We start from the raw sequence: 57671 nt of genomic DNA on the forward strand, positions 1-57671 counted from the left end.
CATTTCCCCGGACAGGACCACCTTTGCCGCCGAGACCTTGAACTGCCTGTCGTATCGCTTTCTTCTTTGGGTCATCTTGAACACCTTTCGCTCTTAACTAGGTGTCCAATTCATCATACCCACTCCATCCTTCGCCCCCATTTTCTATCTAAAAAATGAATATCAATTCGAATCGAGCTCCGAGATTGAGGCCTGCCGATTCGCGTCGACCATTGCATTCTACGCGGCGACCTACGGCTCTGGTGACGAGGCCAACGATAAGGACTACGGGTGCCCCGGCGGTTTCGATGGCGAGAGAATCGAGACCATGGAAGACCTATTTCTTCTTACTGTCTTCCAGATATATACCAAGCTTCTGCTTCCGAACGAAGGGTAAGAAATAACACGAGGCATTCGTTATTTGACTCTGCCTAATTCTGCCAAATTCATTTTCGATACCTCACTCATTTCCTTCATTACTTGGGCATACTTAAATCAGAAATTGGTCGTAGGGCGCGACCAACGAAATCAAAAGAAAGCCCACTGAGAAGATGTCTTCAATCTCTTTGGGTTGGAGGCATTTTCTTTTTCGAAGAGTCTGCATGAATTCTAAAAATGTCTTTTTGACAAACTCGTTCTACAAAGAACATCCAAACCATCTAGTCTGCTCTTTATACTCGGATATAAACACTAAGGAGGTAGACGTGTTTTGGAGCTATGTTCAGCTTGATGACGGCACTCAGTTTGCCTACTCAGAGACAAGAGATGACGGGACCGTTCGCGTAGCCGTCGAGCGTCCGGTTGACCTTGGCTTTGACCATGCAGAATGCTTCTTGCCTGCGGTTAATTGGTTCAATGTCGAAGGATTTTCTATTGACGATCTGGATTTTTTACCGAGTTCGTTAGATCAAACGCCCCATTTATCTTCGAGCTTGCAGAACGGCAAAAAGCCGGACCGGCGGTTTCGGCGCTGGCCCCCTGACGTCTACTGTTGAACGGCAAATAACCCATGATTACGCCTACCGACATATCCACCGCCGCCTCCCGCGTGCTTGCTCAATACGACGTCAGCGAAGCATATTAATTTGGCTCGTTTGCCCGAGGCGAGCAAACGCCCAATAGCGATATTGACTTGCGCCTAGTCTGCGGCAACGCCATGACGTTCGGCACGCTTTACGAACTCTCCCATGAGCTCGAGAGGGAACTTGGGCGAAAGGTTGAAATCGTCACCAACCCACCAGAGCACATGCGCCCAGCATTCCGCAAAAGCATCAAGCAGGAAGAGATACGCCTTTATGTCTCAACATAAACGAAACGATGAGCTTACGGATACAACCCTACAGCCCTGTCCTCCCAAAGAACCTAACGCCGAAAGCCTAGAGGCCATCCGCGAAGGGGATGCGTTCTTTGCCAGTGGAGAACTAGGTCGTTTCGACAACTCCGCCGACCTTATCAATGCAGCTCTAAATGCCCCTGAAATGTGAGAAAACTCAATCACCAAAGAGACGGCCGTCTTGGAGGTGCCAGATCGGCGAGGTACGTACCTCGCCATTTTTGTCCTTCGACGGATAGCGGTACTATCCAGCCTTCTGGCATAGCCCGAGAGCCGACGAGCGCGACCGTGTGACTTCTGGGTTTGCCTTGCAGCTCTTCCCATTCATTTGTATGCTTGACTTTGATTTTGGTCGTAAGGCGCGACCAACGGAATCAAAAGAAAGCCTGCCGAGAAGACCTTGGTCGCAGAGCACGACCAACGCAATCAAAACAATGCTCGCGGAGAAGGCGCTTTCAATCGCATTGATTGGAGGCGCCTCTAATACCAAGAGATATCTACTCTGCCGGAGAGCCAGGAGCAAAGGTGGCGGTCGAACGCGCCTGATAACGGGTATCGCTCTAACGAAACCAGTACTACGCTTGGATCCAGGACCTCGTTTCCGGAAGCCGCACGACCAGTGGACTCGCCGAAGAGTTGCGCCGCGGTTGCATTGTGGGCGCGGGCGACCCGTCACCCGTATAGAATCAAACCATCCGCACGCCAGTTATTGAATGGATTGGACACCACATGGAAATCCCCGGCACCCTGTGCGGCAATGTGTACGACTTCGCGTTTTGCCCCGAGCCCTGTTACGAGCGCTTGGCCGACCTCGCCGACCCCGAGGACTGGGGTCCCGGCAACCGCATCCTCAAAAACTACCTGTCGTTTTCGTTTAGCCGCGCGGTGTTCTTAACCGAGCGTGACGCGGACCAGACCGCCCCGTCCAACTTACCGCTGGTGTTCGACGACGACCGATGCCAATTCAACACCGGCCTTTACACGCGCCGCTACGAGACCATCTACGGCCTGTTTGAGCCCAACACCAAGCCCGACGCGCGCCAGCGCTGGTTTTTGAAGGGCTTCTTTAAGGAGAGCGACCCCATGCTGGTCTCGTTTGAGTACCTGCCATGCCGCGTGCGCTTTGCCGAGGACCCCTCCGAGCTGGTCTTTGACTACCGCCTGCCCATCCGCTCCAACATCGACCACATTCTGGGCGACGAGGAGAACCTGACGCGCATTCCCGCCAGCCTGATGGGGGAGGGCAACTCGCTGCTGCTGCGCCGCGCCTTTGAGGGAGCTGTCGTCGAGGCCGCCCGCCGCGCCGCCGCCAACTATACGCTCGCGGTGCCGCAGTTCTACGGCGGCCGAATTCAGCTGCTTCTACCGCTGTGCCTAACTGGCGACAAGCCCGAGCTGGCGCTGACCATCCAACGCGAGGACGGTTTCTACGCAGCGCGCACCTGCCTCACGCTCGACATGGCCTACAACAACGCACGACTTATCTGCCGCCCAGAGACCTCGTGGATCAAGCGATAAAGGTCGGTCTACCTGCTGGTTTGTCGTCCACCCTGATTGCGGTGGCGCGGTTTGCGCCCACGAATTTACAATCGAGGGCAAAAAGTTCTTGGTAAACCACGCACGGCTATGTTAGTATCTCTTTTGCCGAAAGGCGACGGGCGATTGGCTCAGGGGTAGAGCATATCCTTCACACGGATGGGGTCACAAGTTCGAATCTTGTATCGCCCACCATCTAAAGTACAGGTCAGAGGTGTTAAGCCTCTGGCCTTTTTCTTTTTGACACCAAGGGTGATTCCAAAACGAATCGTAGTCGTATAAGGCGTCATTTTTTTCGCACCCTTTTTGCTGACGCCATTGCATGTTTTGTATAAAACGCATGCGTATTTTCATTGAATTCCCCATGTGATCCGCGCGCAAATGTGGAGACAGGGACCACATGCCCAAAGCTCCTTCCAGCGGTTTTCTATCACACGACGGTTTTTCGGCGGAACTCGGCATGCTTTTGTCAGCATTTGGTTTGCTTCCCGTACTTACCCGCATGATACCCCGGTAGATAATCGGCCATGCCCGCAATCCGCACGGCCTACGGTCGAAACCAGGGGAGGCCACATGGACGAAATCGTCTGCGCAAACACCGCATTCCGCTACTGGCGCTGCCCACCGCAGGTGCATGACCTCTACCCGCGCCTACCCAGCTCCGATGACGGCTGGCGGGCCCTATCCCAAGCCCCTTTCGTAACCGATGTCCTCAAGACCCCGATTATCGCTGTTGCTTCGCCAGGTTGTTGTAATCACCACTCGGGATTGCGCTCCACTATTCGCTGGGAAGGGGCTTCGGATACCGGCACAACAACCGACACTCATTTAGGCTTTAGCGTCACCAATCCGCTTAACACGTTATTTACTATGACACGCTTTGTGTCCCAAATAGATCTCGTACTGGCTATGTACGAACTTTGCGGCTGGTTTTCTGTTTTCGAGCCGACCCCCGCTGTCGAAATGCAGTTAAAAATCGCGTTAAAGGAGAATCGCAATTCCAGCACGCAGGATCTGTTCGAACTTGGAGAAGGCGAAGACGAGATTCCTTGGAAACGAGTTTATGCCCGCACAACCGTAAAGGTCCCAGCAAATGAAGGCCAAACGAACAATCGCGAGGATGGAAGAGAGGTTACGAAACTCAAAGGTACTTCGCTTTGGATGAGAAAGCCACTCATCGAACTGAGCGACTTGCATCGATTCGCCGAAAAGGTCAAAAGTCAAATGTGGGGAAAGCAGTTTTATGATGCCGCTCAGCAGGTTATCGGCATTGCTGCATCTCCACTCGAGGTCGCGGGGGTCCTGCTTCTAAGTCGTTCTCGACGTCTAGGTGGTTCAGGATTCAGATACGTATACCTCAACGATTTAACCCCTCTATCCGAGGAAGCCCAAAGCATCGCAGGTCAAAAGGTTTGCTACGGTGACATCGTGATTGTAAACCCAATCCTAATGAAGGCAGCAATTATCGAAATCCAAGGTGAGGTCATCCATGGGTCAGGCGCGGTACTTGACCAAGATGCGGAGCGCATGACTGCGCTCCAGAGCATGGGTTTCGATGTGTTCCTGGTAACCCACGATATGCTTAACGACAAAAAACAGCTAGACGCCATAGTCAAAAGCGTCTGCAGTCGTTTGGGGATTCGATATAAAGCCAAATCCGAGGCAATGAAGCGCGCCGAGACGCGACTGCGAGCAAATGTTCTGTGCAACTGGTTGGAACTCGGAAATTAGCCGGCAACAAGGCGCTAGAACGACCTAGTTTTCCTGCTAGTGAATTAGTATCATTTCAAAACTACGCCGGATTACGGGGCTGGACCCGGACCGGCCGTCCATACCCTGCATTTCGCTGAATGCGCAAGTCGTCTACCTGCGGTTTTGATTTTACCGATTACGGCATGCTCGGGGGTTCCCGGCCTGGCCCCGTAAACCGGCATGGTTTTGAAATCGCCGGGTCGGCGGGAGCGCGATTGGCCCCGATAATGGGCCCGGCGCCGGCGGGATGGTCGTTGGGCGGATGGCGGCCCGTGGGGTGGAAGCGAAAACCGGCGAGCGGCGGAACCCGAGATGCCCTGGGCGCGCCCCGCGGGCCGGATCCGGCATCGCGGGTCCCTTGCCCTCGAGTCCGTGCCGCGCTCTCGTCCCAGCGGCGCCCGCACCTCCGGAAAGTTTTTCCAAAATTGTCCTTGCATCGCCGTCCGAGTTCCCGTATAGTACTTCTTCGCACGGGGGCGTAGCTCAGCTGGGAGAGCGCTTGACTGGCAGTCAAGAGGTCAGGGGTTCGATCCCCCTCGTCTCCACCCGAGCATTGAATGAGGCTCCAACACAAGTTGGGGCCTTTTTTCATATAGGCACACAAGGTCAAAGGCGGCACCATGATCCTCCTGGTCGACAAGATCGTGCGTTGAACGGGCGCCGCGTGCATGGTAGTATTTCACGTCGTGGTTCAAGATGGGTGGCCTGTTCTATTGGCCTCTATTGCACGCGCCATTTTATAAGGGCTCTTGGCGCAACGGTTAGCGCAGGGGACTCATAATCCCTGGGTTCTGGGTTCGAATCCCGGAGGGCCCACCAGAGAATCAAGAAGCCGGGCAAATAGCCCGGCTTCTTTTTGCTAAAGTTCCCACTCCACATGCCTGCGAAATTGTCTTGATAAACGTTTTCGGTCAAATCCACGCAATAGTTAATGCTGATTGACAAGAACCATTTCAAAACTACGCCGGATTACGGGGCTGGACCCGGACCGGCCGTCCATACCCTGCATTTCGCTGAATGCGCAAGTCGTCTACCTGCGGTTTTGATTTTACCGATTACGGCATGCTCGGGGGTTCCCGGCCTGGCCCCGTAAACCGGCATGGTTTTGAAATCGCCGGGTCGGCGGGAGCGCGATTGGCCCCGATAATGGGCCCGGCGCCGGCGGGATGGTCGTTGGGCGGATGGCGGCCCGTGGGGTGGAAGCGAAAACCGGCGAGCGGCGGAACCCGAGATGCCCTGGGCGCGCCCCGCGGGCCGGATCCGGCATCGCGGGTCCCTTGCCCTCGAGTCCGTGCCGCGCTCTCGTCCCAGCGGCGCCCGCACCTCCGGAAAGTTTTTCCAAAATTGTCCTTGCATCGCCGTCCGAGTTCCCGTATAGTACTTCTTCGCACGGGGGCGTAGCTCAGCTGGGAGAGCGCTTGACTGGCAGTCAAGAGGTCAGGGGTTCGATCCCCCTCGTCTCCACCCGAGCATTGAATGAGGCTCCAACACAAGTTGGGGCCTTTTTTCATATAGGCACACAAGGTCAAAGGCGGCACCATGATCCTCCTGGTCGACAAGATCGAAAAAAGCTTCGGCGCGCGCGTCCTCTTTAGTGGCGCGTCCTTCCAGATCAACCCCGGCGAGCGTTTTGCGCTCGTGGGACCCAACGGCGCCGGCAAAACCACCATGCTCAAGATCATCATGGGCATCGACAGCCCCGACGCCGGCCAGATCCAGTACGCAAAGGACTGCCAGGTAGGCTACCTAGAGCAGGAAACCAACCTGGAGCACAAGGACACCACCATCCTTGCCGAGGTCATGGCGGCCGCCAAGGAAATTCGCCGCATGGGCGAGCGCGCCAACGAGCTGCAGGCCCAGATCACCGAGCTCTCCGAACAGGGGAAGGATGTCGACGCGCTCCTCAACGAGTACGGACAGGTCCAGGACCGCTTTGAGCACCTGGGCGGCTACGAGCTCGAGAGCAACGCCCGCAAGATCCTATCTGGCCTGGGCTTTAAGGTCACCGACTTTGAGCGCCCGTGCTCCGAGTTCTCGGGCGGCTGGCAGATGCGCATCGCGCTCGCCAAGCTCTTCCTGCGCCACCCCGACCTGCTGCTGCTGGACGAGCCCACTAACCACCTGGACCTCGAGAGCGTCCAGTGGCTACGCGGCTTTATCGCCAACTACGACGGCGCCGTACTCATCGTCAGCCACGACCGCGCCTTCATGGACGCCTGCGTCGACCACGTCGCCGCACTCGAAAACCGTCGCGTTACCACCTACACCGGCAACTACAGCAGCTACCTCAAACAACGCGAGGACAACCTGGAGCAGATGCGCGCCAAGCGCGCCGCCCAGGAGCGCGACATCGCCCACATGCAGGTCTTCGTCGACAAGTTCCGCTATAAGCCCACCAAGGCCGCCCAGGCGCAGGAGCGCATCCGCAAGATCGAGCAGATCAAAAAGGAGCTTGTCATCCTGCCCGAGGGTCACAAGCACATCGACTTTAAGTTCCCCGACCCACCGCGCTCCGGCGACATGGTCGTGGGCCTCGAGGGTGTATCCAAGTCATACGGCGACAAGCACATCTACAGCGATATCGACCTCAAGCTCTACCGCGGCGAGCACGTGGCGCTCGTCGGCCCCAACGGCGCCGGCAAGTCCACCCTCATGAAGATCCTCGCCGGCCTAGAGCCGCCCACCACCGGCACCCGCGACCTGGGCACCAACGTGGGCGTGGCCTACTACGCCCAGCACGCGCTCGAAGGCATGACCGAGTCCAATACCGTCCTACAAGAGATTGACACCGTCACGCCCAAGTGGACCGTGCCGCAGCAGCGCAGCCTGCTGGGCGCCTTCCTGTTTAGTGACAACGACGCAATCGAAAAGCAGGTCCGCGTCCTCTCCGGCGGCGAAAAGGCGCGTCTGGCACTGGCCAAGATGCTTGTGGCCCCCGAGGCGCTCCTGTGCCTGGACGAGCCCACCAACCACCTGGACATCGACTCGGTGGATATGCTCGAGAACGCCCTGCAAAACTTCCCCGGTACCATCGTACTGATCAGCCACGACGAGCACCTGGTACGCGCCGTGGCCAACCGCGTGATCGACATTCGCGATGGTAAGGTCACGGTCTATGACGGCGACTACGACTACTATCTCTATAAGCGCGAGGACCTCGCAGTCCGCGCTGCCGCCGAGGCTGCAGGGGAGAGCGCGCCTGCCGCGGCCAAGTCCGCTAAGGTCACCGCGGCCCAGCCCGATGCGCCCGCCGCCGCTTCCAAGCCTGCCGAGGGCAAAAAGACCAAGGAGCAAAAGCGCGCCGAGGCCCAGGCCCGCGCTGCGCTCAACAAAAAGCTCAAGGGCGTGCGCAACCAGCTCAAGAAGATCGAGGCGGAGCTCGACAAAAAGCGCGCCCGCTATGACGAGCTTATGGAATTGATGGCAAGCGAAGAGCTTTATGCCGATCAGGACAAGTTCAACGCCGCGCTGGGGGAATATAACGGCCTTAAGCAAGAGCTGCCCAAGCTCGAGGACGAATGGCTGGAGCTTTCCACCCAGATCGAAGAGGAGACCGCGCGTGAACTCTCGTAAGGCCGCTGCCGTGGCGATGAGCATCATCGCCATCGCCTGTCGCATCTGCGGCATCTTTATGAGCGCGATGACCGTGCTGCTGTGCTTTAGCGGCCTCACCGCCAAAATGCAGATCGTGGGCTTTGTCGTTGAGCTTTCGCGCGCGCTGCCGAGCGCCATCGCCGGCTACGGCGTCATCACCTCTCCCTTTGGCGGCGTGTTTCGCTTAGATTACGCCATTGTCGCTGTGATCCTGTTTGTAATTGACTACCTGCTCACGCGCGCCTCGCGCCGCGTCCGCTAGGGGAGCACCATGTCCAGCAGCTACTTCATGAACCTGCTCGCCAGCGCCGTTGCCGTTATCGTCGGCATCGTGATCCACGAGAGCGCACACGCCGCCGCAGCCTGGGCACTCGGCGATAAGACGGCGCGTTCGCGCGGCCGCGTGTCGCTCAACCCGCTCAACCATATCGACCCGTTTGGCACCATCATCCTGCCGCTGCTTATGCTTGCCGCCGGTGGCCCGGTGTTCGCCTTTGCCAAGCCCGTGCCCGTCTACCTCAACAACCTCAAGCGCCCAAAGCGCGACGAGGTCCTGGTGAGCGTGGCCGGCCCCGCATCGAACATTGCACTCGCATGCCTCGCGGCCGCCCTCATGCACGCAACGTACGGCAACCTCTACACCAGCATGTCCTTTGCCGTGGCGTCCCAAATCATGAACTTCGGCGCCACGTTTATCGTGGTCAACCTGTCACTAGCGTTTTTTAACCTCATCCCGATCCCGCCGCTCGACGGCTCGTCGATTTTCGTCCCGTTCCTCAAGGGCAAGGCGCTCGCCAACTACTATCGCCTGCAGCAATACGCCATGCCTATCCTCATCTTGGTGCTGTACCTGCTGCCCATGTGGACCGGCATCGACGTGATCGGCCGCTATTTCGACGTTACCGTGTATCCGCTTGCTGAACAGCTGCTCAACTTCGCAATCGCCGGCATCTAAGGTAAACTTACAGGTCGGCCGTGCAAAACGATCGTAACATGCACCCAAACCGCGCCGCGAAGGCGCCGTCAAAGGAGGTCGAAGATGTCGTATCGCGTGTCGACGCAGGTCTACAGCGGACCGTTCGACCTGCTGCTGCAGCTGGTAACCCGCCAAAAAGTAGATATCGGCGCCATCTCTATCAGCGAGGTGGCCGAGCAGTATCTTGCCGAGGCCGAGCGCATCGAGGCGCTGGACCTGGATGTGGCGAGCGACTTCTTGCTGGTCGCGGCAACTCTTTTGGACATTAAGGCAGCCTCGCTGGTACCCCAGGAGGCCCCGCGCAAAACAGACGACGATGACGAGGACGACGAAGACCTCGAGGAACTCAGCGCGCTCGACGGCGACGCCCTGCGCGAGGTCCTGATCCAGCGTCTGATCGCCTACAAGCAGTTTAAGGGCGCGGCGGCAGCCCTTGGCGCGCGTATGCAGGCCGAAAGCCGCATGCATCCGCGCGTGGCCGGCCCCGACCCCGAGTTTTTGGGCCTCATGCCCGACTACCTGGCCGGCATCACCCTGCGCGGCCTGGCCGTTATCTGCGCCGACCTGGATGGCAAGCGCCAGACCTTCCTGCTGGAGGCCGAGCATGTGGCGCCGCATCGCGTACCGCTCGACCTGACGGTGGCCTCGGTCGACCGCTTTACCATGGCGCACCAAACCTGCACTTTCCGCGAGCTGTTGGACGGCGATGCCACCACCGAGCAGCTCGTCGTCACCTTCCTGGCCATGCTCGAGCTCGCCAAGCGCGGCTCGCTCACGCTGAGCCAGGACGAGATCTTTGGAACCATTCAAATCAACCGCGTCGAGGGCGCCGAGGCCTATGTGCCCGGCGAGGGCCCCGAGCTCACCGAATAGGAGCCGCAACCATGTCAACCCTTTCCACGCTGGAGGCAAACAGCCTTAAAGGCGCCCTCGAGGCACTGCTGCTGGTGTCGAGCGACCCGGTGAGTGCGCCCGCGCTGGCCGGCGCACTGGATATCGCCCCCGGCGAGTGCGCGTCGCTGCTCGCCGAGCTCAAGGTTGAGTACGAGGAGGCCAACCGCGGCTTTCAGCTGCGCGAGGTCGCCGGCGGTTGGCGCCTGTTCACGCACCCCGCCTACCACGACGTGGTCGAGGCCTATGTGTTGAGCTGGGACACGCAAAAGCTGTCGCAGGCGGCGCTCGAAACCCTGGCCGTGATCGCCTACCACCAGCCCGTGACGCGCGAGGTGGTCAAGGGCATCCGCGGCGTCAACTCCGACGGCGTCATCGCGTCGCTCGTTGACAAGGGTCTGGTGCGCGAGCTCGGCCGTGACCCCCAGCGCGGTCAGGCCATCAACTACGGCACGACCAACGCCTTCTTGGAAAAGTTCGGCCTGCGCTCCACCCGCGACCTGCCCGATCTGGAGCAGTTTGCCCCCGACGAGCAGTCGCGCCAGTTTATCCGCGAGCGTCTAAGCGGCCGCAGCATTCAGTCCACGCTCGAGGAGCAGGCCGAAGACCTGGACGAAGAGCGCGAACTGCTCGATACCGATGTTGCGGCAGTCGAGGACGAGGATACGCTGGACATCGACGAGACCTCGGAGGATTTGCATGACGAGGACTAACGAAGTAGGGGAGACGTGCACCGTGGGCAACGCGGCACCCGCAACCGACGCCCAGCCCGTCTATCCGCACACCATGCGCCTGCAGCGCTTTTTGGCACGTGCGGGCGTGGCGAGCCGCCGCGGCTCGGAGGACCTGATGACCGCCGGCCGCGTGACCGTCAACGGCCAGGTCGCGACCGAGCTGGGCACCAAGGTCGATGTCGACCGCGACCACATCGAGGTCGACGGCATGCCCGTCAAGCTCAACCAGGGCGCCGTGTACCTGATGCTTTACAAGCCGACCGGCTACCTCACCACCATGAGCGACCCGCAGGAGCGCCCTTGCGTGGCCGACCTGGTCCCCCGCGACCGCTTTCCGGGACTGTTCCCGGTGGGCCGCCTGGACCGCGACACCACGGGCCTTTTGCTCTTTACCACCGACGGCGACCTGTCACAGGACCTGCTGCACCCGAGTAAGCACGTCTACAAGACCTATCAGGCGCTCGTGGACGGCCACTTGACCGATCGCGACTTGGAACCGCTCCGCCGTGGCATCGAGCTCGACGACGGCCTATGCCAGCCGGCGATCTGCCGAATCATTAACGCGCGCGAGGCCGAGGCCGTAGCTCCCCAGGGCGTCAAGCCCGGCACCACCGCCGTGGAGGTCATCATCCGCGAGGGCCGCAAGAACCAGGTCAAGCGCATGCTGAGCAAGATTCACCATCCGGTAATCCGTCTGCATCGCTGCAACTTTGCCGGCCTGGAGCTCGAGGGCGTGGCCAAGGGCTCGTGGCGCGAGCTCACCGACCGCGAGGTACAGGTCCTCAAAAGCGGCGGCATCCCGCCCAAGCAGGCGAGCGCCAAGTGCAACGGCGGCAAGCCCCAAGACACGCCCGCCAGCCGCACGCGTCACCACGGCAGCCACGGCTCCGCACCCAAGCGCAACACCTACCGCGAGCGCTACACGGGCTAGGCAACCCGCCGCGCCCTAACGCCCGCGAACCATACCAGCACGTCAATCATCGAAAGGAAGCATTGCATGATCGTCGCCATCGACGGCCCCGCCGGTTCCGGCAAGTCCACCATCGCCAAGGAGATCGCCCGCCAGCTGGGCTTTAACAAGCTCGACACGGGCGCCATGTATCGCGCCGTCACCTTCGCCGCGCTCGACCGTGGCATCGATTTGGACGACAAGGCGGCAATCGACGCCCTCGCCGAGCAAATCGAGATCCGCTTTACCAACGGCACCGGCGAGGACACGCGCCTGACCATTGACGGCCAGGACGCTTCGGCCGCCATCCGCACCCCGCAGGTCGACGCCAACGTGTCCAAGGTCTCGGCCTATCCGGGCGTGCGCGCCGCCATGCTCATCCACCAGCGCCGCGCCGCCGAGGACCGCGATATCGTCGCCGAGGGTCGCGACATCGGTACCGTCGTGTTCCCTAACGCGCAGGTCAAGGTCTTCCTGACCGCCGACCCGCGTGAGCGCGCCCGCCGCCGCGTGCTGCAGCGTCACCAAAACGACGCCCAGCCACTCACGTCCGAGCAGCTCGAAGCCGAGGTCGACGAGACCCTCGACGCCCTTAAGCAGCGCGACAAGCTCGACAGCAGCCGCGAGGTCGCCCCGCTCGTGCCCGCCGAGGACGCCGTGCACGTCGACTCCACCGCCCACACCATCGACGAGGTCGTCTCGATAATCGAGGACCTCATTAACCAAAGGAGGTAGCCCATGCGCCTGTTTAAGCAGACGCCCGAGGACTATTACAACGCCCCCTACGCCGAGTTCCCGGCGCTCATCCGCGGCACTGTCGTCGTGGTTATGGCCATCCTTTGGGCCTTCTCCAAGCTCATGTGGCGCTGGAAGGTAGAGGACGCCGATCTTCTGTTTGAGCGCCAGGAAGGCCGCGGCAGCGTGGTCATCTGCAACCACACCTCGATGGCCGAGCTCCTGGCCGTGGAGACGGCGCTGTTCTTTGGGGGCCGCCGCATTCGCCCCATCTTTAAGTCCGAGTTCGCCAAGAGCAAGATTGTGCGCTGGGCCTTTAGCCGCGTTGGCGGCATCCCCGTCGAGCGTGGTACTGCCGACATGAAGTGCCTGCGCGCCGCCCAGCATGCGCTGCAGCGCGGCGAGGACGTCCTGATCTTCCCCGAGGGCACACGCATCCGCTCGCGCGAGATCAAGCCCGAGGTCCACGGCGGCTTTGCGCTCATCGCCCAGATGGGCAAGGCGCCCGTCAACCCGCTCGCCATCTGCGGCTGGTCCGACATCACGCCCGCAGGCAAAAAGCTCATGCGTCCCAAGAAGTGCTGGATCCGCGCCGGCAAGGCCGTCTCGCTTTCCGACGCACCCGCCGGGCTTAAGCGCACGGAGCGCCTGGCCTGGTTTGAGTCCGAGGCCATGAACCGCGTCTACGCTATGCGAGACGAGCTGTGCGCCGAGCATCCGGGCAGGTTCTAGCCATGAGTGAAAACGTGACGAACACCGCCGCGGCTACGTCCGACCAGGCAACCGCGCCGACAATCGAAATCGCAGCCCACGCCGGCACCTGCTACGGCGTACAGCGTGCGCTCGATATGGCGCTGGCCGCCGCGCCGCAGGCAGGGGAGAGCACTCAGGTCCATACCTTGGGTCCGCTCATCCATAACCCCATCGTGGTACGCGAGCTCGCTGAGGCAGGCGTTGGCTTGGCCGAGAACCTGGACGACGCATCGTCGGGTACCGTGATCATCCGCGCCCACGGCGTGGTGCCACAGGTGATCGATACTGCCCGCAAGCGCGATCTCAACGTGGTCGACGCCACCTGCCCTTACGTCAAGAAGGTCCACGTGGCCGCCGAGCGGCTGGTGCGCGAGGGCTATCGCGTACTCGTCGTGGGTGAGCCGGGCCATCCCGAGGTCGAGGGCATTCTGGGTCACGCCGGCGATGATGCGCAGGTCGTGAGCTGTGCCGCCGACGCCAACGCCTTGTCGCTCAAGGGCAAGGTAGGTCTGGTTGTGCAGACCACCCAGACCGCGCAGAACCTCGCCGAGGTCGTGGCAGCTATCACCCCGCACGTGCAGGAGCTGCGTGTGATCAACACCATCTGCGCCGCCACGAGTGAGCGTCAACAGGCAGCAGCCACACTTGCCAACCGCTGCGACTGCATGGTCGTGGTGGGCGGCAAGAACTCGGGCAACACCCGCCGCCTGGCGCAGATTTGCGCAGACGCCTGCGAGCGCACGTATCACATCGAGGAAGCTTCCGAGCTCCAGGCCGCGTGGTTTACCGACGCTCACCACATCGGCATCACTGCCGGAGCCTCCACCCCACAAGAACACATCGAACGCGCCGTCACGCGCATCAAGGAGCTTTGCCGCTAACCATGGACCAGACCGTACCCGCATACGCTGCCGAGGTGGCCGATTACGGGCGCAGCCGCGACCCCGAGCCGGGTGAGGGCGCGCTCGTTAAAAACGTGCGTCCCGAGTCGCCCGCATGGGATGTGGGTATCGAGCCGGGCATGCGCGTGCTCACGGTCAACGGCGAGCAGCTCACCGACATGATCGTATGGCTTTGGGAGGCCGACGATGATACCGTCGACCTCGAGGTTTTCGACCCACGCGACAACACCGTCACCTCCGTCGAGCTCGACCGCTTCCCGGGCGAGGACTGGGGCCTGGAGTTCGACGGCCCCATCTTTGACGGCATGCGTACCTGTGTGAATGCCTGCGTGTTCTGCTTTATGACTATGCTGCCCAAGGGTGGCCGCTCCACGCTCTACATCCGCGACGATGACTATCGCCTGAGCTTTTTGCAGGGCAACTTTGTCACGCTCACGAACCTCACCGACGAGGACGTGCAAAACGTCATCCAGCGCAACATGAGCCCCATGAACGTGTCGGTCCATGCCGTGAGCCCCGACGTCCGCCGTCGTATGATGGGCCGCAACGCCCAGCGGGGCATGGACGTACTCGAGGCCATCATGGCCGCCGGCATCGAGATTCACGCGCAGATCGTGTTGTGCCCCGGCATGAACGACGGCGAGGAGCTGGAAAAGACCCTGCGCTTTTGCGAGGAGCACGAGCAAATCACAAGCCTGGGCATTGTGCCGCTCGGTTTTACCAAGCATCAGAACCGTTTTAGCTGGTCATACAGCGACAGGCCCGAGCTAGCGCGCGAGACCATTGCCATGATCCGTCCCTACCAGGACCGTGCCTTCGAGCGTTTTGGCCGCCACACCTTCCAGATGAGCGACGAGTTCTACCTGGACGCCGGCATCGATCCGCCCGAGGCGGACTTTTACGACGGCTATCCGCAGTACTACGACGGTATCGGCATGATCCGCTCATACCTAGACGAGACGGACGATGTGCTTGCCGCCGATACCGAGCGACTGGCCCGCGTCCGCGAGGCCATCGCCACTCGCAGCCAGCACCTGCTGTGCCTCTCGGGCGCCAGCGCACGCGACACGGTGGCCCGCTTTGTGGAGTCGCCCCGAGGACTCGCCGGCACTGTCACGGCCATCAAGAATCGCTACTTTGGCGGCAACGTGGACGTAACCGGCCTCATCGTCGCGTGTGACATACTGGAGCAGCTGCCGCAGGATCTCTCTGGGGTTATGCTCTTTGTGCCTAAGCTCATGTTCAACGCTGACGGCATGACGCTTGACGAGTATCATCGTGACGATTTACTCGCAAGCCTTACCAGTCGCGGCGCCGAGGTTCATGTGGTGTCGACCATGCCGCATGAGCTGCTCGATACCCTGGAGCACATCCTTGGCATTGTGCCTGCCGACTCTAACACTTCCACTGACCCTACCCATTAAAGGAGAGCAGATGAAACCTATCGTCGCCGTCGTCGGACGCCCCAACGTGGGCAAGTCCACGCTCGTTAACCGCCTGGCCCAGACCTCGGACGCCATCGTCCACGAGTCCCGCGGCGTCACGCGCGACCGCTCGTACCACACGGCCGATTGGAACGGCCGCGAGTTCACCATCGTCGACACGGGCGGCATCGAACCGCTCAAGAGCGATGACGTCTTCGCCACGTCCATTCGCGACCAGGCCCTCGCCGCCGCCGAGGAAGCCGCCGTCATCCTGTTTGTGGTCGACGGCCGCACCGGCGTCACCGAGGAGGACGAGTCGGTCGCTCGCATGCTCAAGCGCTGCGACAAGCCGGTCTTTCTGCTGGTGAACAAGCTCGACAACCCCGATCGCGAGAACGACAGCATCTGGGAGTTCTATTCGCTCGGCATCGGTGAGCCCACGCCGCTCTCGGCCCTGCATGGTCATGGCACGGGCGACCTGCTCGACGATATCGTGGCCCTGCTTCCGGAGGAAGAGGACGAGGTCGCCGATGAGTTCCCCGACGCGCTGAACGTCGCCATCATCGGCCGCCCCAATGCCGGCAAGTCGTCGCTGTTCAACCGCATCCTGGGCGCCGACCGCTCCATCGTGTCCAACATTGCCGGCACCACGCGCGACGCCATCGACACGGTCGTCGAGCGCAACGGCAAACACTACCGCATGGTCGACACTGCGGGCATCCGTAAGAAGAGCACCGTGTACGAGAATATCGAGTACTACTCCATGGTTCGCGGCCTGCGCGCCATCGACCGCGCCGACGTGGCGCTGCTCGTCGTCGACGCCTCCGTGGGCGTCACCGAGCAGGACCAGAAGGTCATGGGCTTGGCCATCGAGCGCGGCTGCGCCATCGTGGTGCTGCTCAACAAGTGGGACCTGCTCGACGACGACCGCAAGCGCGAAGCCTGCATGGAGACCATCGATCGCCGTCTGGGCGTCATGGCCCCCTGGGCCCAGTACCTGCGCATCTCTGCCCTGACCGGCCGCAGCGTCGAGAAGATCTGGGCGATGGTCGACGCCGCCGAGAAGACGCGCTCGCAGAAGATCAGCACCTCGCGCCTCAATACGTTCCTCACCGACCTGCGCGAGTTCGGTCATACCGTGGTAGATGGCAAGCGCCGCCTGCGCATGCACTACGTGACCCAGACGGGCGTCAACCCGCCGACGTTCACGCTCTTCGTCAACCACAGCGACTTGGTCAACGACACCTACCAGCGCTATGTGGAGAACCGCATGCGCTCGACCTTCGACTTTGCCGGCACGCCCATTCGACTCTTCTTTAGGAAGAAGGAGCAAAAGGATGCATAATCCGATTCTGCTGACCGTCATCTGCGCCGTGGTCTCGTTCTTTATCGGAGCGATTCCGTTTGGCCTGATCTTGGGCCGCGTGTTCAACCACACGGACATTCGCAAGGCGGGCTCCGGCAACATCGGCACCACCAACGCGCTGCGCGTGGCCGGCCCCAAGGTGGCCGCGCTCACGCTGCTGTTCGACTGCCTTAAGGGTGCCATCTGCGTCCTTATCGCGCGTCCGCTTATCGCCGACTTGGGCTATGGCTTCCCCGTGAGCATTATGGCCCCCGGCGCCGCCGGCGACTGGATGCTCGGCGTCATCTGCCTGGCAGCTGTGTGGGGCCATATCTTCTCGCCCTACCTCAATTTCCATGGCGGCAAGGGTATCGCGGTTGGTCTGGGCGTCATCCTCGCCTGGTACTGGCCTATTGGCCTGTCGCTGCTGGGCATGTTTATCGTGGCCGTCGCCATCACCAAGTTTGTGTCGGTGGGCTCGCTTGCCGCTGCCATCGGTCTTCCCATCGCTGCCTGCGCGGTCTTTCCGTACAGCAGCCTGGGACTTAAGTTTTGCATGGCGATGATCGGCATCACCGTGGTGTGGGCCCATCGTGCGAACATCAAAAAGCTCATGACGGGTAAGGAGTCCAAGCTCTCGTTTACCAAGCGCGTCACCGAGCCCGACGATAAGTAGGAGAGAGTCATGAATGTTGCGCTGATTGGCTCCGGCTCCTGGGGAACCGCCGTCGCCGGCCTTGCCGCCGCGCGAGCCGAGCGCGTGACCATGTGGGCCCATGGCAAGCAGACGGCCGCTGGCATCAACGGCGAGCATCGTAACCCCCGCTACCTTGTGGGCTACGAGCTGCCCGGCAACGTCGTCGCCACCACGGACCTGGTGCAGGCGCTCGACGGTGCCGAGGCCATCATCTTTGCCGTTCCTTCGACGCACCTTCGCAGCGTGTGCCACCAGGCTGCGCCCTTTGTCGCCGCCGATACCCCGGTGCTCTGCCTCACCAAGGGAATTGAGCCAGAGTCCGGCCTGCTCATGAGCGAGGTCATCGCCAGCGAGATCGGCAACGAGGCGCGCGTGGCGGCGCTCTCGGGCCCCAACCATGCCGAGGAGATCTGCCGCGGCGGGCTTTCGGCCGCCGTCATCGCCAGCAAAGATCCGCAGGTAGGGGAGACCTTTAAGGACCTGCTCCTGTCCACGGCCTTCCGCATCTATCTGTCGCAGGACATGACCGGTGTCGAGGTCTGCGGCGCCATGAAAAATGTCATTGCCATCGTGTGCGGCATCTCCGCCGGCACCGGCGCGGGCGATAACACGCTCGCCCTCATCATGACGCGCGGCCTAGCCGAGATCAGCCGTCTGGTGCACGCCCGCGGCGGTCAAGCTATGACCTGCATGGGACTTGCCGGCATGGGCGACCTCATTGCCACCTGCACCTCGGAGCATTCGCGCAACCGCACCTTTGGCTACGAGTTTGCCCACGGCGTGTCGCTCGACGAGTATCAAACGCGCACGCATATGGTGGTCGAGGGCGCCGTCGCGGCCCGCAGCGTCAGCGAGCTTGCCCGTTCACTGGGCGTAGACATTCCGCTCACCTTTGCCGTGGAGCAAACGCTCTACAACGGTGTTACTTTGGATAGGGCGCTCGAGATTCTTACCGATCGCGTCCCCTCTCAAGAGTTCTACGGACTCACCGACTAGCGCAGAAAGGCTTCTACCATGGGTTCCATCAAAATTGCTCCGTCCGTCCTTTCGGCCGACATGGCCAACCTCAAGGGCGAGCTCGACAAGATCGCCGGTGCCGACTACGTGCACTTCGACGTTATGGACGGTCACTTTACCGGCAACCTCACCTTTGGCGTTGACATCCTTAAGGCCGTCAAGCGCTCCACCGACGTGCCGGTCGATGCGCACCTGATGGTGTCGAACCCCGACGAGACCGTCGATTGGTATGCCGACGCCGGTGCCGATATGATCACCGTGCACTACGAGGCATCTACGCACCTGCACCGCACGCTCACCCATCTGCAGCAGCGCGGCGTTAAGGCCGGCGTAGTGCTCAACCCCGCCACCCCCGTGTGCGTGCTCGAGAGCATCATCGACGTTGTCGATATGGTACTGCTCATGAGCGTGAACCCGGGCTTTGGCGGTCAGAGCTTTATCCCGGGCACCATCGCTAAGCTGCACGAACTTACGGCCATGTGTGAGCGCCACGGCGCGTCGCCCATGATCGAGGTCGACGGCGGCATCTCTTCCAAGAACATCGCCGAGGTCGTTAAGGCCGGCGCAAATGTCCTGGTGGCCGGCTCCGCCGTATTTAAGTCCGAAGATCCCGCTGCCGAGGTTGCGCTGCTGCAAAAGCTGGGCAACGAGGCCGCACAGGAGGCATAAACCCTTATGACCGCAGGTCAAAACCGCATACCCGTGAATCTTGACTATGCCGCCTCGACGCCCATGCGCGCCGAGGCGCTCCTTGCGCAGCGCGAGTACGACGACAGCGAGCTTGCCGGCGTCAACCCCAACTCGCTGCATTCGCTCGGCCGCAAGGCCGCTGCGCGCCTAGAAATGGCGCGTCGCGAGATTGCCCGCAGCTTTGGCGCACGCGTCCGCCCGTCCGAGATCGTCCTGACCAACGGCGGCACCGAAGCCAACCAACTGGCGCTCCTCGGTCTTGTCGAGGGCGCTCGCCAGCGCGACCGCAAACGCAACCGCGTGATCGTATCTGCCATCGAGCACGATTCTATTCTGGACAACCTGCCACTGCTGCGTGCCGCCGGCTTTACCGTCGACCTGGTGCAGCCCTGCCGTGCGGGCTACATCGAGCCTGCCGCGCTCATCGAGCTGCTCGGCGACGACGTCGCGCTCGTGAGCATTATGGTTGCTAACAACGAGACCGGCGTGGTGCAGCCCATCCGCGAGCTTGCCGCGGCCGCGCATACCGTGGGCGCCCTGTTCCACACCGATGCCATCCAGGGGTATCTGCACATTCCGCTCGATGTCACCGAGCTGGGAGTTGACGCCATGACCGTTGCCGCGCACAAGATCGGTGGCCCCGTGGCATCCGGCGCGCTCTACCTTAAGAGCCGCACGCCGCTGCGCCCGCGCATCTTTGGCGGCGGACAGGAGGCCGGTCGTCGTGCCGGCACGCAGGATCTGCGCACACAGCTGGCCTTTGCCGCTGCCGCCCGAACGTTGGCGCCCCGCGTGGCCCAGGAGCGTGCGACGCTGCAAACCCTTTCCGACAAGCTCTACACCACGCTTACGGCCCACCCGCGCATTCATGCCACGATGGGCGACTACGCGCAGGCCGACCGTCTGCCCGGCATGGTATCGATCTACATTGACGGCATGGACTCCGAGGAGCTCATCATTAAGCTCGACGCCGCCGGCTTTGAGGTATCGGCAGGCTCGGCGTGCTCGAGCGGCAGCATGGACCCGAGCCATGTTCTCAGCGCGATGGGCATCGGTCGCGAGCAGGCATTGGGCGCACTGCGCATTTCCTTCGATGACCGCGTGAATCCGGGAGATCTGGACGACTTCGCCCAGACGCTGCTCTCGATCGTAGGTGCCGCATGATCGTCGCCGAGCTCGAGCGCGCCCTGCTGGCACGCTATCCCAAGATGGACGCCGAGGGCTGGGATCATGTTGGGCTATCTGTGGGAGATCCCGCTGCTGAGATCACCGGTGTTGCCTGCGCGCTCGATGCGACCGAAGCTAATGTTCTCCGCGCCCAAGAAGCTGGTGCAAACGTGCTGCTGACGCATCATCCTGTCTATATCAAGGCGCCCGAGGCGTTTTGTCCAGCGGATGCCACTCGCCCCCAGTGCAGCGCGGCACTCTATGAGGCGGCCCGTTGCGGCGTGAGCATCATATCGCTCCACACCAACCTGGACTGCTCGCACGAAGCCCGTGTCTGCCTGAGCGAGCTGCTGGGTGCCGCACCCGTGAGCTCACTGGAGCACGTGGACGACCCCGAGGCAACCGGCCTGGGCGCGCTTGCAACGCTCAACGACCCGTGCACGCTGCGCGATCTTGCCGCCCGTGCTGCCACGGCCTTCGGAAGCGACCCGCGTGTATGGGGCGATGCCGAGCGCTCGTGCCGCACCGTCGCCATTCTGGGCGGCTCCCTCGGTGACTTTGGCGAACTTGCCATCGCCGCCGGTGCGGATGTTGTCGTGACGGGCGAGGCAGGCTATCACGTGGCGCAGGACCTTGCCTTGCGTGGGCTACCGGTGATCTTGCTCGGCCACGACCGCTCCGAGGAGCCGTTCGTTGATATATTGATGAACTCTGCAGTTGACGCCGGGGTCGACCCCCGTCATGCGATTAAAATACTGAACCCTTGCCAATGGTGGACTGTGACAAAAGGAGAGAACTTATGAGCGCCGGCGCTACGCTACTCAAGCTGCAACAGATCGATTTGGAGCTCGCCCGCAACAAGAGTGAACTTGCCAATATGCCGGAGCTCAAGGAGCTCGCTTCCAAGCGCAAGACCTATGTGAAGCTCAAGTCCGAGATGACCAAGCTCTACGCCCAGCGCAAGGATCTGGACATTGAGCTCGACGATCTCAATACCACCGAGATTCAGACCAACAACGCCATCGAGGCTGCCAAGAAGCGCCACGTCGACGGCTCCGACTACCGCGAGGTTCAGGACCTGGAAAACGAGCTCGCCACCCTGGCCAAGCGTCTGGACAAGATTGAACACACCCGCAAGGACGTCGTTGTCGCCCATAAGGAGGCGCTCGACCGCGAGGCCCGCGCGCAGGCAATCATCGCCAAGTTCGAGGAGGGCGTGAAGGCCGATACCAAGGCCGCCCGCGCCAAGGCTGCCGACCTGCAGGCTCAGATTGACGCCGCCGCTAAGGAGCGCACCGCGTTTGCTGCCACGCTGCCGGCCGACGTTCTCACCGACTACGAGCGTCTGCTCAAGCAGTTCCGTGGCCTGGCCGTCGAGACCATCCAGGGCAACATCCCCACGGTCTGCCACACCGCGCTGCAGGCATCGTCCATGAGCGACCTCAACCACGACGGTAGGTCAATTACGCACTGCCCGTACTGCCACCGCCTCCTGGTGCTCCCGAGCAAGGAAGCTTAAACGATGGCGGCACCCAACAATTCAATGCAACTTGAGGGAAATACGATCCTGCTGGGCATTACCGGCGGGATCGCCGCCTATAAGTCGTGCAATATCGTGCGCCTGCTGCAAAAGCGCGGCGCGCGCGTCAAGGTCGTTATGAGCGAGCATGCCACCGAGTTTATGGGGCCGCTTACCTTCCGCGCACTCACCAATGAGCCGGTCGCGGTGGGCCTATTCGACGATCCCTCCGACCCCATCCACCACATTTCGCTGGCGCAGGAGCCCGATCTGGTGGTCGTGGCGCCCGCGACGGCCAATATCATCGCCAAGATGGCCAACGGCGCCGCCGATGACCTCATCTCCACCACGCTGCTTGCGACGCCGCGACCCATCGTGATCGCACCCGCTATGAACAACGGCATGTGGAAGGCGCCGGCGACGCAGGCCAACATGGCCACGCTGCGCGAGCGCGGTGTCCATGTGGTGGGTCCGGGCAGCGGCTACCTTGCCTGCGGCGACGTGGACACGGGACGCATGAGCGAGCCCGAGGACATCGTAGAGGCTGTCTGTGAGGTGCTCAACCCCGCGCCACAGGACCTGGCGGGTAAGCGCATCGTAATTACCGCCGGTCCCACGCACGAGCCGATCGACCCCGTGCGATTCATTGGCAACCGCTCTTCGGGCAAGATGGGCATCGCCCTGGCGGGGGAGGCCGCACGCCGCGGCGCTGCGGTCACGCTCGTGTTGGGACCGACATCACTCGATGTGCCCTGCGGCGTGGAGTGCGTGCGCGTGCAGACCGCCGCAGAGATGCTCCAGGCGGCCCTGAGCGCCTTCCAGACGGCCGATGCGGCAATTTGTGCGGCCGCCGTCGCCGACTACACCCCCGCGGCCCCTGCGGACCATAAGCTCAAAAAGGCCAACGAGCGCCTGGATCGCATCGAACTGGTCGAGACGGTCGATATTTTGGCCGAGCTCTCGCGCCAGAAGGGCGAGCGATGCGTGATCGGATTTGCGGCCGAGACCGATAACGTCGTCGAGTACGCAGAGCGCAAATTGGCCCGCAAGGGGTGCGATGTAATAATCGCCAACGATGTCTCACGCACCGATTCGGGCTTTGGGACCGACACCAACAAGGCCTGGATTGTGAGCACAACGGGTACGCAAGAACTTCCCTTACTAACAAAACCCCAGCTCGCAGATACAATTTTGGACTTGCTTCAAAAATTGTAAAAAAGTTCTTGCACAAGTCTAAAGTTTCGGGTTAATATACTCCCTGTTGCGAGCGAGAGCAGAGCAACAAACAAAAGCTTCGGGACGTGGCGCAGCTTGGTAGCGCACTTGACTGGGGGTCAAGGGGTCGCTGGTTCGAATCCAGTCGTCCCGACCAGAAGTTTGCAGGTCAGGCACCTAGTGCCTGACCTTTTTTGTTTTTAATCACTATGATTATTTTGCTTAAAGCAACAACGTTCCCGCTCGATGTGATTACCGAATCAAAACGTGTACATCAGCCACCAAAATCGACATTTTTCGACATGTTTGGAGGCTGATGTACACGAATGCGAAATCCCCCGCCGCCTAAAAGCGCCCTCCACATGTCTGGACTCTCTATGCTTACGCTGGATAGACATCGCCGGAACGGGTATAGTATCGAAAGTTTTGTCGTTAACCAGCGGGGGAGTCCTGTGGGCATCAAAAAGAAGATCAAAAAGGAGCTTATCGGCACTTCCGATTACCCGTCGAATAAGATCTTTACGATCTCCAATTTCATCACCTTTACGCGCCTGATCCTCACCCTGGTATTTCTGTACCTGTTTGTGACGGATAACAACCGCGTCATCGCCATCGTTATCTACGCCGTTGCCGCCTCCACCGACTGGATGGACGGCCAGATCGCCCGCATGACTAAGACGGTCTCATGGCTCGGCAAGGTCATGGATCCCATTTGCGACCGTGCGCTGCTGTTCACCGGCGTCTTGGGACTGGTGGTCCGCGGAGAGCTACCCATCTGGGTCTGCGTGCTCATTATTGGCCGCGACATCTATCTGGGCATCGGAACGCTTATCGTGCGTCATTATCATCGTCGCCCCATCGATGTCGTCTTCCCCGGAAAGATTGCCACAGCGCTGCTCATGACCGGATTCTCGCTCATGCTGCTCGGTTTCCCCGTTATTGACGGCCTGCATCTTTTACCTTCATCCCTTACGGCCTTCCCGGGCCTCAACGGAAGCTCGGTGCCCCTCGGCATCTTCTTTGTGTACGGCGGCGTGATCTTCTCCATGCTCACGGCTGTCATCTACTCCATTAAGGGCGGAGCGGCCATTAAACAAGCTCTCACGCATCCCGAGGACGAGGACATCGACTTTCTGAACCCTGAAATCGAAGACTGATTCGTTGGGGTATGATTACGTACGGTTCATTATTTGCGGCACGTCCGCGATAAGTTAGGGGTTGTCATGGACAACATGGTTAACAATATGCCTCAGAATGATAAGACTGCTGACGCTACCTGCGTATTCCGCGTGCCTTCAAGCGACGTCACCGTTCCCGACCTCATGGCCAACGTGCGCATCACCGCCCCCGTTCTGTCCATCGTCAAGGGTCCGCAGACTGGTGCCGCCTTTGAGCTCGAGGACGACGTGACCACCATCGGCCGCGATCCTGCGAACGGCATCTTCCTCAATGACATGACCGTTTCGCGCAGCCACGCGCGCATTATCCGCGAGGGCCTCGGCGCTCGCATCGAGGACTTGGGCTCGCTCAATGGCACCTGGGTCGACGGTGCTATCGTCAATGCAGCCCCGCTGCACGACGGTTCTTCCGTCCAGATCGGTACGTTTACGCTCATCTACCACGAGAGCACGCCGGAGCGCATCGAAACCGGTGAGTAGGGCATGGCCGAACGCAACTATCTGAGTATCGGCCAAGTCGTCAACCTACTTCGAGGCGCATACCCCGATCTTTCGAACTCAAAAATTAGATTTCTAGAGGATGAGGGGCTCATTACCCCTCATCGTACGCCTAAGGGATACCGTCAGTACTCCAAGGAGGACGTTGATCGCCTGGAGGTCATTCTGCACTTGCAGAAGACCCGCTACATGCCGCTCAACGTGATTAAGCAGCGCTTGGAAAACGCCACGGACCTGTCAACGCTCGCCTACGAGGTGGGCTTGCTGTCCGATGTTCCGCTCAAGACGGAGCCCAAGGAGACTAAGCAAAAGTTGCATCCCATTGAGACCATTCCCGATATGCTGGGCGTCGAGATTTCGTTTATCCGCTCGCTCGCCGAGAACGACCTCATTCGCATCATCAAGAGTCCGCAGAATCGTGAGCTCGTCGATGGTCGCGATTTCCCGATCATCCGCTACTGCTCCGAGCTGTCACGCTTCCATATCGAGCCGCGCAACCTGCGTCAGTACGTGTCTTCCGCCAACCGCGAGTCCTCGATGTTTGAGCAGGTGCTCGTGAGCATGCTCGGAATGGATACCTCCGATGACGAGCGCGACGCCAAGCTCGAGCGTGCGTTTAAGAAGCTTCACGACCTGACGGAAGGTGTGCACACTGCGCTGCTCAAGAACCGCGTTTTTGAGTCGCTCAACGCCGTGGTCGAGGACGCCGACATCGATGCACTCGATGAGGAAATCACTCGCTCCGAGTCCACCAAGGCCAAAAACGAAGAGACAGCCGCGCCGGCTTCGCACGAGGATTCTCTCGTAAAGCCGCTCAAGGTCGTCGCCCCTTCGCAATCCGGCACCGCCACCACAGGCAAATAACCGCTGCCGAAATTTCGGCAACCCATTGAAAGGTCATGCAATGTACGACTTCGAATCTCAAATCGTCGACATCCCCGACTATCCCGAGCCCGGAGTCATCTTTAAAGACATCACGCCGCTCTTTGGCAATCCCGAGGCGCTCAAAGCCATGACCGATGCCCTCGCCGAGCACTTTGCCGGCATGGGAATCACCAAGGTCGTGGGTCCCGAGGCTCGCGGCTTTATGGTTGGCGTACCGGTGGCTGTAGCCCTTGGCGCCGGCTTTGTTCCCGCACGTAAACCGGGCAAGCTACCGCGCAAGACCGTGAGCCAGAGCTACGAGCTCGAGTACGGCACCGATTCAATTGAGATCCATGCCGACGCTATCAGCTCTAAAGATACCGTGTTGATTCTGGACGACTTGGTCGCGACGGGCGGAACCGTCGAGGCAACAGGTAAACTGGTTCGAGATATGGGCGCAAAGCTTGTCGGTTACGGTTGTATCCTAGAGCTTGCGTTTCTCAACCCGCGCGAGAAGCTCACGCCGTCTGATGACGATGTGGAGCTCTTTAGCCTGGTGACGGTGGACTAGCCGTTACCCTTAGTTACTGGAAAGGAAGCTACATGCGCACAGCAAACACGCACAAAAACATGGCACGCTGCGCTGCTACGGCAACCCTCGCTTGTGTTTTGGGCTTGGGCCTCGCGGCTCCTGCCTACGCCGATACCGCATCCGACCTTGCCGCTGCTCGTACGAAGCTCGAGCAGATCGGTACCCAAACCCAGCAGATTTACGATGAGCTCGCCACGCAGACGCAGGCGCTCGATCAGACTGCCGGCGAGATCACGCAAAAGCAGCAGGAGATCGCCGATGGTCAGGCCAAGCTCTCGACCTATGTCGCCGGCGAGTACAAAACCGGCGGTCTGAGCCTGCTTCAGGTTCTGACGGGTGTCGATGACCTGAGCGATATGCTCAACCGTCTGTTCTACTACGGCAAAGTTTCCGATAAGCAGGCTCAGACCATTCAAGAGGTCAAGGAACTTAAGCAGCAGCTCACCGATAAGCAGTCCGAGCAGGAAAAGAACGTCGCCGCCACGCAAAAGAAGGTCGACGAGCTTAACGCCCAGCAGGCTGAAGCCCAGAACGTCGTAAACTCTCTGGATTCACAGCTGCAGGCCGAACTAGCCGCCGAGGCCGAAGCCAACGCCGCGCTGCAGGCCGGCATCAACGCCAGCACCGCCGAGAAAGCCACGGTGAGCAACGAGACTGCCGGTACGACCGAGAACACCAACAACGGTGGCCAGACCAGCAATGACAACAACCAGGGCGGCAACACTCCGGCTCCTACGCCGGCACCTGCTCCGACGCCGCAGCCCTCCACGCCTGCTCCGGCTCCGACGCCTTCTGCTCCGAGCCAGTCCGTCGATGGCGGTTCTGTTGTCTCGCGTGCATACAGCAAGCTTGGTTGTGCTTATTCCTGGGGCGGAATTGGCCCGAACAGCTTCGACTGCTCTGGTTTTGTTAGCTATTGCCTAACTGGTCGCTATTGCCGCCTGGGCACCACGGGCACCTTTATGGGCTGGACGCGTGTGTCCGATCCGCAGCCCGGTGACGTTGTGGTCAACTCATACCACACCGGCATTTACATCGGTGGTGGTCAGATGATTCATGCTTCCGACTACAACACGGGTGTTATCATCAGCTCCGTTGCCGCCGGCATGAACAATAACTACATCTTCGTGCGCTACTAAGTATTCAGATAAAGCAAACGGATATGGACCTCGTGGCTTTGAGTCATGGGGTCCATTCTTTTGCCTTTCGTGCAGTCCGCTATCTAGTTTTGAATACTAGATAGCGGCCCAATCGGTCTGCAAGATGGCTATAATTGTTAGGGAACAATTAGAAAGGACCCTCTATGAGCTGGGCACTTATCTCCGATTCAAGCTGCAACCTCCGCGATTGGCAACCGACCGCGCCCCATACCACCTTTTCATTTGCGCCCCTCAAAATTCGAGTGGGGGAGCGTGAATTCGTCGATGACCTTTCGCTTGATGTTCATGAGCTCAACTGCGCTGTTCAGGCGGAGACGAACGCTTCTTCGAGCGCTTGTCCCAGCGTAGGGGAGTGGGCCGAGCTCTTCAAATTGGCAGACAAGACCATCTGCATGCCGATCTCTGAGGGCGTGTCGGGCAGCTACAACGCGGCAGCCACGGCTCGCGATATGGTTCTTGCCGAGGAGCCCGACCGACAGATTCATTTAGTCAATTCACGCGCAGCTGGCGGCAAAATGGACCTCATTTTCTTGCTGTTCGACCGCTATCTTGCAGACAATCCGAATGTCTCATTCGAGTATGCTTGCGCATACTTCGATAGCCTTGAACAGAACAGCAAAATCCTCTTCAGTTTGTGCAATTACGAAAACCTCGCCAAAGCCGGACGTATCCCTAAGGCAGCTGGCGTCATTGCCAACAAGCTCAATATTCGCATTTTGGGCACGGCGAGTGAAGCCGGTAAAATCGAACTCGTCGGGCACACGCGTGGCGAAAAGAAGATGCTCAACAAGATCATCGACACTATGGAAGCCGAGGGCTTTACGGGCGGTAAGGTCATCATCGATCACGTTGAGAACGAAGCTGGAGCCCAGGCGCTTACTGATCGCATAGTCGAACATTGGCCCGGCTCCAAGACCATCATCATGCCCTGCAACGGCCTGGATTCCTATTACGCCGAGATGCACGGCCTGATCATCGGCTACGGCATGGGCGTAGCTTCGGGCAAATAAAGTCCAACCAAGCAAAAAAACGGGCGGGACAAAGCGACAGATGGCTCTTTGTCCCGCCCGTTTTATACGTCGGCTAGCTATTAAACCCGTTGAACTTGAGATAGCTCATCAAGTAAGCCTTCGAAACGAAGGAGGAAACCGCACTGCGCACAAGCAGCGACTCACGCGTTACCTGATGCGCCGTATCGGGAACCGGCGTCTGCTCGACAGAAAACGCCGAACGAATCGATGCCTCGAGCTGATCAACCACATAGTCGAAGGCCGTCGGGGCATCGTAGCTCAAACGCTGAATGTTAAAGAGTGCCTGCACCGCAGCAATAGGTAGCACCTGCTTAAAGATGCAGATAGCGATCAGGCGGGCAATCTGCTCGCGGCCATATTGCTTTTTGACCGGAGCAGGCACTAGGCCGACCTTTACATAGTTATTGATCATCGATGGCGTAATGATAGGCTGCTCAACGCAAATGGACAGCGGCTCCATCCACAGCGCAACATACTCAATAACCTGGTCGCGGTAGAGTGTCACATTGGGCAACTGGTTATAGCGCGGCAGACTCAACGTATTGAGTTTGCGCACGATATCGGACTGAATAAATGCATCGGGCAGCACAGTGGGTTGAATATCCTCAGGCTTAATGCTGACCGATGTATCGGACATCGGGATAACGCGTTTGGCGTGGTTCATAAGGATCCTCCGTTCATAAGCTATATTGTATTCTAGATAATCTAGTTTTGCATACCACATAACCGGTAAGTAAAAGTGGCTGGACAACACATTGAAGCACCGTCCAGCCACTTTGTTTAAAGATAACAACCTTACATAAGATATATTATCGTACTTATCCACGAAGAAATGCGTATGCGCTGGTTGCCGCTATGGCTCCATCAGAAACGGCGGTCACAACCTGGCGTAAACGCTTGGAACGGATATCGCCAGCGGCAAATAGACCTGGCGTGCGGGTCGCCATAGATTCATCAGTTAGAATGCCGCCATCAGGCGCCAAATCGACGAGATGCTCAACAAGCTCGGTATGGGGTTGCGTGCCGGCAAAGACAAAAATGCCAAACGAGCCAGGCTCAAATGACTCGGAATGAATTTCCCCGGATGCATTGTCCTTAAAGGCGATCGTCGTTGGCATCGCTTCACCAGAAAGTTCAACAATACTAGTTTGGTACCTAATTGTAATATTGTCCTTTTCGAGTACTTTCTGAACAACGCCATCAGGTGCACGGAACTGATCGCGACGCAAGACGATGGTCACACTGCTGGCAATGTCTGACAGGAACAGTGCCTCTTCGCATGCCGAATTGCCACCACCGATTACAAAGACCTGTTTGCCGCGGAAGAACATGCCGTCACATGTTGCGCAATATGAAACGCCACGACCGCGATACGTATCCTCGCCAGCGAAACCTGCCGGACGCGGCGTGGCACCCATGCAAGCGATAACGCTCGAGGCCAGCGTATCACCCATATCGTGATGCACCGTAAACAGCGCTGCATCGGCATCGTAATCGATACCCGTAACCATGCTCCATGCGACCTGAGCTCCCAAGCCCTCTGCATGCTGCTGAAAACGCTCGCCGAGTTCGGCGCCACTCAAGAGCGGAATGCCCGGATAGTTCTCGACTTCATTGGTCGTGGCGATCTGTCCACCCGACATGCCCTGCTCAATCACAGTCGTCGTCAGGTTGGCACGCGCAGCGTAAATGGCGGCAGCATAGCCCGCGGGGCCTCCACCGATAATCGCAACATCAATCGGCTGATCGGTAGTCATGGAATATCCTCTCGTCGATACATTGACGTTCTTTGCGCTCATACCCAAATTTACGTGAACATGACACTCATGCACTACAATGTTAAATCGCGTAACAAAGCTGAAGGGGAGTTATTGATGGATCAAACGCAGACGAGCAATAGCGCTCCCCTGCCGATGCAAGCTACTCCCCAACCGGAGCAAATGACCGTTTCACCTGCACAAAAACCCCTAATAACCATTGTGCACGCATCAGTTGGATCGGGCCACAAAGCCGCCGCCAACGCGATTGCACAAGCATTTGACCTTATCCGCGGCACCAAGGGAATCCCTGAGGATATTGAAATTGAAGTGCTCGATATCCTTGATTTTGGACGTATTAAATTCGACGGCAATAAGACCGCGGCTTCTTTTACGGGAGCCACACGCCCCATTTACGACCTGACCTGGCGATATACGCTTACGGGGCATCTTCTCTGGGGTGGCGGCACGGCATGGTCGCGAATTATGTTCCCCGCCTTCAACGAATATATTCGTCGCCGCAGGCCTATAGCCGTGGTCGCAACGCACATCACAGCAGCCAATGTTGCCGTGGGCGCCCGCGTTATTACGGGTATCGATTATCCGGTCATCTGCGTACCAACAGACTATGAAGTCGAAGGCTTTTGGCCCCACAAGGACACCGACCTGTTCTGCGTGGCCAACGAGTTTATGGCCGAAACGCTGCGCCCGCGCAAAGTTCCCGAGTCAAAGATCCGCATAACGGGCATCCCCATCCGAGCCGGTTTCGATTCAAACTACGATCGCGAGGAAGAGCTGAAAAAGTTCAATTTGCCGGCAGACAAGACGGTCGTGCTGGTTATGGCCGGTGCCAGCTTGCCTCAGCCTTACGTCCGCTTTCGCGCCGCGATGGACCACACGCTTCCCTTCTTACGCAGCTTTGAGGACATGCACTTTGTCTTTTTACCGGGCAAGGATAAGGAATACGCCACCCGACTCAAAACGCTCTTCGACGCCATGAAGCTCGACAACGTCACGGTTCTGGACTACGTGGACGACATGGCGGCCCTCATGCACGGCTGCGACCTGGCAATCCTCAAATCGGGCGGACTCACGGTCACCGAGTGCCTATGCGCACATCTGCCGATGATCCTGCTGGGCAAATCATACGGTCAGGAAAAGGCCAACACCACGATGCTTACCGGCATGGGCGCCAGCATGCACGTCACCACCGCACGCGAGCTCATCGTGACGCTTCGTCACCTGCACGACCACCCTGAGTCGCTCAAAGCGCTACTCATCAACGGCGAAGTACTACGCCGCCCCCACGCAGCCGAGGACATCGCCATCGCAACCATGGAGCTAACCGGCAAACCCCAAAAGCGCAAACGAGCCTTCTGCCGCTTCTACTGGGGCGGAAAACCCGCTCATATCAGGTAGACGAAGGTCCGCCGCTCAGCGGAAGCCGCCCATATATCATTCCATGCTCAAACATTCTCGCTTCGCAGGGCGCACTAATCCCTCCCGTCCGGGGCTCACCCATATCATTCCATGCTCAAACATTCTCGCTTCGCTGCGCTCGCTGCGAAACTGCGCGTGGAACGATATGGGTGAGTCCCGGACGGGAGGCTTCATGCTTGAAAACAAATTGAAATCCAACTGGTAAGCCGGTGCGACAAAGGAGAAATCCCCTTGTCGCACCGGCTTACCAATTGATTAATGCTAACGGTTACCAGCGAAGATACACGGTAGTTGCAAGCATGCAAACGTAGCTCACCCGTGGGAGGTCCCTATATATCGTTCCACGCGCAGTTTCGCAGCGCAGCGAGAATGTTTGAGCATGGAATGATATATAGGGGCCTCCCACGGGTGAGCGGACATTACAATACGCCGCTAGAACCGAAACCGCCGACTCCTCGGTCGGTTTTGTCTAGTTCGTCTACCTCTATGAGGTTGACCGTGGGGACTTCTTGGATGACGAGTTGGGCTATGCGGTCGCCTTTGTTGATTTGGATGTTGTTGGAGGGATCCAGGTTGATGAGGATAACCTTGAGTTCTCCTCGGTAGTGGGCGTCGATGAGGCCCGGCGTATTGACTATAGACAGGCCCTGCTTGATGGCCAAGCCGCTGCGGGGCTGGACGAAGCCGGCGTAGCCATCGGGCAGGGCGATGGCCAGCCCGGTAGAGACCAGACGACGTTCGAAGGGCTTCAGGACGCAGTCCTCGTTGGAGCGCAGATCCAAGCCGGCATCGGTGGGATGGGCGTATTTGGGAAGCTCGACGGTGGGGTCGAGACGCTTTATGTTGACGGTAATGCAGGACATGGAATCACCTTAGCTTGTCGAGCTCTTGCAGAAACTCATCGACGTCTTTGAAATCGCGGTAGACCGAGGCAAAGCGGATGTACGCCACCTTATCGATCTTGGCCAAGCGCTTGAGCACCATGTCACCCAACTCATGCGACGTAACGGCCGTCAGCGTGCGAGAGCGCAGCTCGACCTCGATATCGTCGATAATCTCATTGAGCTTCTTAGTGTCGATATCGCGCTTGATGGTGGCGCGCATCAAGCCGACGAGCAGCTTATTGCGATCGAACCGCTGCTTGGTTCCGTCTGACTTAATAACCTCGATTGGATCTTCACATCGCTCGAACGTTGTAAAGCGGTAGTTACACGAGCAACATTCGCGACGGCGCTTAATGGTGTTATTTGACTCCTGCATACGGGAATCAACGACACGGGTATGTGCCTTGCCGCATTTGGGACAGCGCATGGTACCTCCTCTTAAACGATAACAAGGGTACCATGCGCAGCGCGATAATGATTACGAACGAGTAGGAACCTTAAGATGCGCACCGGCGGCGAGCGAACCATGCTCCAGATGATTGACGTTACGGATCATGTCGGAAGTCTCTTGCGTGAAAAGGCCTTCGATTGGATATTCCTCGGCAAGCGACCAAAGAGAATCACCAGGCTGAACGCGAATGGTCTCGTAGGTAACGTTGGAAACGGACTCGGCATACGCGGCGTGACGAGCGCTAAAGACCGACGTAGCGAGGACAAAAAAGAGCGTGAGCGCAACGGCGACGGCAACAATCGTCGAGACCTTCAGGGCAGCGGGAGTCGGCGCGGCAACAGCATACTGAGTGCGAGCAGACTTTACGGGCAAAGGCTGATAACCGGAACGTCCACCCTTGACAACAGTAAAAGCGGGCGCGGCAGGCGTCTCGAGCTTAAGGGCGAGGTTTCCCTGGACCATATTCGTTGCGTTCATCATGTTCTCCTCTCGCGTGTTTTGCTGAGAACAGTTTTATCAAGCCGCGCGGACAAAAATGTCTAGCGCGAGAACGAATGTTCGGTTAATATTATCTTCGAACAGTTGTTCCTGTCAAGCAAAATTCGAACATTTGTTTGACATGGGTAGAGAGGACGCCCTGATGGCTCGCAAAATTACCAAGCGTCAGCAGCAAATTTACGACTTCATCAAGGAATATCAGCAGGAGAAAGGTTATCCGCCCAGCGTGCGCGAGATGGCTTCTGCCGTGGGCCTTTCCTCCCCCAGCACCGTGCACGCCCATCTATCTGCCCTGGAGGCGCGCGGGCTACTCAAGCGCGATGCCACCAAACCGCGCGCCCTGGAACTCTTTAACGAGGACGGTTCCTCTGTCTCAATTTCTAAATCTGACGAGCCCACCGCACCTCGCGGAACGGTCTCGCTACCGCTCGTTGGTCGCGTCGCGGCTGGGATTCCCATTCTGGCCGAACAGAATATCGAAGACACTTTTACTATCCCGACCGAAATCGCCACCGATCAGGGTTCCTTTATCCTTGAGGTGCATGGGAGCTCAATGATCAATGTCGGCATCTTCAATGGCGATTACATCATCGTCCGTGAACAAAAGAGTGCCATGAACGGCGAAATTGTCGTGGCCATGATTGATGGTTCAGCGACCGTCAAGACGTTCTACAAGGAGCAGGGACGCGTACGCCTGCAGCCCGAGAATGACACCATGGAGCCTATCTATGCAACGAATCCCGTTATCTTGGGCAAAGTCGTCGGCTTGATGCGCCGGTTCTCGTAATGCAAAAACGCATCACTATCTTTGATACCGTCCGCGGGTTTACGATGATTTCAATGGCAGGTTTTCACGCTTGCTACGATCTCGCCTACCTGTACGGCTGGGATATGCCCTGGTTTACCCAGACTGTCTTTCAAGACATCTGGCGCGCCAGCATCAGCTGGGTATTTTTGTTTATCGCGGGTTGGATGTGCACCCTTTCGCGCAACAATATCAAACGTGCCGCCAAATACGCCTTAGCAGCACTCGTCGTCTGGTTGGCAACAACACTTGTCTCAGTAGACGATTCGGTTAATTTTGGCATCATCTACTGCATGGCCGCATGTACCGGCATCGTGGCGTTGACCGATCCCGTCCTTAAGAAGATATCGGCGAGATGGGGCATGTCCCTATGCCTTTTGTTGTTTGCCCTCACCTGGAGCATCCCCAAAACGATCTACCCTGTCCCCTACTTGGCGTGGCTGGGATTTCCGAGCCCTGGGTTTGTCTCAGGTGATTACTACCCCATCATCCCGTTTTTCTTTATGTATCTTGCAGGATACTTCGCCGCACACATAGCGAAGGGAATCGATAAGACCGTCCCTAGCTGGGCCTACGCCAATCCCATCCCGGCGCTCGCCAGCCTTGGACGTCACGCACTCCCCTTTTATCTACTGCATCAGCCCATTATTCTGGGCTTTTTGGAGCTCGTCTACTCGGTGCGATAACGCTTGAGCCGCGGCGCGATACGAGCCGGCAGCTTCGCAACAATACGAACGCCGCCCTCAAGATATTCCTCGTGCAAAAGGGTTCCCTGTTCATGCACCAGCGTGATGAGGGCGCCCTCGCGATACGGGATATCAGCGGAGAGCAACACATCGGTGGCAGCCGCCTCACGAGCAATACGGTCGACGAGATCGTCAAGCCCCTCGCCCGTCTGGGCCGAGAACAGCACGGCCTCGGGATAGCGACGACGGAAACTCAATCGATCAACGCTATCGAGAAGATCGATTTTATTGAATACGGTCAGCGTTAGGCGCTCTCCAGCGCCGATCTCATCAAGCACGCGGTCGACAGCCTCCAGCTGTCGCTCATAGTCCTCGTCAGACGCATCTACGACTTTGAGAATTAGATCGGCACCCAACACCTCGGACAGCGTCGATTTAAAGGCATCGACGAGACCATGCGGTAGCTTTTGAATAAAGCCGACGGTATCGGTAATCGTCATGCCGCGACCGCCGGGCAGGCGATACGAACGCGTCGTCGGGTCGAGCGTAGCAAACAGCTTGTCCTGCGAAAGTACCGTAGAGCCGGTCAGGCGATTGAGCAACGTCGATTTACCGGCATTGGTATAACCGGCTAACGCGACGCGAAACGCCGGTGACTCAATGCGGCTCTTGGACTGGACATCGCGACGCTGTTCAACCTGCTTAAGCTCACGACGAAGCGCGGCAATCTTATTGCGAATCAAGCGACGGTCAACCTCGAGCTGACTTTCGCCCTGACCAAAGCGCGAACCGATGCCGCCGCGCGTCTGCTCCTTGGCAAGATGGCTCCACATGCCGCGCAGACGAGGCAACAGATATTGAAGCTGCGCCAGCTGTACCTGCAGGCGTCCCTCACGCGTCTGAGCATGCAGGCCAAAGATATCCAGAATCAGTGCTGTACGATCGATAATCTTTACCGGCTCGCCCACGGCTTTCTCCAAATAGGATTGCTGCGAGGGCGATAAATCGTCGTCGAAGATAACAACATCGACATCCATACGATGCACGAGCCCGCAAAGCTCCTCAACCTTACCGGAGCCGATAAACGATTTTGGATACGGCTTGACCAGACGCTGTGACAAACGCGCTACGCACTGGGCGCCAGCCGTATGGGCCAGGCGCTCAAGCTCGTCAAGCGAACGATCGAGCGGCCACGCATTGTCGCGCCACTCAACACCAACTAATATGGCACGCTCGGGCTCGGGTGCCGTGGGAACAAGGGGGAAACGGGCCATTAGGCAGCCTCAATACGATGCAGGATGTCCTCAACGACCTCATCGATCGTAAACTCGTCCATATCGAACCACACGATGCGGTCATCGCGTTTAAACCACGAAAGCTGACGTTTGGCATAGCGACGCGAACGCATCTTGATGAGTTCGCGAGCCTTATCCATAGAAATCACGCCATTGAAAGCATCAATGATCTCTTTATAGCCAATTGCCTGCATCGAAGTCAGGGCATCTCCCAGCCCCTGGTCCATAAGACCGCGAACCTCATCAACAAGACCCTGTTCAAACATCAGATCGACACGCAGGTTAATGCGCTCGTAGAGCACCTCGCGATTACGCGTCAGACCAAACCATAGAGCATGATAATGCTCGCGCGGAACACTAAACTGACTTTTTTGCTGTGCATAGGAGATACCATCATCATGCATCTCGAGCGCACGAATCACACGGCGCACGTTATGGGGATGAATAACAGCAGCCGATTCTGGGTCGCGCTCGGCAAGCAGGGCATGCAGTTCTTCCTCGCCAATACGCTCGGCAAGCTCCTGATAGCCCGCACGGCGATCGTCCTCAAGTTCACCCGAGGGAAAGTCCATCTCATCGAGGGCGGCCTTGAGATACAGCCCCGTACCTCCGCAAAAAACCGGCAGGCAACCCGAACCAAGGAGACGTTCAACATGCGCGCGAGCGTCAGCCTGATAAAGCGCAGCAGAATATGCCACACCCGGCTCTACAATGTCGACAAGACGCAGCGGCGCCGTACACTCATCGGGCGCCATCTTTGCGGTACCGATGTCCATGCCGCGATAGATTTGCATCGCATCGCACGACAGCACTTCGGACGAAAGACGAGCTGCCAAACGGTCGGCAACATCACTCTTACCAACCGCCGTCGGACCGACGATCGCAACGGCGGAAAGACCTGCCCTGGGAGAAACCATTAGCGCGGCTCGCCCACAACGGAGCCGGACAAATACCAGGTCTTGGCAACGTCAACGTCAACATCAACGATCTTGCCAACAAGCTGATCGATGCTGTAACCCTCGGGGATAGGCGCATGCACGGTCTGATTCTTGGGACTCTTGCCCAGCAGGACCGCGTCGTTCTTTTTACTCGTTCCCTCAATGAGCGCCGGCACCACAGTATGAAGCTCACCCTGGTTATACTCGTGTGCCGTAGTCTCGATAACCTTAACCAGGCGGTTGAAACGCTCGAGAATAACCTCATGCGGCGTAGGATCGTCAATCTCTGCGGCCGGGGTACCGGCGCGCTTGGAATAGATGAAGGTATAGGCCTGGGCATAGCGGACCGTCTCGGCAAGTGAGAGCGTCTGCTCAAAGTCTTCTTCAGTCTCGCCCGGGAAGCCAACGATGATGTCGGTCGAGAGCGCGATATCGGGCATCCGGTTGCGAATGCGATCGACCAGGCCCAGATAGTCCTCGCGTGTATAACGGCGATTCATTTCCTTGAGAATGCGCGTCGAGCCCGACTGGACGGCCAAGTGCAGCTGCGGCATAACAGCAGGCGTCTCGGCCATGGCGTCGATGGTCTCGGGCAGCAGATCCTTGGGATGCGAAGACGTAAAGAAGATGCGCTCCACGCCCGTATCGCCAACGGCACGTAGCAGATCGGCAAAACGCGGCTTGCCAAACAGATCGCGACCATATGAGTTAACGTTTTGGCCCAGCAGCGTAATCTCACGCACGCCCTGGCGCACCAAACCAGTCACCTCGTCGACAATCTCCTCGAAGGGGCGGCTCTTTTCGCGACCGCGCACGTACGGCACGATGCAATAGGTGCAGAAATTATTGCAGCCCGTCATGATGGGCACCCAGGCGTGATACTGGGTCTCGCGATGCCACGGCATGCTCATGGCATCCGTATCCTCATGCTCATTGGTGCGGATATGACGCTTGCCGTCAAGGAACGCCTCGGCAATGAGCTCGGCCACATGTGCGATAGAATGCGTGCCAAAGATGACATTGACGTTATCGACGTTGGTGAGCAGGCCCTCGCCATCACGCTGCGCAATGCAGCCGCCCACGGCAACCACACGCTTGCCCGAAGGCGAAGGCGGCAGGCTTTTGCAGGAATTGCACTGACCGTACAGGCGAGTATCGGCGGCCTCACGCACACAGCATGTCATGAAGACAACGATATCGGCATGCTCGGGATCGAGCGCCATGAGGCAACCATACGAATCGAGCAGACCGCTCACGCGCTCGGAATCGTGCTGATTCATCTGGCAGCCAAAGGTGCGGATAAAGTAGGTTTTACCGGCAAGAATATCGCGTACGGAACGCTGGTCCATGTGCATAAGTCCTAACGATGGAAGGGAGGCGAATCGAGGCAAGCAGAAGCTATGCCACAGGCTTAACATCATCCATGACGACGTTATCCATAGCAGCTCGATTGATCTGGTGAACGTAGATAGAAAGGCGGATGGCCGTGCGCGACTCCCCGTTAATGAGGATGTCAGAGAACACGGGCGCGCAGGAAATATCAAAACCGGTTGGAATCAAAAAACCGCGCGCGATAGCCACGGCCTTAATGGCCTGGTTGACCGCACCGGCGCCGACACACTGGATGTTGACGGGTACACCATCCTTGACCATGCCGGCGATGGCGCCGGCAACGGACGCGGGCGATGATTTGCTTGATACCTTCAGGCAATCCATGAAGAAACTCCTGCGTTTAAAAGTACGTTTTAACTGCAATAACTTTATCGTACCGAGTGGACTCGGTAAAGGCACTATTCCTCTTTGGCAAGATCGAAGGTCACGGTGATTCGATCACGCGAAACACGAATCTTTGGGTCGCCGCAAAGGTTGAGATAGTACCGGGCGGCAAGGTCATTAAAGTCGCGCTCCATAGCACGCGAAAACTGTGCCATGTCATCCTTGGCAATACGTAGCCCGCGACGATCCTTCGCGAGATCGACAGGAGCCGGCGCATGCGAGGACGAATCACGCTCGCGCAGCAGACGCGCAGTCACACCGCGAACGGGCTTAATCTGCCCTGCCAAAATGCGATGGGCCGTGCGCTCAGACATCTCAAGACCCAAACCCGAGCAGATACGGATAAAGTCCTCGGCATCAGAGGCAAGGCCTAAACGATCGACAACCGGAAGCTCGCTCTCGTCATCAATAAACAGGAGACGAGACGTATCGAGCCGACTTGACGCCTGAGCATAAAGGGTCGCGGCAATCTCAGACGGAGAACCAAGATAGACATCGCAACCACGCAGCTCCTCGAGCGCAAACTCACAGGCAGCGCGAATAATATTATGCGGGCCGCGAGCACAGACATAACGTCCGTCCTCATCCTTGACGGCCTGGGGCCAGCTGGACTGATCGGCACGCTCACTGAGGCGGTCGGCTGCAACGCTCACCTTAAAGGCTGAACCAAGATCGATGCCGGACGTGACCACACGGGCCTCGTCGGTGTTCTGCTTGATCGAAAACAATGCCATGCCACGACCGTGAACGCCCCAACGGTCCATCTTCATGCTCTCGAGCTTGGAGGTAACGCGGGCATCGAAGATTCGCTCTTGCATATCCTGCGGAACGCCCGAACCGTTATCCAGAAAGACAAGCGTGCGGACGCCATCTTCCTTGGTCGTGGCGAGATAGACCTTGTCGGCGCCGGCATCGCGAGCATTACGGAGCATTTCGATGACGATATCCTCGACATGCTGAATGTCGTGTTTTGCCTGGCGCCGCTCGGCCTCCGAAACGCGGAGGCGGACATACCCCTCGCCAAGGTTCTCCTCGACGCGAAGGTTGCCCTCCCCCGACATCGACGCGATAAATGAGATGAGCTCGTTCGCGTCGCTCATGTTATTTAGCGATATCGACAGCGCGGCTCTCGCGAATCACGACGACGCGCACCTGACCGGGATACTCCATCTCTTCCTCGATCTGATGGGCGATATCGTGAGCCAGGACCGTGGACTGGGCATCGGAGATCTTGTCCGGCTGAACCATGACGTGGACCTCGCGACCAGCCTGCATGGCATAGGTACGCTCGACGCCTTCATGGGAGTTGGCAATCTCCTCGAGCTTCTCAAGACGCTTGATGTAGTTCTCGGCAGACTCGCGACGGGCACCGGGGCGAGAGGCGGAGACGGCATCGGCGGCCTGTACCAGGACATCGAGCACCGTGTTGGGGTCGACATCGGCATGGTGAGCCTCGATAGCGTGAACGATAACGGGCTTCTCGCCATAACGGCGGGCAAGCTCGGCGCCGATGACGGCATGCGGGCCCTCGACGTCGTGGTCGATTGCCTTGCCCAGGTCGTGCAGCAGGCCGGCGCGCTTAGCGGTCACAACGTCCAGGCCAAGCTCGGAAGCCATCACGCCGCACAGATCAGAGACCTCGAGGGAGTGCTGAAGCACATTCTGACCAAACGAGGTACGGTAGCGCAGGGCACCAAGGGTCTTGACGATCTCGGGGTGCAGGTCGTGGATACCGGTATCAAAGGCAGCCTGCTCGCCAGCCTCGCGCACGCGCTGCTGAACCAGGTCGGCAGCCTTGTGATACATCTCCTCAATGCGGGCGGGGTGAATGCGGCCGTCGGCGATGAGGTTCTCGAGGGCAACACGGGCGGTCTCACGACGGACCGGGTCGAAGCTCGAAAGAACGACGGTCTCAGGCGTGTCGTCGATCACGAGGTTGACGCCGGAAACCTGCTCGAAGGTCCGGATGTTGCGACCCTCGCGACCGATGATACGGCCCTTGAGGTCATCAGAGGGAATGTGCACGGAGGTAACGGTGACCTCGGCTGTGTGGTCGGCAGCGCAGCGCTGAATCGCCAGGGACAGAATCTCCTGGGCGGTCTTGTGGCACTCGGCGCGAACCTGCTGCTCGGACTCGCGAATGATCGTGGCAGCCTCGTGGGTGACCTCGCCGCGAACCTTATCGAGGAGCTCCTTGTGGGCGTCCTCACGGGTCAGGTCGGCGATACGCTCGAGCTCGGAGGTCTGCTTGGCGCAGAGCTCCTCAAGCTCGCGGGAGCGCTTCTCGACCTGACCGGCCTGGCTGGACAGCTGGTGCTCACGCTTGTCGAGAGCGTCGTTTCGGCGATCAAGGGACTCCTCGCGCTGCATCACACGGTTCTCGAGCGTACGAATCTCGCTCTTACGCTGCTTGTCCTCGGCCTCGGCGGCCTGCTTGTTCTTGATGATCTGCTCTTTAGCCTCGAGCAGAGCCTCTTTTTTGAGGGTCTCGGCCTGACGCTTAGCATCACCGATCAGGGACTCAGCCTGTGCGTGTGCCGACTGGATCTTTTCGTCGGCCTCGTGAAGACTACCCTGCTTGGCGGTGCGCATGTAGGCAATGGCGGCGATGGCACCCAAAACGATGCCAACGAGCGCTGCGATGATAGGCATGCTCACTCCTTTTTATGGATTCGTTACACAACAAAGCGAACCGTCCTTACGAACGGCTCGCGACATTTGAGTAATATGGGCGCAGCTTATGCGGGTCGGATACAGATAAACATATAAACAAACTCATCACAGATGAGCACATATCACAAAGCAAATGACAGTGTTTATCGTACGTTGAACCACAACAACTGTCAAATAAATGGCCCCAGCACGGCGGCTAAAACGCGGTGAACGGCAGGGCCACAAAGCGCATACGCCTAAACTGCACATTCCTCGCGTTCGGCATCGAGACGCGCCTTAACAGCATCGGCGGCGATGTGATACGAAAAGCCCTTGCCCATCAAAAAACGAACCAGTTTTTCGAATCCGCGCGTCTCTGGAACACGCCGCTTGGCGAGCAGGGCTGACGCACGCGCCAAATCGTCTTCGACGGCAAAATAATCCTCGGGATAACCGGGAATGTCATCGAGCACGACATGACGGCGCTTGAGCTCGGTCTCGATTTTGCGCTGTCCCCAACCGCGCCGCTTGCGCTCCTCGATAAAGTACGAGCAAAAGCGGTTCTCGTCTAAAAAGTGATACTCGGTGGCGCGCTCGACGGCGAAATCGATCGCAGGCTGGTGAAAGCCGTAGCGAGCCAGCTTGTCACGGACCTCACCCGTCGCATGGTCGCGGCGCGATAGCATCTCGGTCACCATGGTAAGTGCACATTTACGCTCGATGAGCTGCACCGCCTCACGAAAGTTGTCCCAATCACAGGGAAGATCGGGGCGGTTTTTGACATACAGCCGCGCGACCCGCACGGGAATCCAAATGGACCGCTCAAAACCGCCCTCAAGCTCACAATCGATATGTGCGCAAGGCTTTTTGGACGCATACCCGCTCGAGAACGAGGAGGCCGCCTTCTTATCGGGAAAGACGACCGTGGCCTCGGTCACCGTATACGACATGAGCGTAACCGCTACTCGTCGTCATCATCGAGCATGGCGGAACCATCGATGGCGTAAAGCTCGTCAAACTCCTCAGGCGCAGGCTGATCGGTCAGCTCGACCTCGGACGGAGCATCGTCATCAAACTCAAGTCCACAGGCAAGGCGGACCTTATGCTCAATCTCGTCGGCACAATCGGGGTGTTCGCGCAGGAACGCCTTGGCGGCCTCGCGACCGTTGCCGAGCTTATCCTCGCCATAGGCAAACCAGGAGCCCATCTTCTTGCAAATGCCGCACTCGACAGCCATGTCCAGAATCGAGCCCTCCTTAGAGATGCCCGTACCGTACATGATGTCGAACTCAGCAGAACGGAACGGAGCTGCCACCTTGTTCTTAACGACCTTGGCGCGCACGCGGTTACCGATAACCTCGTCCTTAAGCTTAATGCTGTCGATGCGGCGAATGTCGATACGCACCGAAGAGAAGAACTTAAGGGCGCGGCCGCCCGTCGTGGTCTCGGGGTTGCCGAACATGACGCCGATCTTCTCACGCAGCTGGTTAATGAAGATGCACGTCGTGTTGGACTTGGACAGCGAGCCGGCGAGCTTGCGGAGCGCCTGGCTCATCAGGCGAGCCTGAAGACCGACCGTAGTGTCGCCGATTTCTCCCTCGATCTCGGCACGCGGGGTCAGCGCGGCGACGGAGTCAACAACGATGGCATCGATGGCGCCGGAACGCACGAGCATGTCAACAATCTCGAGCGCCTGCTCGCCCGTATCGGGCTGGGAAATGAGCACCTCGTCGATATCCACGCCGATGCGCGCGGCATACGTGGGATCAAGCGCGTGCTCGGCATCGATAAATGCCACAACGCCACCCATTGCCTGGGCCTCGGCCAGGATCTCGAGCGAAAGCGTCGTCTTACCGGAGGACTCAGGACCGTAAATCTCGACGATACGGCCGCGCGGCACGCCGCCGATACCCAGCGCGGCATCGAGGGCCAGGGCGCCCGTGGGAATGGCCTCGACCTCGAGCTCGGGACCACCGTCGCCGTACCTCATGATGGAACCCTGGCCGAATTTCTTCTCGATCTCGGCCTTGGTGGTGGCGATCATCTCATCGCGCTCTTTACCCGTCGTGCGAGCATGAACGGTACGTACGGGACCTGAATTCTTGGCCATGAATAGCCCTCCTCTTAACAACCTGCATCGATAATAAACGAACGGCTGTTCGTGGTCAACCGTTCAGGCCAATCATATGCAGGCGGTCTTTCCAAAACCCAACCAAACGCCGACCAAACACTGACCAAATGCTTGACCACAAAGGACCAAATATGAACAAGGCAGGCAAAAATACATCTACAACCAGCACAAACGCCAAATGAGCCTAAGGTCCCTATCTCCACAATTAAGGGGCTCGGAGGCCCCTTAAAACACGTCTATTCCATAGAGTTGAGCACAAGGGCAATGCGACCCAATGCCTCCGTGACCGCATGGGCACGAACACACGAACGGTCACCCTCATAGTGGCAGCGCACAGAGTCCACGACCGGCACGCCCCCATCGGCGGAACGATGCGCCCAGCCAATATAGAAAGTGCCCGCCGGATCGTCCTCAGTGCCACCGCCGGGGCCGGCATAACCCGTTGCGCTCACTGCAATATCGCTCTGGTACAGCTCCAGCGAACCCACCGCCATCTCGCGCGCGGTCTGATGCGACACCGCGGTAAAGCGGTCGAGCGTCTCCTGCTCAACACCAAGAACACGATGCTTAATCTCATCGCAATAGGTCACCGCACCGCCACGAAGCACCGCCGAGGCGCCCGGGATATCGGCAATCGTCGAGGCGATCATACCCGCCGTCAGCGACTCAGCCGTCGAAACCGTCACGCCCCGAGCGCTCGCGCGCTCGACAATATCACGCGCCAGTTCCTCGTTATGTGCGGAAATCTGCTCAAAAGAGTCCGTCATACCCACCAGGACCTAGACCGAAAAGACGATCTTGCGGCAGTTCCAGAAGTACTGGGCGCCCGAGATAACGGTCAGGACAACGGCAACGGCGTACAGGAAGCGCGACACCGAGTAGATGCCGAGCGTCAGCGCCACCGGGCCAAGGTGCAAGCCGGCCATAGCAAAAACGCACAGGTAACCGCAAATGGAGACCATCGTGGTTGCCGTCTTGTACTTGCCGAGCTTATCGGCCGCAACGACCACACCGGCCGCACTCGCGACCATGCGAAGGGCGCTCACCAGAAGCTCACGGAACAGGATAATGAACACGGACCACACGGTCACCGCGCCAAAATCCAAGAACAGCAGCAGGGCCGAGAACACGAGCAGCTTATCGGCGATGGGGTCCAAGAACTTACCGAAGTCGGTGATCTCGTTGCGCGAACGCGCCAGATAACCGTCGACCTTATCGGTGCACGACAGGATCACATACAGAATGAAGGCAGCAGCGGCGAGCGGGCCGTCGAAGGTGCTCCAATCCGTACCGGCAACACTCGTGTGAGAAAGCGCCGACACAATCATGAACACCGGGATAAAGACGATGCGAACGCACGTCACGATGTTGGCGGGCGTCCAGACACTCGTCAGTTCCTTATTGCTCTCGTTAGCCACGACGCACTCCTACTCCACAACATGACCGATAAGCTCATAGCAGAAGCTATCGGTAAACTCGACGGTCAGAATATCGCCCACGGACGCCTCGCTGGCGTCCAGATGCACCGCGCCATCGGAATCGGGCGCCTGGAACCAGGCATGGCCGATCAGCTCGGCGCCATCCTCGGTCTCTTCGATACCGTCGACGATTACCTGGGCGCGCTCGCCCACATGTGCGGCGGTGGCGGCAAAACCGAGCGACTCGGCCAGGTCCATGGCCTCCTGGGCGCGCTCGAGCTTGATCTCTTCGTCGACCTGACCCTCCATCTTAGCGGCCAGGCTGCCCTCCTCCTGCGAGTAGGCAAAGACACTCGTGTAGTCAAAGCCGACGGTGTCCATAAAGTCGATAAGGTCGCGGAACTCGTCGTCGGTCTCGGTCGGGAAGCCGACCATGGCCGTGGAACGAATCACGATGCCGGGGATACGCTCGCGAAGGTCGCGGAACAGATCCTCAAGCTCCTGGCGCGAACCGGAGCGACGCATGGCCTTGAGAATGCGCGCGTCGCAGTGCTGCACGGGGATATCGATATAGGGCAGCACCTCGGGCGTATCGCGAATCGTCTCGATGAGTTCGTCAGTCATGCCCTCGGGCTGCAGATAGAGCACGCGGACCCAGACGTTGTGCGGGCGCACGGCCTCGGCGACGGCACGCAGCAGCTGCGCCAGATTGCGCGGCGACCCATCGGCGACGTCCTCGTCGGCAAAGTCGGTACCCCAGATGCCCGTGTCCTGGCCGATCAGCACGATCTCGCGCACACCGCCGGCAACCAGGTCGCGCACCTCGGAGATGATGCTCTCGGCATTGCGCGAATGATAGCGACCGCGGATATAGGGAATCATGCAGAAGCTGCAGAAGCGGTTGCAGCCATCGGAAATCTTGACGTAGGCGACAGCACCCTCGACGGTACGTTTGACCTGCGGGATATAGGCTGCAATCTCACGCTCGACACCCAGCACGCCATCGATGACCGCCACGATGCCGTCTTCCTCGTCGGCCTTCACAAAGGCAGCGACCTCGGGCAGCTCGTCAGGCAGGTCATCGCCATAGCGCGACGGCACGCAGCCGCACATAACGATGGGGCAAGAACGAACACCGTCCTGAACCTCGTTGGCGAGCTCGAGCGTGGTCTCGATGCTCTCGGACGTTGCGGAGGCGAGGAACGAGCATGTATTGACGATGACGATATCGGCATCCTGCGGGTCGAATGCCTCCTCGTAGCCCGCGGCGGTCAAAAGAGAACGCATGCGGTCGGTGTCAACCTCGTTCTTAGCGCACCCGAGGGTGATGTAGAGCACGGAGCCCAACGGTGTATCCATGTTGGAGAGCGGTCCTTTCGATTGATATTAGCGGTAGTTGGTGAACTGCAGCGGCTGGCCGTAGTCCTGATCGCGCAGGAACTGGATCACGGTCTGCAACGCGTCCTTCGAAGCAGAGGAAACACGCAGCTTGTCGGCCTCGATGGTCACCTTGACCTTGAGCTTTTGGTCCTTGATGTCCTTGTTGATCTTCTTGGCGGTCGCCTGGTCGATACCCTCGACGATATGGCCGAGCACGCGCACGGTGCCGCCCGATGCCGCCTGCGGAGCATCCCACGAGACAGCCTTGAGGTCGATGCCGCGCTTGATGAGCTTGGAGCTCAGCACGTCGATAATCTGCTTGGAGACAAAATCGGCCGGGGCGTTAATCGTAAAGAGCCTGTCGCCCTTCGAAAGCTCGATCGTGGCGCCGGAATCCTTAAGGTCATAGCGCTGGGAAATCTCGCGCGTGGTCTGCTGGAAGGCGTTGTCGACCTCTTGCATGTTGACCTCGGACACGACGTCGAAGCTGGAATCTTTAGCCATGATGTTTCCTTTCGCGTACGAGCGGCCTAGTAGCTATCGTACGAATTGTCGGTAGAATCGGTGGGTGTCTGACCGTCAGTTGCGGTATCGGCGCCATCCGTGGACTGGGCATCGGTACCGTCGGTGGTATCGGTACCATCGGTGGTGTCGGTACCATCAGAACTTTCACCATTCTCGGAATCAGACGTCTCCTTCTTGGGAACGGTGATCGTCACACGCGCCACGCCCGAGGTCTTAGTATCGTAACGAACCTTTTCACCGTTCTTGGTAACGGTGACATCGGAAGGCTTGGACGTGGTGATCTCGATTGAGGACTCGGGCGTGTACTCCTGCTCAAAGGGGCCAGTCGCCTGGGCGCCATAGACCGACTTGCCGTCAACCTTGACCTCAATCCACGCGGTCTTTCCCTTGGCAGCGGAGACTTTGACCTTCGTGACCTCGTTCTCTTCCTTCTTGGCCGTCGTCTTAGTAGCGTCCGAATCAGTCGACTCATCCGTCGCCTCATCGGTGTCTTCGTCCTCGTCGACCGTTTCGGACTTCTTAGAAGACTTCTTGGTCGTCGTCTTGGTAGCAGCGGGCGTCTCGGGCGTGGTCTCGGGCGCCGAAGATGCGCAGCCGCGCAGAAGCACCACGATGAGCACAATCAGCAGCAACACCACGGCACCGATGCCGGCGTAGACGATACGCGGATCGAGCCCGTTGTTTTGAGGAGTACGGGATCCGCCGCGTCCACGACCGGAACTGCTGCGGCCGCCTCCCTGAGGCATACGGCCGCGATTGCTATCGGAACGGCCGCGATAGCCGCCCTGGCCCTGAAGGCTGCGCTGACCCGAGCGGGGCGCAAGCTCACCGCGGCCTTGATAGCCACGCTGGCCCGAACGCGAAGCCGAAGAGCGCTGGCCATACGGCTGTGATTGAGAGCGAAGACGCGGCGTTACCTGCGTGGTATCGGCATCCGCATAGCCACCGCGAGAGCGTCCCGTAGAGGCACCACGGTAACCGCGATCGGAATAGCCGCCGTCGCCGTAGCCGGCACGAGGGTCACGCGCCACGCCGCGGGCAGCGGGAAGCGCACGGTCCTCAGGCATCGGCGTACTGCGGAACCGGTCACGCTGTGAGCGAATCTCCTCGCCCGAACCCGTCTCGGTAATATAACCGGCCTGCTGAGGACGCTGTCCATAGCGGGTCGAACGACCGCCCTGAACCATCAGGAAGCGCCCGTTATCGACCGAGGAGCGCGAATTGACGTAGCCAGCGGCGTCCTGAAAACGACCGCCCTGCTGGGACGTCTCGCGTTCGTATGCCATCAGGTCGTCAAAGTAGGCATTGACGACCTCGCGCGGATTGAGGCCCAAAAAGCGAGCATAGCTCGAAATCATGCCCTGCGCATAGCCGCGCGGCGGCATCGAAGCAAAGTTACCGGTCTCGAAAAACTCGATGATCTGCGGCCTGATTTTGATGGTGTTGGCGACCTGCTGAATGGAAAGGCCCATTCGGCGACGCTGCTCGAGCAGCATGTCACCAAAGCGTGCAGCCATCAGAATCCTCCAAACTCACGATCTTCACGTACCATCTCGGCGTCGACAGATTCCAGCGCGGCAAGCCCCTCCTCGTCCAACAGGACCTCGCGCGGCTTGGAACCGTCGGGCGGGCCGACGACACCCTTTTCTTCCAGCATGTCCATAATACGCCCGGCACGCGCATAGCCAACCTTCAGGCGGCGTTGCAGGCCAGATGTGGAGCCAAGCTGCGAATCCACCACAATATGGGCGGCTTCCCAGATGAGCGGATCATCGTCTTGCGGCTCGGCGACTCCGGTACGGACGATGCCGCCGCCACCCGCCATGGACATGGAAGCGGGCGCCACGGCAGACAGGATCTCCTCGTGGTAGTCGGGCTCGCTCTGCGACTTGACGAACTCGACAATCTCGTTGATTTCATCGTCCGAGACAAAGCAGCCCTGGATACGGCGGGGCTTGCCCCAGTCGACCTTGGAGAACAGCATGTCGCCCAAACCGGTGAGCTTTTCGGCACCCATCTGGTCGATGATGACGCGCGAGTCGATGCCCGTGGCGACGTTAAAGGCGATGCGGTTGGTGATGTTGGCCTTGATAAGGCCCGTCACAACATTGGAACTGGGGCGCTGCGTGGCCACGATAAGATGAATACCGGCGGCACGGCCCAGCTGGGCGATACGCACGATCGAGGCCTCGACATCCTTACCGGCGACCATCATCAGGTCCGAGAGCTCGTCAATGATGATGACCAAGTAGGGCATCTTTAGCGGCGGGTTGTCGTAATGCTCAAACTCGCCGGCGGCCTGCTTTTCGTTATAGGTCGAAATCTTACGAACGTTAAGGCGCTCGAAGACCTTCAGGCGACGCTCCATCTCGGACACGGCCCATTGCAGAGCGCTCGCGGCCTGCTTGGGCTCGGTCACCACGGGCACATAGAGATGCGGCAGACCGTTATAGCCCGCAAGCTCGACGCGCTTGGGGTCGACCATGATCAGGCGAACGTCCTCGGGAAGCGCGCGCATGAGCAAGGTCGTGATGATGGAGTTAATCATGACCGACTTACCGGAACCAGTGGTACCGGCGATCAGCAGGTGGGGCATCTTGGCAAGGTCGGCGACGACCGGCGTGCCCTCGGCATCGCGCCCGATTGCGAGCTCGAGCGGACCGCCCTTCACATAGGGCAGCACGTCGCCCAGGTTGACGTTTTGGCGCTTGCGGTTGGGAATCTCGATGCCCACGAGCGAGGTGCCGGGGATCGGGGCAAAGATACGCACCGACTGGGCAGCGAGCGAAAGCGCGATATCGTCCTCAAGGCTCGAAATCTTGCTCACGCGCTCGCCCTCGCCAGGTTGCAGCTTAAAGGTCGTCACCGTGGGGCCGGCGATCCAGCCGACCACGCGGGCACTGCGGCCAAACTCAAGCAAGGTGGATTGCAGTGACTCAGCGGTCTGCTCCAGCTCCTTGTCCGAAGACGCGGCGGACGCCGACTGCAGGTTGGCGTGCAGGATCTCGAGCGGCGGAAGCTTGAGGCCGTCCTCTTCTTCGCCCTCGTTATCTGCGGCGCCGCCGTCCGCTCCCTCATCGCTAGCCGCAGCCGATTCGACAGCACTCGAGGCAGACGCATCGGCAACCTTGGGATGCTTCAAGAAGTCGGGGATCTGAGGTGCTGCTGAAACAGGATTCACGGCAAACGGCGGCTCGGACTCGTCGATCTTATCGGGGTCGTCTTCCATCGAAAGCTGACCGGTTACCTGGTCGCGCTTTGCGTGGCGGCGCGGCAGCAAAGTTGTCTTTGCGGTCTCAATCGGAGCCTCGTCATCCTCGTCATCGCCCTCGGTGAGCTCAATCTCGCTATCGGACCAAGACGGGTCGGGCTCGCTTGTATTGAGCTTAGGCGCAGCCTTGCCCTTCTTGGCATGGCGGCGCGGCAGCAGCGTCGTCTTAGCGCGCTCAGCCTCAACCGACTCGGACACGTCGACAAACGGATTCTCGTCCTCGTCGTCATCGTCCAAAACCGGGTCCACATCGTTGCCCATGACCGTGGTCACGGCAGCATCGGAGCCCTTTTGACGAAGAATGCTCAGGTGCGGACGGGCAACGCCGGGCACCGACAGGGCTTCGTCGTCACCCCACGGGCTGGCGTTGACATCGGCACGACGGCGCTCGGCAAAATCGGCCGCACGGTCGCGAGCAGAGCGCAGCACGCCACCCACCGAAAAGCCGATGATGACCAAGCCCACGACGACAAGGCCCAACAGGACTACCATCGCGATAGGCTTACCCAGGGCATTCTGCAGCGCACTCGCAATAAACGCACCGATGTAGCCACCCGAGGCGGACAAATTTTGCGGCGTAAACATAAGGTCACACGAGACACTCGTACCCGGCACCATCAGCGAAAGAATGGAGACGACGGCGATAAAGACCACGGCGCCGCCCGCAACAGAGCGCACGTTGAGCGGCGAGTCCTCGCCTAAAAAGAGCGTGGCGGCAAACAGCAAAATGACGATCGGCAGCACGTAGGCGCCCAGACCAAAGCCCAGGTGGTAGAAACCGGCAACCGCAGCCGTAACGGGTGCGGTCGCCGGCGAAATCACGGCAATGAAGGACGCAATCGCCAAAACGGCGATGACCACGCCGGCGATATCGCGGTTGGCCGAGGGCTCGACCAAGGGCTCAAAATCGTCGAAGTCGGCCTCGTGGCCCTTATTGGCACGCAGATGGGAAGCGGCACCCTTAGCAGATGCCGGTTGGTTATTGGCCTTATTGCCTTTGGCGTTTTGTGCAGATCCGCGCGCCAAACTAAACCTCCATGACGACCGGGATGATCATCGGACGGGTGCGCGTACGGCTCCAGATAAAATTAGAGAGCGAATCGCGCACGGCCTTGCGAATGGCATCGGAACCGCTGCTGGTAAAGCTAAACTTACCCTTCTCGATCGTCTTCATAATGGACGCGGAGGCATCCTCGGAGAACTGGTCGTCGATGGCAAACGAGACGCCGCGGCCCGAGAACTCGATGGCCTCGATCTTCTTGTGCTTGAGCGAGACAATGGCAACGGCCGTGACCATACCGTCATTGGCGAGCTTCTGGCGATCGCGCAGGACGATGGGGTCGGTATCGCCGATACGCAGGCCGTCGACGTAAACGACGCCGGACTCGACGGGCGTACCGCGCTTGACGATACCACCGCGCATCTCGAGCGTGTCGCCGTTATCGAGGATAAAGATATGATCGTCCTTGATGCCCATCTTACGGGCCAGCTGGGCATGGGCGCGCAGATGCACGGCCTCACCATGAACCGGCATAAAGTACGTGGGCTTGGCCATGGCCATCAGGAGCTTGAGCTCCTCCTGGCTACCGTGACCCGAGACGTGGACGAGAGCGCGGTTCTTATCCCACACGTCGCAGCCGAGCTTGGCCAGGCTGTTGACGACCTGCTGGACGGCTTTCTCGTTGCCGGGGACGGGAGTTGCCGAGAGGATAACGGTATCGCCCTCGTGGATAGAGAGCGTCTTGTGCTCTCCGTTGGCCATGCGGGACAGGGCCGACAGCGGCTCGCCCTGCGAACCGGTGCACATGACGACGATCTTGTCGTCGGGCAGGTTATCGATATCGAAAGCATCGATGATATCGGCATCGTCGATGTTGAGGTAGCCCAGCTCACGCGCCACGCGGGTGTTCGTGAGCATGGAGCGACCGGTCACGACGACCTTACGGCCGCACTTGCGGGCGGCATCGCAGATCTGCTGCAAACGATGGATGTGGCTCGAGAACGACGCGACGAACACGCGACCCGGGGCATTCTTGATGGCGTGCAGCAGGTTGGGTCCAACCTCGGCCTCGGACTTGGTAAAGCCGGGAACCGTGGCATTGGTGGAGTCGGACAGCAGCAGGTCGATGCCCTGCTTGGCAAAGCGGCTGATAGCGGCATAGTCGGGCGTGACACCATCGATGGGCGTCTGGTCGAGCTTAAAGTCGCCGGTGTGCATAACGGTGCCCTGGTTGGTGCGGATGAACACGCCCAGAGCGCCGGGGATGGAGTGCGTCATCGAGAAGAAGTCGAGCGAGATGCCACCCAAATTGACGTGGCTGCCGCCCTTGACCTCACGGAACTTGGGCGCGCGGATGCGGAACTCAGAAAGCTTGCCCTCGATAAAGCCAAGCGTCAGCTTGCTCGAAAAGATGGGCACCTTGTTGTTGAGGTCCTGCAGCAGGTACGGAAGCGAACCGGTGTGGTCCTCGTGGCCGTGGGTGACGACGATACCGCGGAGCTTCTCCTCGTTCTCCAGAACATAGGTGTAGTCGGGAAGAACCAGGTCGATACCGGGCTGGGAGTCATCCGGGAACATGAGACCGGCATCGACGAGCACCATGTCGTCGCCGCACTCGAAGACCGTCATGTTCTTGCCGATGCCGTCAAGGCCGCCGAGCGGAATGATCTTCAAGGGAGATGATTTTTTAGCTGCCATAGGTTAGTGTGGTTTCCTTTCTTCGAAACGGGTCTGGAACAACCGACGGGGCGCTTCTGGCAAACCGACCGTCGGGAACGTACAAACATGCATCACAGAGTCGATGCAATAACCACAGTATGATACCCATTTGCACAACAACAGACCACCCATGCATCAAAGCCCCATCTGAACTGGTCTATCCCGCCGGTTTCCCGTGGGGCGGGCACTGATGAAGTTTCCTGCTCTACAGTCCTGCTCACGACGGAGGCCACATTAAGTGGCCTCCTGTTCGTGCGGAACTCGCGATAAACTTCATCAGTGCCCGCCCCACGGGAAACCGGCCAAAAAGAGACAGGTTTATTTTGGTCGGTTTTATCTGGGAAGATGCTGCTACGGCTATCTACAGATCTGTAATCTGACTACTGAATAGATTGTCTAACTCAATAGCGAGCGGCACTAACCAGCCCTTTTGCTTGCGCCCGGGAGGGCCGCATATGAAGTTTATCGCGAGTTCCGCACGCAAAGGAAAACACTTAATGTGCTTTCCGTCTTGCGCAGGACTGTAGAGCAGGAAACTTCATATGCGGCCCTCCCGGGCGCAAGCAAAAGGGCGACCCCGTACGGGGTCGCCCTTGTTGAGCTGCTAATGTTTAGCTGTTACTCGGCGTCGTGGTGACGGCGGGGCTTGCGGCCTCCGTTGTCGCCGGGACGGCGCGGACGGTCGCTGCGCTCGGAGCGCTCGCGACGCGGACGCTCACGGCGCTGGAAGTGCTCGCCGTCGCCCTCGGAGGCATCCTCGGCGCGAGCCGGGGCCTCGGGCTTGTCAAGACGATCGAGCGAGATCTTGCCGCGATCGTCGACCTCGATGACGACGACCTTGACCTCGTCGCCGACGTTGAGGACGTCCTCGACCTTCTCCACGCGGCCCTTGGCGACGCGGGAGATGTGCAGCAGGCCGTCCTTACCGGGCAGCAGATTGACGAAGGCGCCGAAGGGCTGGATGGAGACCACGCGACCGGTGTACTCCTCGCCCGGCTCGGGAACCTTGATGATGAGCTTGATGCGCTCGACAGCCTGGTCGACGGACTCGCCGGTGCCGCCGACAAAGACGGTGCCGTCCTCCTGGATGTCGACCGAAGCGCCGGTCTCATCCTGGATACCACGGATGACCTTACCGCCGGAACCGATGACGTCGCGGATCTTGTCAGTCGGAACCTGGATGGAAACGATGCGCGGAGCGGTGCTGCGCGTGGTGTGGCGCGGCTCGGGGATAACATCGAGCATCTTCTGCAGGATGAAGGCGCGACCCTCCTTGGCCTGCTGCAGAGCGCGGGCCAGGATGTCGAAGGTGAGGCCGGTGGCCTTGTTGTCCATCTGCAGGGCGGTGATGCCCTCGGTGGTGCCCGTGACCTTAAAGTCCATGTCGCCCAGGAAGTCCTCGAGACCCTGGATGTCGGACAGAACCACGGTCTTGCCCTCCTCCTGGATCAGGCCCATGGCGATACCGGAGACCGGGCGCTTAATGGGCACGCCGCCGTCCATAAGGGCGAGCGTGGAGCCGCAAGTCGAAGCCATCGAAGAGGAGCCGTTGGACTCCATAACCTCGGAGACCACGCGGATGGCGTAGGGGAACTCGTTCTCGTCGGGAAGCACCGGAAGCAGAGCGCGCTCAGCCAGGTTGCCGTGACCGATCTCGCGGCGCTTGGGGCTGCCCATGCGGCCGGTCTCGCCGGTGCAGAACGGCGGGAAGTTGTAGTGGTGCATGTAGCGCTTGCCCTCGGTGGGCTCGATGGTGTCCAAGCGCTGGCCCTCGTTGAGCATGCCGAGCGACAGGACGGAAAGCACCTGGGTCTGGCCACGCTGGAACAGACCGGAGCCGTGAACGAGCGGCAGGTAGTTGTCCTTCACCATGATGGGACGGATCTCGTCGGCGGCACGGCCGTCGACGCGCTCGCCGGTCTCGACGACCATGGTGCGCATGGCCTTCTTCTCGAGCTTCTTGAGCGCCACGGGGATCTCGCGCTCCCAGGCGGCCTGCTCCTCGTCGGTGAACTCGGCGCGGATGGACTCCTTCAGAGCCTCGACCTTACCGATACGGGAGAGCTTGTCGGCGTCGCGCAGGGCAGCGGCCATCTCGTCGTAGTGGGCGAAGATGCGCTCCTGGACCTCCTCGACGGGCTGGTCGAGCGGGTACTCCTTCTTAACGATAGCGCCGTTGACCTGCTCCCACTCGGCGACGAACTCGTCTTGGGCCTGGCAGAAGGCAGCGAGGGCCTCCTGGCCAAACTTCATAGCGGCGAGCATGTCATCCTCGGAGATCTCCTCGGCGCCGGCCTCGACCATCGAGATGAAGTCAGCAGAGCCGCCCAGCTCCAGATCCAGGTCGGAGTTCTCGCGCTCCTCATAGGTGGGGTTGACGATAAACTCGCCGGTCTCCACGTTGCGGCCGATACGCACGCAGGCAAGCGGGCCCTCGAAGGGCACGCCGCCGAGCGTCATGGCCAAAGAGGCGCCCATGACGTTGATGACATCGAAGGGGTTAACCTGGTCGGCGACGAGCGAGGTGGCGACGATGTGCACCTCGTTGCGGAAGCCGTCCGGGAAGCTCGGGCGAATCGGGCGGTCGATCATACGAGCCGTGAGCGTGGCCTTCTCGCTGGGACGGCCCTCGCGCTTGAGGTAGCCGCCCGGGATACGGCCGGCAGCGTACATCTTCTCGTTGAAGTCGACGGTCAGCGGGAAGAAGTCGTAATTCTTGCGCTCCTTGGAGACGACCACGGTGTCGAGCATCGTGGTGTCACCCTGCTTGACCAGACAAGCGCCGGTGGCCTGCTTGGCAAGCTCGCCGGACTCAAAGGTGTAGGTCTTGCCATACAGCTCAAAGGTCTTGGATACGAGTATCATTGTTCTCCTTTACCCCACAGGCCCCTTGCCTGCGGGCTTCTCATGTGACGCGGGCCCCCTGCCCCCGCCACGCTTCAGAGCGTGATTGTTCACGCCCTTACACAAAAAGAGCGCCCCGCTGCGCAGGACGCTCTTAGCATGTACAAATCCTTACTGGATGTTGTCGCGGATGCCCAGAGCCTTGATGAGCTCACGGTACTCGACGATGTCGTTCTTCTTGATGTAGGAGAGAAGACGACGACGACGGCCAACGAGCATGAGCAGGCCACGACGGGTGTGGAAGTCCTTCTGGTGGGACTTCATGTGCTCGGTCAGCTCCTTGATGCGCTCGGACAGGATGGCGACCTGAACCTTGGGGTTACCGGTATCGACCGGGGAGTTACCGAACTGGGCGGTCAGCTCCGCCTTGCGCTCTTTGGAAACAGTCATTGTTTCACCTTTCGTTTCGCGTCGCCCGCGGGCGACTCTATTCGCCTCGGACTGGGAAGCCGCCGGTGGAGCGAGCATCCAAGGTCGAGGTACCAACAGGTCGTTATGTTACCACAAGCGGAGCACACCTGCGCATCATCACCGACCCAACATGAATTCCATCGCACGGAGCCGCTGATCGGTGTGCGTGGCGGCCCAAACATGCGAAAGCCCCAGCAAAAAAGCCGCCGTATGCGGATCGATTCGCTCGGCCATGAGTTCATCGAACGTCATGGACATGAGGGCGCGCAGCCAAGCGACCTCACCGGTCGACACCAGCTCGGCACCCGGAACGCTCGAAGCGCACGACCCGCACATGAGACCGCCCGCCTGGGGCGAAAAATACGACAACATGGGGTCTCCGCACAGCACGCAGGCCGAAAAATCGGGTCGATAGCCAACGTGCGACAGCAGTTTAAAGACAAAGGCCGCCACGAGCAGGTCCATATGCGCCGAGTCGAGCCCGCTGCCGACAAGCGTGAGCGCCCGCTGCGTGATGGCAAAGGTAAACGGGTCCTCGGCTTCCTCGAACGAGCACACGCGCGCGACCTCGGCAATCGCGCTTGCGGCGCAAGTCGTCTCGTAATCGGGCGCGGCGCCGAGCGGCGCTTCCATAAGCTCGGCCTGAGAAACCACGTCGAGCGACCGTCCATGTGCGAGCAGCATATCGACGGTACAGAACAGCTCGCAGCGTGCCGCCAACCGCCCGCCGGGCTTACGCGCACCCTTTGCCACGGCACGAACCTGCCGACCCCGCTCGTCAAGCATCGTCAGGATTAGGTCGGTCTCTTTGAGCTTCGTCTTGTCCAGGACGAGCACTTTCGTGCGATATGTGCGAGAACCTGCCATTCGCGCCGCGTGTCCCTAATCTTCGGCGTTGTAGCCGAAGCGGCGAATCTGTGCTTCGTCGTCGCGCCAGCCGGCCTTGACCTTCACGTCCAGCTCCAAAAAGACCTGGGTGCCAAAGATGCGCTCAAGATCGCGACGGGCGTCGATACCGATATGCTTGATCATCTCGCCGCCCTTGCCGATGATGATGCCCTTCTGGCCCTCACGCTCAACGTAAATGGTGGCATGCACGCGCAGCACCTTCTTGGTCTGCTCGAGCGCATCGCAGATCACGCCCACGGAGTGCGGGATCTCGTCACGGGTGCGGCGCAGAACCTTCTCGCGCACAAACT

General features: G+C 59.4%; 54 protein-coding genes and 5 tRNA genes (1 of these 59 running past the window's edge). 35 read left to right on the forward strand and 24 right to left on the reverse strand.

Annotation, left to right across the window (positions count from 1 at the left end; all coding sequences use genetic code 11):
• Positions 1-581: 581 nt before the first annotated feature.
• The 32 genes from AAAX77_RS01545 to AAAX77_RS01700 all read left to right on the forward strand — a co-directional run bounded on the left by AAAX77_RS01545 (position 582) and on the right by AAAX77_RS01700 (position 28510).
• Positions 582-974 (forward strand): hypothetical protein, encoded by a 393-nt coding sequence (locus tag AAAX77_RS01545; protein ID WP_349104447.1) that lies wholly within the window; start codon positions 582-584, stop codon positions 972-974.
• Positions 975-2041: 1067 nt separating this feature from the next.
• Positions 2042-2830 carry a DUF3825 domain-containing protein gene (locus AAAX77_RS01550; protein ID WP_349104448.1) on the forward strand — a complete coding sequence of 263 codons (789 nt, stop codon included), beginning with the start codon at positions 2042-2044 and terminating at the stop codon, positions 2828-2830.
• Positions 2831-2968: 138 nt separating this feature from the next.
• Positions 2969-3043: transfer RNA gene (locus tag AAAX77_RS01555), tRNA-Val, on the forward strand.
• Between the two features lie 378 nt (positions 3044-3421).
• Positions 3422-4579, forward strand: a complete 1158-nt coding sequence (locus AAAX77_RS01560; RefSeq protein ID WP_349104449.1) for a hypothetical protein — start codon at positions 3422-3424, stop codon at positions 4577-4579.
• A 493-nt stretch (positions 4580-5072) separates the two neighbouring features.
• Positions 5073-5145: transfer RNA gene (locus AAAX77_RS01565), tRNA-Ala, on the forward strand.
• 198 nt (positions 5146-5343) lie between these two features.
• Positions 5344-5419, forward strand: a tRNA-Ile gene (locus AAAX77_RS01570).
• A gap of 572 nt (positions 5420-5991) precedes the next feature.
• A tRNA-Ala gene (locus tag AAAX77_RS01575) sits at positions 5992-6064 on the forward strand.
• A 75-nt stretch (positions 6065-6139) separates the two neighbouring features.
• A complete protein-coding gene (locus AAAX77_RS01580; RefSeq protein ID WP_349104450.1) occupies positions 6140-8173 on the forward strand; it encodes an ABC-F family ATP-binding cassette domain-containing protein in 2034 nt (677 codons plus the stop codon).
• Positions 8160-8456 carry a hypothetical protein gene (locus AAAX77_RS01585; RefSeq protein WP_349104452.1) on the forward strand — a complete coding sequence of 99 codons (297 nt, stop codon included), beginning with the start codon at positions 8160-8162 and terminating at the stop codon, positions 8454-8456. Before AAAX77_RS01580 ends, AAAX77_RS01585 begins: the two co-directional genes overlap by 14 nt.
• A 9-nt stretch (positions 8457-8465) precedes the next feature.
• The gene (locus AAAX77_RS01590) at positions 8466-9149 is read left to right on the forward strand and encodes a site-2 protease family protein (RefSeq protein WP_349104453.1); all 684 of its coding nucleotides are present in this window, start codon (positions 8466-8468) and stop codon (positions 9147-9149) included.
• An 84-nt stretch (positions 9150-9233) separates the two neighbouring features.
• Positions 9234-10043 (forward strand): segregation/condensation protein A, encoded by an 810-nt coding sequence (locus AAAX77_RS01595; protein WP_349104454.1) that lies wholly within the window; start codon positions 9234-9236, stop codon positions 10041-10043.
• Between the two features lie 11 nt (positions 10044-10054).
• Positions 10055-10774 carry an SMC-Scp complex subunit ScpB gene (gene scpB, locus AAAX77_RS01600; protein ID WP_349104455.1) on the forward strand — a complete coding sequence of 240 codons (720 nt, stop codon included), beginning with the start codon at positions 10055-10057 and terminating at the stop codon, positions 10772-10774.
• Positions 10761-11726, forward strand: coding sequence for a pseudouridine synthase (locus AAAX77_RS01605; RefSeq protein ID WP_349104456.1), 966 nt, complete (start codon positions 10761-10763; stop codon positions 11724-11726). The genes scpB and AAAX77_RS01605 overlap by 14 nt, the downstream gene beginning before the upstream one ends.
• Positions 11727-11792: 66 nt before the next feature.
• Positions 11793-12479, forward strand: a complete 687-nt coding sequence (cmk, locus tag AAAX77_RS01610; RefSeq protein ID WP_349104458.1) for a (d)CMP kinase — start codon at positions 11793-11795, stop codon at positions 12477-12479.
• Between the two features lie 3 nt (positions 12480-12482).
• The gene (locus tag AAAX77_RS01615; protein ID WP_349104459.1) at positions 12483-13211 is read left to right on the forward strand and encodes a lysophospholipid acyltransferase family protein; all 729 of its coding nucleotides are present in this window, start codon (positions 12483-12485) and stop codon (positions 13209-13211) included.
• Positions 13212-13213: 2 nt separating this feature from the next.
• A complete protein-coding gene (locus AAAX77_RS01620; RefSeq protein ID WP_349104461.1) occupies positions 13214-14113 on the forward strand; it encodes a 4-hydroxy-3-methylbut-2-enyl diphosphate reductase in 900 nt (299 codons plus the stop codon).
• A gap of 2 nt (positions 14114-14115) precedes the next feature.
• Positions 14116-15558 (forward strand): DUF512 domain-containing protein, encoded by a 1443-nt coding sequence (locus AAAX77_RS01625; RefSeq protein ID WP_349104463.1) that lies wholly within the window; start codon positions 14116-14118, stop codon positions 15556-15558.
• 10 nt (positions 15559-15568) lie between these two features.
• A complete protein-coding gene (gene der, locus AAAX77_RS01630; RefSeq protein WP_349104464.1) occupies positions 15569-16903 on the forward strand; it encodes a ribosome biogenesis GTPase Der in 1335 nt (444 codons plus the stop codon).
• Positions 16896-17579 carry a glycerol-3-phosphate 1-O-acyltransferase PlsY gene (gene plsY, locus AAAX77_RS01635; protein ID WP_349104466.1) on the forward strand — a complete coding sequence of 228 codons (684 nt, stop codon included), beginning with the start codon at positions 16896-16898 and terminating at the stop codon, positions 17577-17579. Before der ends, plsY begins: the two co-directional genes overlap by 8 nt.
• Positions 17580-17588: 9 nt before the next feature.
• Positions 17589-18596, forward strand: a complete 1008-nt coding sequence (locus AAAX77_RS01640; protein WP_349104467.1) for an NAD(P)H-dependent glycerol-3-phosphate dehydrogenase — start codon at positions 17589-17591, stop codon at positions 18594-18596.
• Between the two features lie 18 nt (positions 18597-18614).
• Entirely contained in the window at positions 18615-19286 is a 672-nt protein-coding gene (gene rpe, locus AAAX77_RS01645) for a ribulose-phosphate 3-epimerase (RefSeq protein ID WP_349104469.1), read from the forward strand.
• Positions 19287-19292: 6 nt separating this feature from the next.
• Positions 19293-20471: a cysteine desulfurase family protein gene (locus tag AAAX77_RS01650; protein ID WP_349104471.1), complete on the forward strand. Its 1179-nt coding sequence runs from the start codon at positions 19293-19295 to the stop codon at positions 20469-20471.
• Complete coding sequence (locus AAAX77_RS01655; protein ID WP_349104473.1) at positions 20468-21277, forward strand: Nif3-like dinuclear metal center hexameric protein; 810 nt, start codon at positions 20468-20470, stop codon at positions 21275-21277. Before AAAX77_RS01650 ends, AAAX77_RS01655 begins: the two co-directional genes overlap by 4 nt.
• Positions 21274-21993, forward strand: coding sequence for a hypothetical protein (locus AAAX77_RS01660; protein WP_349104475.1), 720 nt, complete (start codon positions 21274-21276; stop codon positions 21991-21993). The genes AAAX77_RS01655 and AAAX77_RS01660 overlap by 4 nt, the downstream gene beginning before the upstream one ends.
• Positions 21994-21996: 3 nt before the next feature.
• A complete protein-coding gene (gene coaBC / locus AAAX77_RS01665; protein ID WP_349104476.1) occupies positions 21997-23208 on the forward strand; it encodes a bifunctional phosphopantothenoylcysteine decarboxylase/phosphopantothenate--cysteine ligase CoaBC in 1212 nt (403 codons plus the stop codon).
• A gap of 80 nt (positions 23209-23288) precedes the next feature.
• Positions 23289-23365 (forward strand) — tRNA-Pro (locus tag AAAX77_RS01670).
• 295 nt (positions 23366-23660) lie between these two features.
• Positions 23661-24365 (forward strand): CDP-alcohol phosphatidyltransferase family protein, encoded by a 705-nt coding sequence (locus AAAX77_RS01675; protein ID WP_316365573.1) that lies wholly within the window; start codon positions 23661-23663, stop codon positions 24363-24365.
• A gap of 66 nt (positions 24366-24431) precedes the next feature.
• On the forward strand, positions 24432-24866 hold the full coding sequence (locus AAAX77_RS01680; protein WP_006236002.1) for an FHA domain-containing protein: 435 nt from the start codon (positions 24432-24434) through the stop codon (positions 24864-24866).
• Positions 24867-24869: 3 nt separating this feature from the next.
• Positions 24870-25748 carry a MerR family transcriptional regulator gene (locus AAAX77_RS01685; RefSeq protein WP_349104478.1) on the forward strand — a complete coding sequence of 293 codons (879 nt, stop codon included), beginning with the start codon at positions 24870-24872 and terminating at the stop codon, positions 25746-25748.
• 40 nt (positions 25749-25788) lie between these two features.
• Positions 25789-26319, forward strand: coding sequence for an adenine phosphoribosyltransferase (locus tag AAAX77_RS01690; RefSeq protein ID WP_349104480.1), 531 nt, complete (start codon positions 25789-25791; stop codon positions 26317-26319).
• 32 nt (positions 26320-26351) lie between these two features.
• Entirely contained in the window at positions 26352-27479 is a 1128-nt protein-coding gene (locus tag AAAX77_RS01695) for an NlpC/P60 family protein (RefSeq protein WP_349104482.1), read from the forward strand.
• Positions 27480-27643: 164 nt separating this feature from the next.
• A complete protein-coding gene (locus AAAX77_RS01700; RefSeq protein WP_349104484.1) occupies positions 27644-28510 on the forward strand; it encodes a DegV family protein in 867 nt (288 codons plus the stop codon).
• Between the two features lie 73 nt (positions 28511-28583).
• On the opposite strand, the gene AAAX77_RS01705 is transcribed toward AAAX77_RS01700, so the two are convergent.
• Positions 28584-29195, reverse strand: a complete 612-nt coding sequence (locus AAAX77_RS01705) for a DUF1836 domain-containing protein (RefSeq protein ID WP_349104486.1) — start codon at positions 29193-29195, stop codon at positions 28584-28586.
• Positions 29196-29349: 154 nt separating this feature from the next.
• Entirely contained in the window at positions 29350-30288 is a 939-nt protein-coding gene (locus AAAX77_RS01710; RefSeq protein ID WP_349104488.1) for an FAD-dependent oxidoreductase, read from the reverse strand.
• 222 nt (positions 30289-30510) lie between these two features.
• Between AAAX77_RS01710 and AAAX77_RS01715 the strand changes: the two genes are divergently transcribed.
• Positions 30511-31707, forward strand: coding sequence for a glycosyltransferase (locus AAAX77_RS01715; protein ID WP_349104490.1), 1197 nt, complete (start codon positions 30511-30513; stop codon positions 31705-31707).
• A 440-nt stretch (positions 31708-32147) separates the two neighbouring features.
• Here the strand turns inward: AAAX77_RS01715 and dut are convergent, their stop codons facing one another.
• The 3 genes from dut to AAAX77_RS01730 are packed head-to-tail and all read right to left on the reverse strand — an operon-like array spanning position 32148 to position 33540.
• The gene (gene dut, locus AAAX77_RS01720) at positions 32148-32591 is read right to left on the reverse strand and encodes a dUTP diphosphatase (RefSeq protein ID WP_349104491.1); all 444 of its coding nucleotides are present in this window, start codon (positions 32589-32591) and stop codon (positions 32148-32150) included.
• A 4-nt stretch (positions 32592-32595) separates the two neighbouring features.
• Positions 32596-33039, reverse strand: a complete 444-nt coding sequence (nrdR, locus tag AAAX77_RS01725; protein WP_022093781.1) for a transcriptional regulator NrdR — start codon at positions 33037-33039, stop codon at positions 32596-32598.
• 51 nt (positions 33040-33090) lie between these two features.
• Entirely contained in the window at positions 33091-33540 is a 450-nt protein-coding gene (locus tag AAAX77_RS01730; RefSeq protein ID WP_349104492.1) for a LysM peptidoglycan-binding domain-containing protein, read from the reverse strand.
• A gap of 163 nt (positions 33541-33703) precedes the next feature.
• On the opposite strand from AAAX77_RS01730, the gene lexA reads away from it, so the two are divergent.
• Together lexA and AAAX77_RS01740 are read left to right on the forward strand one after the other, a co-directional pair.
• Complete coding sequence (lexA, locus tag AAAX77_RS01735) at positions 33704-34348, forward strand: transcriptional repressor LexA (protein WP_040359862.1); 645 nt, start codon at positions 33704-33706, stop codon at positions 34346-34348.
• Positions 34348-35052, forward strand: coding sequence for a heparan-alpha-glucosaminide N-acetyltransferase (locus tag AAAX77_RS01740; RefSeq protein WP_349104494.1), 705 nt, complete (start codon positions 34348-34350; stop codon positions 35050-35052). Before lexA ends, AAAX77_RS01740 begins: the two co-directional genes overlap by 1 nt.
• Here AAAX77_RS01740 and hflX read toward each other — a convergent pair.
• The 19 genes from hflX to era form a co-directional block, all read right to left on the reverse strand.
• Positions 35037-36326, reverse strand: a complete 1290-nt coding sequence (hflX, locus tag AAAX77_RS01745; protein WP_138374198.1) for a GTPase HflX — start codon at positions 36324-36326, stop codon at positions 35037-35039. The two genes, AAAX77_RS01740 and hflX, sit on opposite strands and share 16 nt — an antisense overlap.
• Positions 36326-37264 carry a tRNA (adenosine(37)-N6)-dimethylallyltransferase MiaA gene (gene miaA, locus AAAX77_RS01750; protein ID WP_349104496.1) on the reverse strand — a complete coding sequence of 313 codons (939 nt, stop codon included), beginning with the start codon at positions 37262-37264 and terminating at the stop codon, positions 36326-36328. Before miaA ends, hflX begins: the two co-directional genes overlap by 1 nt.
• The gene (gene miaB / locus AAAX77_RS01755; protein ID WP_055285164.1) at positions 37264-38634 is read right to left on the reverse strand and encodes a tRNA (N6-isopentenyl adenosine(37)-C2)-methylthiotransferase MiaB; all 1371 of its coding nucleotides are present in this window, start codon (positions 38632-38634) and stop codon (positions 37264-37266) included. The genes miaA and miaB overlap by 1 nt, the downstream gene beginning before the upstream one ends.
• Before the next feature lie 49 nt (positions 38635-38683).
• The gene (locus tag AAAX77_RS01760; RefSeq protein ID WP_006235982.1) at positions 38684-39001 is read right to left on the reverse strand and encodes a stage V sporulation protein S; all 318 of its coding nucleotides are present in this window, start codon (positions 38999-39001) and stop codon (positions 38684-38686) included.
• Between the two features lie 74 nt (positions 39002-39075).
• On the reverse strand, positions 39076-40161 hold the full coding sequence (locus AAAX77_RS01765) for an ATP-binding protein (RefSeq protein WP_349104499.1): 1086 nt from the start codon (positions 40159-40161) through the stop codon (positions 39076-39078).
• A gap of 1 nt (position 40162) precedes the next feature.
• The gene (gene rny / locus AAAX77_RS01770; protein ID WP_349104500.1) at positions 40163-41713 is read right to left on the reverse strand and encodes a ribonuclease Y; all 1551 of its coding nucleotides are present in this window, start codon (positions 41711-41713) and stop codon (positions 40163-40165) included.
• A 257-nt stretch (positions 41714-41970) separates the two neighbouring features.
• Positions 41971-42663 (reverse strand): regulatory protein RecX, encoded by a 693-nt coding sequence (locus tag AAAX77_RS01775; RefSeq protein WP_217750533.1) that lies wholly within the window; start codon positions 42661-42663, stop codon positions 41971-41973.
• A gap of 11 nt (positions 42664-42674) precedes the next feature.
• Positions 42675-43823, reverse strand: coding sequence for a recombinase RecA (gene recA, locus AAAX77_RS01780; RefSeq protein ID WP_022094695.1), 1149 nt, complete (start codon positions 43821-43823; stop codon positions 42675-42677).
• A 257-nt stretch (positions 43824-44080) separates the two neighbouring features.
• Positions 44081-44611 (reverse strand): CinA family protein, encoded by a 531-nt coding sequence (locus AAAX77_RS01785; protein WP_349104501.1) that lies wholly within the window; start codon positions 44609-44611, stop codon positions 44081-44083.
• A gap of 12 nt (positions 44612-44623) precedes the next feature.
• Positions 44624-45262 (reverse strand): CDP-diacylglycerol--glycerol-3-phosphate 3-phosphatidyltransferase, encoded by a 639-nt coding sequence (pgsA, locus tag AAAX77_RS01790; protein WP_040359858.1) that lies wholly within the window; start codon positions 45260-45262, stop codon positions 44624-44626.
• A gap of 9 nt (positions 45263-45271) precedes the next feature.
• Positions 45272-46621 (reverse strand): 30S ribosomal protein S12 methylthiotransferase RimO, encoded by a 1350-nt coding sequence (gene rimO, locus AAAX77_RS01795; RefSeq protein ID WP_349104502.1) that lies wholly within the window; start codon positions 46619-46621, stop codon positions 45272-45274.
• Positions 46622-46648: 27 nt separating this feature from the next.
• A complete protein-coding gene (locus AAAX77_RS01800; protein WP_349104503.1) occupies positions 46649-47146 on the reverse strand; it encodes a YajQ family cyclic di-GMP-binding protein in 498 nt (165 codons plus the stop codon).
• Between the two features lie 26 nt (positions 47147-47172).
• Positions 47173-48684 carry a RodZ domain-containing protein gene (locus AAAX77_RS01805; RefSeq protein WP_349104504.1) on the reverse strand — a complete coding sequence of 504 codons (1512 nt, stop codon included), beginning with the start codon at positions 48682-48684 and terminating at the stop codon, positions 47173-47175.
• Positions 48684-51464, reverse strand: a complete 2781-nt coding sequence (locus tag AAAX77_RS01810) for a DNA translocase FtsK 4TM domain-containing protein (RefSeq protein WP_349104505.1) — start codon at positions 51462-51464, stop codon at positions 48684-48686. The genes AAAX77_RS01805 and AAAX77_RS01810 overlap by 1 nt, the downstream gene beginning before the upstream one ends.
• Position 51465: 1 nt before the next feature.
• The gene (locus tag AAAX77_RS01815; protein ID WP_006235967.1) at positions 51466-53136 is read right to left on the reverse strand and encodes a ribonuclease J; all 1671 of its coding nucleotides are present in this window, start codon (positions 53134-53136) and stop codon (positions 51466-51468) included.
• A 639-nt stretch (positions 53137-53775) separates the two neighbouring features.
• Complete coding sequence (locus tag AAAX77_RS01820; RefSeq protein WP_349104507.1) at positions 53776-56022, reverse strand: polyribonucleotide nucleotidyltransferase; 2247 nt, start codon at positions 56020-56022, stop codon at positions 53776-53778.
• A 150-nt stretch (positions 56023-56172) separates the two neighbouring features.
• Positions 56173-56451 (reverse strand): 30S ribosomal protein S15, encoded by a 279-nt coding sequence (rpsO, locus tag AAAX77_RS01825; protein WP_006235963.1) that lies wholly within the window; start codon positions 56449-56451, stop codon positions 56173-56175.
• A gap of 138 nt (positions 56452-56589) precedes the next feature.
• Positions 56590-57339 (reverse strand): DNA repair protein RecO, encoded by a 750-nt coding sequence (gene recO, locus AAAX77_RS01830; protein WP_349104508.1) that lies wholly within the window; start codon positions 57337-57339, stop codon positions 56590-56592.
• A gap of 15 nt (positions 57340-57354) precedes the next feature.
• Positions 57355-57671: the final stretch of a GTPase Era gene (era, locus tag AAAX77_RS01835; RefSeq protein ID WP_349104510.1), read on the reverse strand. Its footprint extends 751 nt past the window's final position; 317 of the gene's 1068 nt are visible here — the last part of the coding sequence; the start codon falls outside the window, past its right edge; it ends in the stop codon at positions 57355-57357.

Source organism: Collinsella sp. CLA-ER-H6 (assembly GCF_040092305.1).
Taxonomy (GTDB): domain Bacteria; phylum Actinomycetota; class Coriobacteriia; order Coriobacteriales; family Coriobacteriaceae; genus Collinsella.

What these genes read in the sequence shown, in the direction of transcription:
- AAAX77_RS01545 (WP_349104447.1), top strand. Translation starts at nt 582, where the DNA reads ATGAATTCTAAAAATGTCTTTTTGACAAACTCGTTCTACAAAGAACAT.
- AAAX77_RS01550 (WP_349104448.1), top strand. Translation starts at nt 2,042, where the DNA reads ATGGAAATCCCCGGCACCCTGTGCGGCAATGTGTACGACTTCGCGTTT.
- AAAX77_RS01560 (WP_349104449.1), top strand. Translation starts at nt 3,422, where the DNA reads ATGGACGAAATCGTCTGCGCAAACACCGCATTCCGCTACTGGCGCTGC.
- AAAX77_RS01580 (WP_349104450.1), top strand. Translation starts at nt 6,140, where the DNA reads ATGATCCTCCTGGTCGACAAGATCGAAAAAAGCTTCGGCGCGCGCGTC.
- AAAX77_RS01590 (WP_349104453.1), top strand. Translation starts at nt 8,466, where the DNA reads ATGTCCAGCAGCTACTTCATGAACCTGCTCGCCAGCGCCGTTGCCGTT.
- AAAX77_RS01595 (WP_349104454.1), top strand. Translation starts at nt 9,234, where the DNA reads ATGTCGTATCGCGTGTCGACGCAGGTCTACAGCGGACCGTTCGACCTG.
- scpB (WP_349104455.1), top strand. Translation starts at nt 10,055, where the DNA reads ATGTCAACCCTTTCCACGCTGGAGGCAAACAGCCTTAAAGGCGCCCTC.
- AAAX77_RS01605 (WP_349104456.1), top strand. Translation starts at nt 10,761, where the DNA reads ATGACGAGGACTAACGAAGTAGGGGAGACGTGCACCGTGGGCAACGCG.
- cmk (WP_349104458.1), top strand. Translation starts at nt 11,793, where the DNA reads ATGATCGTCGCCATCGACGGCCCCGCCGGTTCCGGCAAGTCCACCATC.
- AAAX77_RS01615 (WP_349104459.1), top strand. Translation starts at nt 12,483, where the DNA reads ATGCGCCTGTTTAAGCAGACGCCCGAGGACTATTACAACGCCCCCTAC.
- AAAX77_RS01620 (WP_349104461.1), top strand. Translation starts at nt 13,214, where the DNA reads ATGAGTGAAAACGTGACGAACACCGCCGCGGCTACGTCCGACCAGGCA.
- AAAX77_RS01625 (WP_349104463.1), top strand. Translation starts at nt 14,116, where the DNA reads ATGGACCAGACCGTACCCGCATACGCTGCCGAGGTGGCCGATTACGGG.
- der (WP_349104464.1), top strand. Translation starts at nt 15,569, where the DNA reads ATGAAACCTATCGTCGCCGTCGTCGGACGCCCCAACGTGGGCAAGTCC.
- plsY (WP_349104466.1), top strand. Translation starts at nt 16,896, where the DNA reads ATGCATAATCCGATTCTGCTGACCGTCATCTGCGCCGTGGTCTCGTTC.
- AAAX77_RS01640 (WP_349104467.1), top strand. Translation starts at nt 17,589, where the DNA reads ATGAATGTTGCGCTGATTGGCTCCGGCTCCTGGGGAACCGCCGTCGCC.
- rpe (WP_349104469.1), top strand. Translation starts at nt 18,615, where the DNA reads ATGGGTTCCATCAAAATTGCTCCGTCCGTCCTTTCGGCCGACATGGCC.
- AAAX77_RS01650 (WP_349104471.1), top strand. Translation starts at nt 19,293, where the DNA reads ATGACCGCAGGTCAAAACCGCATACCCGTGAATCTTGACTATGCCGCC.
- AAAX77_RS01655 (WP_349104473.1), top strand. Translation starts at nt 20,468, where the DNA reads ATGATCGTCGCCGAGCTCGAGCGCGCCCTGCTGGCACGCTATCCCAAG.
- AAAX77_RS01660 (WP_349104475.1), top strand. Translation starts at nt 21,274, where the DNA reads ATGAGCGCCGGCGCTACGCTACTCAAGCTGCAACAGATCGATTTGGAG.
- coaBC (WP_349104476.1), top strand. Translation starts at nt 21,997, where the DNA reads ATGGCGGCACCCAACAATTCAATGCAACTTGAGGGAAATACGATCCTG.
- AAAX77_RS01680 (WP_006236002.1), top strand. Translation starts at nt 24,432, where the DNA reads ATGGACAACATGGTTAACAATATGCCTCAGAATGATAAGACTGCTGAC.
- AAAX77_RS01685 (WP_349104478.1), top strand. Translation starts at nt 24,870, where the DNA reads ATGGCCGAACGCAACTATCTGAGTATCGGCCAAGTCGTCAACCTACTT.
- AAAX77_RS01690 (WP_349104480.1), top strand. Translation starts at nt 25,789, where the DNA reads ATGTACGACTTCGAATCTCAAATCGTCGACATCCCCGACTATCCCGAG.
- AAAX77_RS01695 (WP_349104482.1), top strand. Translation starts at nt 26,352, where the DNA reads ATGCGCACAGCAAACACGCACAAAAACATGGCACGCTGCGCTGCTACG.
- AAAX77_RS01700 (WP_349104484.1), top strand. Translation starts at nt 27,644, where the DNA reads ATGAGCTGGGCACTTATCTCCGATTCAAGCTGCAACCTCCGCGATTGG.
- AAAX77_RS01705 (WP_349104486.1), bottom strand. Translation starts at nt 29,195, where the DNA reads ATGAACCACGCCAAACGCGTTATCCCGATGTCCGATACATCGGTCAGC.
- AAAX77_RS01710 (WP_349104488.1), bottom strand. Translation starts at nt 30,288, where the DNA reads ATGACTACCGATCAGCCGATTGATGTTGCGATTATCGGTGGAGGCCCC.
- dut (WP_349104491.1), bottom strand. Translation starts at nt 32,591, where the DNA reads ATGTCCTGCATTACCGTCAACATAAAGCGTCTCGACCCCACCGTCGAG.
- nrdR (WP_022093781.1), bottom strand. Translation starts at nt 33,039, where the DNA reads ATGCGCTGTCCCAAATGCGGCAAGGCACATACCCGTGTCGTTGATTCC.
- AAAX77_RS01730 (WP_349104492.1), bottom strand. Translation starts at nt 33,540, where the DNA reads ATGAACGCAACGAATATGGTCCAGGGAAACCTCGCCCTTAAGCTCGAG.
- lexA (WP_040359862.1), top strand. Translation starts at nt 33,704, where the DNA reads ATGGCTCGCAAAATTACCAAGCGTCAGCAGCAAATTTACGACTTCATC.
- AAAX77_RS01740 (WP_349104494.1), top strand. Translation starts at nt 34,348, where the DNA reads ATGCAAAAACGCATCACTATCTTTGATACCGTCCGCGGGTTTACGATG.
- hflX (WP_138374198.1), bottom strand. Translation starts at nt 36,326, where the DNA reads ATGGCCCGTTTCCCCCTTGTTCCCACGGCACCCGAGCCCGAGCGTGCC.
- miaA (WP_349104496.1), bottom strand. Translation starts at nt 37,264, where the DNA reads ATGGTTTCTCCCAGGGCAGGTCTTTCCGCCGTTGCGATCGTCGGTCCG.
- miaB (WP_055285164.1), bottom strand. Translation starts at nt 38,634, where the DNA reads ATGGACCAGCGTTCCGTACGCGATATTCTTGCCGGTAAAACCTACTTT.
- AAAX77_RS01760 (WP_006235982.1), bottom strand. Translation starts at nt 39,001, where the DNA reads ATGGATTGCCTGAAGGTATCAAGCAAATCATCGCCCGCGTCCGTTGCC.
- AAAX77_RS01765 (WP_349104499.1), bottom strand. Translation starts at nt 40,161, where the DNA reads ATGAGCGACGCGAACGAGCTCATCTCATTTATCGCGTCGATGTCGGGG.
- rny (WP_349104500.1), bottom strand. Translation starts at nt 41,713, where the DNA reads ATGCCTATCATCGCAGCGCTCGTTGGCATCGTTTTGGGTGCCATCGCC.
- AAAX77_RS01775 (WP_217750533.1), bottom strand. Translation starts at nt 42,663, where the DNA reads ATGTCGTATACGGTGACCGAGGCCACGGTCGTCTTTCCCGATAAGAAG.
- recA (WP_022094695.1), bottom strand. Translation starts at nt 43,823, where the DNA reads ATGGCCAAGAATTCAGGTCCCGTACGTACCGTTCATGCTCGCACGACG.
- AAAX77_RS01785 (WP_349104501.1), bottom strand. Translation starts at nt 44,611, where the DNA reads ATGACGGACTCTTTTGAGCAGATTTCCGCACATAACGAGGAACTGGCG.
- rimO (WP_349104502.1), bottom strand. Translation starts at nt 46,621, where the DNA reads ATGGATACACCGTTGGGCTCCGTGCTCTACATCACCCTCGGGTGCGCT.
- AAAX77_RS01800 (WP_349104503.1), bottom strand. Translation starts at nt 47,146, where the DNA reads ATGGCTAAAGATTCCAGCTTCGACGTCGTGTCCGAGGTCAACATGCAA.
- AAAX77_RS01805 (WP_349104504.1), bottom strand. Translation starts at nt 48,684, where the DNA reads ATGGCTGCACGCTTTGGTGACATGCTGCTCGAGCAGCGTCGCCGAATG.
- AAAX77_RS01815 (WP_006235967.1), bottom strand. Translation starts at nt 53,136, where the DNA reads ATGGCAGCTAAAAAATCATCTCCCTTGAAGATCATTCCGCTCGGCGGC.
- AAAX77_RS01820 (WP_349104507.1), bottom strand. Translation starts at nt 56,022, where the DNA reads ATGATACTCGTATCCAAGACCTTTGAGCTGTATGGCAAGACCTACACC.
- rpsO (WP_006235963.1), bottom strand. Translation starts at nt 56,451, where the DNA reads ATGACTGTTTCCAAAGAGCGCAAGGCGGAGCTGACCGCCCAGTTCGGT.
- recO (WP_349104508.1), bottom strand. Translation starts at nt 57,339, where the DNA reads ATGGCAGGTTCTCGCACATATCGCACGAAAGTGCTCGTCCTGGACAAG.